Raw genomic sequence first — 45,178 nt, forward strand, 5'->3', positions numbered from 1 at the left:
GATTTGTGTTTTTTCATCAGCTGTAAATTTAGCCATAGAAAAACTGCACCTCCAATTGTTAGACTGTGTCTAACAATTGGGGTGCAGTTCAGAGTTTGTGCTCTTTTTTATTTTGTAGGAATAAAGAAAACAGATATAGCTGCGATGAGACCTGCGAATGAGAATAAGTAAAAATTCCATGCTAGGTCATATTGCATTGTCATAATAATACCGACAAGAATAGGACCAGCAATCGCACCAACTCGGCCAAGTCCAAGTCCCCAGCCTAAGGAAGTAGCTCGGATATGGGATGGGAAGTATTGTGTTACATATGCATTCAATATTTGAGTAATACCGACTGATCCAATTCCAGCAAGACCAATTAAAAGATAAATGATTGTAACAGATGGTTTAATTGTTAATAGTCCAATACATATAGCTGCCATAAGATAGGAGATGCTAATAACAATTTTGGCCCCTATACGATCCGCGATTGCTCCAGCAAATAACGCACCGATAGCGGCAGTAATATTTAGCATAAGTAGAAATGATAAACTAGATCCAAGAGGGTATCCTGCTTGGCGCATCATCTGCGGTAACCAAGTATTTAAACCGTATATTAAAAACATTCCCATTATATAAGTAATCCAAAAAAGTAGCGTTGCTTTTATGTATTCTTTTGAGAATAGAGTAAGAAATCCGTTTTTCTTTTGTGTATTAGCTGGTGTTTCAGGAATTTCATCTTTTTCATGGAATTCAATTTGAAAACGATTAAGAATTTGGTTCACTTCTTCTTGGCGATTACGTGATAATAAAAATTGAATGGATTCAGGTAAATAACGAATGATGAAAGGAATGAGGAGCAATGGAATCATTCCGATGCCAAACATAATTCTCCATCCGAAATCTTCTAACATAAACATAGACAAAATAGCCCCTAACACGATCCCTAAAGGATAGCCAGTAAACATAAGAGCATAAATAAAAGATTGTCGCTTTTTTGGTGAATATTCAACAGTAAGCGCTGAAGCTGTTGGAATAACACCACCTAATCCGATTCCTCCAATAAATCGAAATAACCCAAATAATTCGGGGGAAGGAGCAAGTGCAGCTAGGCCCATTGTGATAGAAAAAAGTGCTAAACAGCATATAAGTGTCCATTTTCGTCCAATTAGATCTGTAATGGTTCCAACTAGAATAGCGCCAATAAACATCCCAAATAAAGCATAGCTAGCAATTGTACCAGCGTGTGTCGGTGAAAGTGCCCAGCTTTTGTCTTCTAGGAGTTTTGGTAGAACGGCACCGTAAATACCTAAATCATATCCATCAGCTAGAATGGCTAGCCAACAAATAAAAACAACAAGTTTTGTAATAGAGCTTGAAAAGACAGTTTCTGTAGATTCTAGATGAGGTGGAGCTGAAGGTTGCATAATGTTCACCCCTTTTAATTTATAGATAAATATATTATTTTATTTGATGTTAAAATTTCCCTTCTTATGTCGAAATTTATCCCGCTTTAATGGGCAGTAAGACCCCCACCTCAAAATTCAGCGAAAGCAAAGAAGTTAGGTGGGGGGCGGGCTGCCCATTAAAGTCCGATTGGTGAGGGTTAATAATCAGTGGGGGATGAAGAAAACCCCCACTGATTAAAGTTTCACTTTATCTGAAATGGTTTTATAACAAATAAAGAAGTTCAACAGGATTCCTGTTGAACTTTTTTATTTGTTTACTCATTATCAACTCGTTTTAACGGTTGATCTGCTGGACCTTCCATAACATCGCCCTCAATTGAAAAGCGGGAACCGTGGCAAGGACAGTCCCAAGTACAATCACCATTATTCCATTCAACCTCGCAGCCAAGATGTGTACAAGTTGTATCGACAATATGTAATTTTCCATCTTTGTCCTTATAAGCACCTGCTCGTTTCCCGTTAACATGTACGACAGATCCTTCACCAACTTCGAGATCTTCTGGTTTACGTAATGCAGTTTCAATCTTTCCTTCAATTAAATGTTTCGCAACATCAAGGTTTTGGGAGAAGAACGTTTTTATATCTGGATTTGCATGGAAGCGTGATGGTGCATACAGTTCTTTATATGGACTGTGTACTTTTAAAATGGAATCCTTCAATAAATGAGCGGCAGCAGTTCCAGTTGTCATTCCCCATTTACGATATCCAGTTGCAACAAAAATATTTGGATTGCTCTCGTTAATATGTCCAATATAAGGGAGCTTATCTAGCGTGATTAAATCTTGTGCTGACCATCTATAAGGAACTTCATCTACTCCAAACGTTGCTTCCGCAAAAGAATACAGTGCTTCGTAATGAAGCATCGTGTTTATTCCTTGTCCTGTTTTATGACTTTCTCCGCCAATTAAAATTAATTTTTCACCATTGTTTGTTGTATAGCGCAAAGAGCGTTTTGGGTCATCAATACTTAAATACATGCCACCTGGATAATCCGTTTTTGCTTTGATTGCAAGAGCATAAGAGCGTTCAGCATACATTCGCGTAAAGAAAAAGCTATTCGCATCATAAAAAGGAAAATGCGAACAAGAGACAATATATTTGCAAGTGATGCGATGTCCGCCCTTTGTAATGACTTGCGGATAATCACCTTTTTCCACATCAATGGCTGTTGTTTGTTCATAAACTTTTCCACCCATCTCCACAAACTTTTCTAAAAGTGTTTTCAAATAAAGGATGGGATGGAATTGTGCTTGGTTTTTCATGACCAGTGCAGATTGTACGGGAATCGGAATCGATAGAGATTGAACATAGTCACAAGGTATATTTAATTTTTGATAGGCTTCATATTCTTTTGATAAATTTCTTAATCCATTATCAGTAGTTGTATATAAATATGAATCTTCATTTGAGAAATTACAGTCGATTTTATATGTTTGTACAGTCTCATTTATAAATTGAAGAGCATGATTATTTGATTCATAGTAAAGCCCGGCTTGTTCCGAGCCGAAATGATTGATTAATTCATCATAAATAAGATCGTGTTGTGCTGTTACCTTTGCTGTTGTATGTCCAGTCGTTCCATTTAAAATGAGGCCAGAATCAATTAAAACAACGTTCATACCTTCTTTTGCAAGTAAATAGGCAGTTGTAATGCCTGTAATCCCAGCTCCGATAACAGCAACTTCAGTTTTTGTATCTTCAGATAAATGAGGAAAAGCAGGGATTTGAGTAGATTCAATCCAATAAGATAATGGGAATTGTGGAAATGTATCGCTTGTCATTATAGAAACCTCCCGATTTTAGAACAATTTTCCTTTTAATATTTCCATATGATATGAATTTCATGTGTGTTGTTTTAGAAGGTGTCTATTTTTATTAAAAGAAAGATAAAATTATTTTAATATAATTATTTAATGTCATCGGTATGAAGAGGTAGGAGTTGTGTAAAGCTAGATTCAGGTGAGTTTATTTGTTGTTTACATAGAGAGTTCTTGAATAAGATAGAGTCTATAGTATGTCAGTGTATGTATATGCATAATGGGTGAAACCTTATAAAGTCTATGTTTTTTCTTTAGTGAAATAAAGTATGATTATAAAAATATAACCAACTTTTATTACTAGGTCATAAAAGTTGTTGACAATATAGAAATTCTATTGATATGATTCATCATGTGGAAAGGTTGATAGAGAGTAAAAAGAGAAATGTTTTTCATTGATAATAAAAGCGAAAAAATAAGTGACGATAGAGTGAGTATATTTTCCTTATACATAGATGCTTTTTAATCACCTAGTAAAATCAATCTGGAAGCAAGAATTGATATATGTAAGTTGCGCAAGACGCGGCATAAGAAAGGGGCAAAAGGATGAAGGAGCTTCATACGTTTGGGTGGTATGCAGCACGTGTATCACCACATTTGCCGAAAAAAGCATTTAAACCAGTTCCTACTCGTTTATTTGGTGGACTGGCTTATTTGCTTGTGGCATTGGCGGGGTTAATATCGATTGGTGTATTTGAATTGAATGTGTGGGCGAATCTAGGAATTGCGATTGTTCTTGGATTATGTTTTGCTTCACTTGGGTTTTTAGGGCACGAAATTTTACATGGAACTGTTGTAAGAAAAGCATGGCTTCGTGATTTCTTAGGCGCGATTGCATTTATGCCATTATCAACAGGTCCTAAACTTTGGAGAAAGTGGCATAATGCAACGCATCACGTTCATACACAACATGAAGAGAATGATCCAGATGCATGGCCGACACTTGAGAAGCTTAAGAAGAGTAAGTTTTTGAGCTGGGTATATCGTATGCCTCTTCATGTACGTTCATTCTTTAGTTTTCTGTCATTAACCATTCAATTTACATTGCATTCAACTCGAATGTTCTTTCATTTTATAAAAGAATTTAAGTCATCCAATCAAAAATCTGTATGGCTTCAACTTCTTTTGCCTTGGACAGTTTGGATTAGTTTATTGTTTATTATGGGACCTGGAAAATGGTTATTTGCATATGTGATTCCGTTGTTAATTGCTAACTTTATTGTAATGGCATATATTGCAACAAATCATCGCTTAAATCCAATTGTTCCAGTAAATGATCCATTAGCAAACTGTTTGTCAGTAACAGTGCCGCGTTGGGTAGACGTTTTACATTTCAATTTCTCATATCATACAGAACACCATCTGTTCCCTGCTATGAGCTCTAAATACTATCCGTTAGTAAAAGAGAAAATTAAAGAAATGTGGCCGGAACGCTATCATGAGATGCCGATGACAAAAGCTTTGGCAGCGCTATGGAATACACCACGTGTGTATTATCAAGGAAGTGAATTAGTGGATCCGCATAGAGAGCATTTCTATGGTTCTTTAGGAAATGGACTAGATCCTCATAATATTTCATATCGTGAGGAACATATAGAGGAAAAAGAGAGTATCAAAAAAGTAAATCAATAAGAATTGATATATTTTGCAGTGAAAAAGCAAGCCATCTCAGGCTTGCTTTTTCTTATAAAGAGACTTCTTTTTTATTCTTTCTATGGACTTGACCGGAGTTAGTTTCTTTTCGTTGTAGGCGTTTTTCCAAAAGGTTAACAAGATAAGTGAATAGGAGAACAAGCACGAGATAATATAAACCAACGATTATGTATGTATCTAATTGTTGGAAGTTACCTGCAGCAATAGATAAACTAGATCCCCATAATTCGGACATTCCTACATATGCAACAAGTGAAGAATCCTTTAATCCAATAATAAACTGATTCCCTAAAGGAGGAAGAGATTGTCGAAATGCTTGCGGTAATATAATACGGCGCATCGCTAAAGGATAAGGCATACCTAGAGAGCGAGCGGCTTCTAATTGTCCACGGTCGACAGATTGAATGGATCCGCGGAAAATTTCAGTAATATATGCACCGTTATGGATTGCTAAAGCAATTGCCCCTGCCCAAAAAGGAGTGAAGACAATAATCGATGTAATACCGAAATAGAGAATGGCAATTTGAACAATTAAAGGTGTACCACGAATAATGGCGATATATACATGAGCAATACTATTTAAAACCTTATTGTTAGAGATTCGAAAAAAGGCGAATAGTAATCCAATTAGTGAACCGAGTAATAGGGATGTTAGTGTTAATTGTAATGTGACAATAGTAGCCTTTAAGAGTGTGGGATAAGTAGACATAAAAATTTCAAACATATGTGTCACCTCATATTGTATGGATTTTTGTAGGGAATGAAATACCCCACATAAAAAGTGGGGCATAATGTATGGGAAATTTGAAGGGCTAAATTATTTTGTTTTTGCCTCTTCACCGAGAATATTACGCCCAAACCATTTTTTACTGATTTTTTCATACGTACCATCTTTAATGATTTCATCTAAAGCTTTGTTTACTTTCTCAACCATTTCTTTATCATCTTTACGAATAGCAATTCCCATTTCATCAAGATTTAATGGTTTTCCAGCTTCTTTTATATTTGATTTACCTTCTTTGATCATACGTAAACCGACCATTTGATCAGTGATTACTGCGTCAATACGTCCAGGCTCTAAGTCCATAAGTGCAGTAATATCGCTGTCATATTCTGTGATTTGATCTGTATGTTTTGCAACAAGGTCTTTAAAGGTACTAGCTTTTACAACACCAATTTTCTTACCTTTCAAATCTTCTGGAGAGGAGATAGATGTATTCTTTTTAGCCACAAAAATTTGGGCACCAGAACGATAATAAGGATTTGAGAAATTAACAGCTTTTAAGCGTTCTTCTGTAATTGCCATACTGCCCAATATAGCATCATATTTTTTCGATTGTAGACCTTGAATTAGCGTTTCCCACGGATTTGTAATAGGAGTGGGTTTCATATTCATTTTTTTCGCAAGTGCCTCACCAATTTCTACATCAAAACCGGCAAGCTTTCCGTCATTTTCTTTATAGTTAAAAGGTTTATATAAGCCACTCATCGCATAACGAAATTCTTTTTCACCATTTGAAGAAGTAGTAGCACTTTCCTTACTACAGGCTCCTAGTATGAAGGATGTACATAATGTAATACTCGCAACAATGGTTAATAGTTTTCTTTTCATAAAACCCCTCCTATATATTGATCATACGGATGGTTTTAAGTATGTTATTGAGTTGTGCACCGTATGAATGTATTTCTTTTCATTTGAAACAGACGTTACATTATAAAACGTTGCGTAAAAATTGTTTTGCTCGTTCATGTGATGGAGCTGAAAAGAATTGCGCTGGCGGAGCGTCCTCTACAATTTTTCCATCATCCATAAAAATGACGCGATCAGCTACATCTCTTGCGAAATTCATTTCATGAGTAACAATAATCATGGTCATTCCTTCTTCAGCAAGTTCTTTCATAACTTGCAATACTTCTCCAACAAGTTCAGGGTCTAAGGCTGAGGTAGGTTCATCAAATAGCATAATTTTAGGGTTCATAGCAAGAGCTCGTGCAATGGCAATGCGCTGTTTTTGACCACCTGACAGGAGGTGAGGCGTTACATCTGCTTTATCTTGTAGGCCGACTTTTTGCAAAAGCTGGTTTCCGATATCCTTTGCATTTGCTGCTTCTAATTTTTTTACATGAATAGGTGCTTCTATGATGTTTTCTAGTGAGGTCATATGGGGAAAGAGGTTAAAGTGCTGAAAAACCATACCGACATTTTCACGGACTTTGTTTAAATTTGAATGCTTAGGATCAATTCGTTCACCTTGTAAGTGAATTTCACCTTCATCGTACATTTCTAAAAAGTTAAGACAGCGAAGTAATGTACTTTTACCGGAACCACTGGCACCAATTAAAACAACAACTTCTTTTTCTTTTACTTCTAAATCAATTCCTTTTAAAACATCAAGTGAGCCGAATGATTTTACTAGATTTCGAACCTGAATCATACAAAACCCCCAGTCAAAAATATATTTTACAAATGTTGCCCCTTATTTCTGTTATTAGCCACGAATTGTCAGAATCCTTTATTTTTTTCGTGCAATTGGATATTCAAAGAAATAATGATTTTTAAAATCCCTATATCCTTCTATAATGAAAATATGGATAATAATATATAGGTAGTATTTATATTGCTTATAAAAAGGGGGAAAGGGAAGATGGAAAAAGAAAGGAAAACATTTTCTTTTGGTTTACGTACACAACTTATGCTATTTACTACAGTTTTAGCTTTTATTACATATTCAACAAGTATATTTTTTATCTACGTGATATACGATTATTTTCAAAGTTATGTAAGTCAAACTGTTTATAATATTATCGTTATGTTATTAGGTGTAGTATGGTCTGGAATTTTAGCGTATGGAGCAGCAATCTTTTTAATTAAACCACTTAGAAAGTTGGAGGAGGCTGCACGGAAGGCGGCCGATGGCGATATTCGTGAAGATGTCCCGTTACCAAAAACAGATGATGAGATTAAATCTTTAAGTGTTGCATTTAATATGATGTTAGGAAACTTAAGGGGCATGGTAAAAAATATTGATACAACATTTTCTTATACAAACAATCAAGTACAGCAGATTAGAAAACAAACAGGCGAAGCAACGAGACAAGCGCAAGGTGTATCTGAGACTCTTGCAGAGATTTCTTCAGGTGCTGAGCAATCAGCAGCATCAATTCAGGCGATTGTTTCGGCTGTTGATACAACAACTTCTATTGCGAGTGAAGTAGAAGAAAAAGCAAAACAGTCTGACGAGTTGTCTTTAGAAATGGTTCAAGCTTTAGGGCAAAGTACACGAGTCTTTACTTCTTTAATTCAAGGTATTCAAACATTGGCAAAAGAAAATGAAAATTCGATGCAAAATGTACAGAAGTTAGAAGAACGAATGAAACAAGTGGAACATATTGTTTCTGTTGTGAGTGAGATTGCTAGTCAAACGAATTTATTAGCACTGAATGCTTCTATTGAGGCAGCTCGTGCTGGAGAGCACGGAAGGGGCTTTGCAGTTGTAGCTGAAGAAGTACGTAAGCTTGCTGATGAAAGCGATCATTCTGCAAGAAATATTTCGCAGTTATTACGGAATATGCAAGAGGAAGTGCAACAAGTCGCATTGAAAATGACAGAGCAAGTGAAAACAGCTAAAGAAGAGGCAAAACGTGGGGAAGCTACTGAATTAATTTTAAAAGAAATGTCATCAAGTATTATGGAAGTTGCCGATGCAACGAAGCAGATTAGTAGCTATATGAACGAACAAGTTAGTCACATTCATCAAACAGGAGCACAGACGAAGGCTGTAGCAGCGATTGCTGAGGAAACGTCAGCTGGTTCACAAGAAGTAGCGCGTGTGACGTTGCAACAATCAAAAAATATGGTACTAATCGATCAATTACTAAAGGATTTAGAGAAGCAAGCAGCGGATTTGAAACAAACAATTGAACGATTTTCAATGTAAAAAGGAAGAACAGCATTCTGTTCTTCCTTTTTTACGTATGAAAAGGAGGGATACTTTGTTGAAAACGAAAAACATTGCACGGATCATATATGGTTTTCACTTTACGCAATCTTTGAAAGTTAGAACCGTAATAACTAGTTTGCCAATTTTTAATGTCGATATCGGGCCAATTGACATAGTCACCTAGTGTATAAGGATCTAAGCTTTCTCGTAAATCTTTAACCCAGCGTATATTACGATTTTCTTCATCATCGCATTTCCAAGAGGTAATGTATTCTTGCGCAATAATTGCTTTACGATGAAAATAAGCTGTTTCAGTAGGCGGAATATTTTCAACAGCACCTACGAGCGATTGGTGCCAAATACTCGCATTTTTATTTGGAGCATGAGAAAGAAAATGTTGCATGATTTGAATTCCTTTAAGAGGGATAGGTTTATACACGTAGGAACCAGAACGCTTAAAGTTTTCAGGAATATTACCGCTATTAAAGAATTGAACAGCTTTTATATACGGAACTTCATCTATAAAAAGTGAAGGGGTACCAGTTTCAAGAAGAGGAGATAATAAGGAATGGAGTTCAGAAGGAGGGCCAACAAATTCACCTTTTACTTCAATTTTATTTCGTTGCTTTGCGAATAGTTCAATTGATGAAGTGAGACGTTCGTCTATATAAGGCGCCCAGTTTTGCCACGCTTGAAATGCAGCGATAAAATCTTCCCATTCCCATGTAATTGAGAAGATTGATACATTCTTTATAGGATGCACTCGAAAAGTTAAAGAAGTAACAATTCCGAAGTTTCCACCACCACCACCGCGGCATGCCCAAAACAAGTTATGGTTTTCATGTTCGTTTGCGCGAATGATTTTTGCTCCAAATTTACCGCACGCTTGTACCATTTCAACTTCTACTAATTGATCACATGTTAATCCAAATAAGCGTGAAAGCATACCGATACCACCGCCAAGTGCCAATCCAACAATTCCAACGCTTGCACTTGTACCAGCCGGTATTGTCACACCATAATTCCAAAGCTCTTTATAAACAGTGCCAAGATTTGCACCAGCTTCAATTGTTGCTGTTAATGTATCTGTATTAACAGTAATGCGATGCATTTCACTCACATCAATAATAAGTCCTCTATTTAAAAGAGAAAAATTTTCATAGCTATGACGGCCGCTTCTTAAGCGAAATGGTACATGACGTTCGCGTGCCCATTTTAAGGCATTGCACACATCATTTTTATTTTGGCAAAAGACAATTATACAAGGGATTTTTGGAATACTTAAATTTAAATTCATTCGGGCTACGTCATAGTCAGGATCTGTGGGAACAACGATACGACCTGTTAATTTTGTTTGTTTCAATTTATCACTCCTTTCTAAAAATAAGCAGTGCTTTTTATTAATATATGAAAAGCGTATGTATTGTGCGTGGACAAGAGCAGGTGAGGAATGAGATTTGCTTTTGTGAGAAATAAATAAAGCATAAGAATAAGGAATCTACATAGAGTTCAATGAAAACAGTTGCAAACTATTCATATTTTGTTATGATAGTGTTACGAAAACGTTTGCATAAATTTTTCCGATGGGATGCAAAAGGAGAGAATGACTATGAATAAGACATGGTGGAAAGAAGCGGTTGCTTATCAAATTTACCCACGTAGCTTTATGGATTCAAATGGTGATGGTATTGGAGATTTACAAGGTATTATTGCGAAACTAGATTATTTAAAAGATTTAGGTATAGATGTAATTTGGATTTGTCCAATGTATAAGTCACCTAATGATGATAATGGTTATGACATTAGTGATTATCAAGATATCATGGATGAGTTTGGTACGATGGAAGACTTTGATGCTTTACTAGATGAAGTTCATAAGCGTGATATGAAGCTTATTATTGATTTAGTTATTAATCATACAAGTGATGAACATCCATGGTTTATTGAGTCTCGTTCATCTAAAGACAATCCGAAGCGTGATTGGTATATTTGGCACGATGGTAAAGATGGTGCGGAACCAAACAACTGGGAAAGTATTTTTAATGGTTCGGCATGGGAATATGATGAAGTAACAGGACAATATTATTTACATTTATTCTCGCGTAAACAACCAGATTTAAACTGGGAGAATAAAGAAGTTCGCGAAGTGTTATACGATACAGTTAATTGGTGGCTTGATAAAGGAATTGATGGTTTCCGAGTGGATGCGATTAGCCATATTAAAAAAGAAGATGGCTTTAAAGATATGCCAAATCCAAAAGAACTAAAGTATGTACCATCTTTTGATAAACATATGAATGTGGATGGTATTCAACCTTTATTAGAAGAGTTAAAAGAAAATACGTTTTCTAAGTACGATATTATGACTGTTGGTGAAGCGAATGGCGTTAAGATTGAAGATGCTGAGCTTTGGGTTGGAGAAGAGCAAGGTAAGTTCAATATGGTATTCCAATTCGAGCATTTAAGTTTATGGGATGCAGAGAAGAAGAAAGATCTTGATGTTGTAGGATTGAAAAAGGTATTAACAAAATGGCAAAAAGGGTTAGAAAATAAAGGATGGAATGCTTTATATATTGAGAATCACGATAAGCCACGTATCGTTTCAACTTGGGGAGATGATAAACAATATTGGCGTGAAAGTGCAACAGCTCTTGGAGCAATGTATTTCTTTATGCACGGTACACCGTTTATTTATCAAGGACAAGAAATTGGGATGACGAATGTTCAATTCCCAAATATTGAAGATTACGATGATGTAGCAATTAAAAATTTATATCGCGAGAAAATTGCAGAGGGTGTATCACATCAAGATATGATGGAGATTATATGGGCTTCTTGCCGCGATAATTCACGTACACCTATGCAGTGGAACGATGAGATGAATGCTGGCTTTACAACAAGTGCACCTTGGTTTGGTATGAATCCAAACTACAAAGAAATTAATGTTGAAAAGCAAAAGAATGAAGAAAACTCTATTTTCAACTTCTATAAGAAAATGATTGCCCTGAAAAAAGAGCATGATGTACTGAATTACGGTACGTACGATTTACTTTTAGAAGATGATCCGCAAATTTATGTATATACTCGTACATTAAACGATGAAAAAATCGTTGTAATTAGTAATATCTCAAAAGAGGAAGCAGTGTATAATGAGGGCTCATTTGCACTAGAACGCAAACGTTTGCTTTTAAATAACTATAAAGTTGCGGAACATGAACAAGTGACGACAATTACGTTAAAGCCTTATGAAACAAGGGTTTATCGCATTTCGTAATAAAAAAGGATGCTCTTAGAGCATCTTTTTTTATGAAAAAAAATAAATTTCTATTGCAAAGTGAAAACGCTTTTATTAAAATAGATTTATGAAAACGGTTGCGTAAAGATAAAAATAAAGTAACATAAGGAATCGTTTTCATAATAGAAACAGAAATTATAATTTAAATCATTATGTTGTTATAAATAAAGGGGAGGAAGAACAGATGAAAATTACGTCTTTTGATTTTTGGCAAAAGTTCGGGAAAGCATTATTAGTTGTTGTAGCTGTAATGCCAGCAGCTGGTTTAATGATTTCTATCGGTAAGTTAATTGGGATGTCTGCTGGGGATATTAATGCAGTTCATACAATTGCTCGCGTAATGGAAGACATCGGTTGGGCAATTATTACAAATCTACACATCTTATTCGCAGTAGCAATTGGGGGATCTTGGGCGAAAGATCGCGCAGGTGGTGCATTTGCAGCGCTATTAGCATTCGTCTTAACGAACAGAATTACAGGAGCTATATTTGGCGTAAACGCTGAAATGTTAGCGGATTCAAAAGCGACAGTTTCTTCAGTATTAGCAGGAGATTTAGTTGTAAAAGATTACTTTACTTCTGTACTTGGTGCACCAGCATTAAACATGGGAGTTTTCGTAGGGATTATCACAGGTTTCTTAGGAGCTACTTTATATAACAAATATTATAACTATAACAAACTGCCACAGGCATTAGCATTCTTTAACGGAAAACGATTCGTGCCATTCGTTGTAATTGTTTGGTCTACAGTTACTGCAATTGTATTATCACTTTTATGGCCATTCATCCAAAGTGGATTAAATGAATTTGGTCGCTGGATTGCAGCTTCAAAGGATAGTGCACCAGTTGTTGCACCATTTGTATATGGAACGTTAGAGCGTTTACTATTACCATTCGGTTTACATCATATGTTAACGATTCCGATGAACTACACAGAGCTAGGCGGAACGTATACGATGTTAACTGGCTCAAAAGTGGGACAAATTGTAGCAGGACAAGATCCATTATGGCTTGCATGGATTACAGATTTAAATAACTTATTAGCAAGTGGAGATACGAAAGCATATAACGATCTATTAAATAATGTTGTACCAGCTCGTTTCAAAGCTGGACAAGTAATCGGTTCAACAGCAGCGTTAATGGGTATTGCTTTCGCGATGTTCCGTAATGTTGATAAAGAAAAACGTGCAAAATATAAACCAATGTTCTTATCAGCAGCATTAGCAGTATTCTTAACAGGTGTAACAGAACCAATTGAATTCATGTTCATGTTTATTGCTCCAGTATTATATGTTGTATATGCAATTACAACAGGACTTGCATTCGCATTAGCAGATTTAATTAACTTACGTGTTCATGCATTTGGATTTATTGAATTAATTACTCGTACACCGATGATGGTTAATGCAGGGCTAACTAGAGATTTAATCAATTTCGTTATCGTTTCATTAGTATTCTTCGGTCTGAACTTTACATTATTCAATTTCTTAATTAAAAAGTTCAACTTACCAACACCAGGACGTGCAGGTAACTATATTGATAATGAAGATGAGTCATCAGAAGGAACAGGAAATGTACAAGATGGTTCATTAGCAACAAAAGTTATTGATTTATTAGGTGGTAAAGAAAATATTGCTGACGTAGATGCTTGTATGACGCGTTTACGTGTAACAGTAAAAGACTTAGATGTTGTTGCACCAGAAGCACAATGGAAACAAAATGGGGCTTTAGGACTTATCGTAAAAGATAAAGGTGTACAAGCAGTATATGGCCCGAAAGCTGACGTATTAAAGTCAGACATTCAAGATATGTTAGGTGCGTAATAAGATGAAATTGCTAACTTTAAACTGTCACTCTTGGCAAGAAGAGAATCAAATAGAAAAGATAAAGTATCTTGCTAAAGTCATTCAAGAAGAAGATTATGATGTGATCGCATTGCAAGAAGTAAGTCAGTCTATACAAGCTGAAAATGTATGCGGTCACAAGAAAAAAGATAATTTTGGGCTTTTACTATTAGAAGAGTTAAAAGCGTTACATGTAAAAGATTACAATATTACTTGGGATTTCTCTCATATTGGATATGATGTGTACGAGGAAGGATTAGCAATTATTACAAAGCATAAAATTGTAAACGAAGATACGTTCTTTGTTTCAGAAAATAAAGATACAGCGTATTGGAAAACACGCAAAATTGTAAGTGCGACAATTGCTTATAATAGTAAGAATATCACGTTTTACTCTTGCCACCTCGGTTGGTGGAATGATGAAGAAGAGTCATTCAAAGATCAAGTTGATTGTTTAATAGAGCGTGTAGATAGCAATGAACTTTCCTTCTTAATGGGTGACTTTAATAACAATGCTCGTTTGGAAGGCGAGGGTTATGAGTATATGATGCAAAAAGGTTTATATGACACATATAAACTAGCAACAGAGAAGGATGAAGGAACAACTGTCCAAGGTGAGATTGCTGGTTGGGATGACAATAAACATAATTTGCGAATTGATCTAATATTGTGTAACCAAAGTGAAAAGGTTCGCTCTTCAAAAGTTATTTTTAATGGTACAAACCGAAATGTAATTTCAGATCATTTCGGTGTAGAAGTACAAGTAGATATATAATAGAAGAAAACCTCACAGATGATGAAAAGCTGTGAGGATTTTTTTTAGGAATACAAGTATTTCCAAGATAAAATACTTGTATTTTTTATGACATTTCCTATATATTTGTTATTATTGAATGTAAAACCGATTTGGTCATTTTGTATTCATACTTTGACTGACTTCGTTATATAATGTAGTAAGTCAAAGTTAATGGGAAAAAATAGTTCGTTTTTGGTTAATCCACGATGTAGAAAGTGATATAATTGCAAAATGTATGTATCATTTTCTAAAGAAGGAAAAATATATAATTAGGTGATAACTTCTATGAAACAAATTTGGCGTATTTATAAGACGGATTTACGGAATGTAGCTAAACATTGGGCTGCAATTGTTATTGTTTTAGGGTTAATGATTTTACCATCGTTATATGCATGGTTTAACATTAAAGCTTCTTGGGATCCATATGGAAATACAAAAGAGGTTCCCATTGCAGTTTCTAACCAAGATGCAGGCTCTAATTTAAGAGGGAAAGATATCAATATCGGGGACGAGATTGTAGATTCTCTTAAGAAAAACAAAAATCTTGGGTGGAAATTTGTAGATCAAAAACAAGCAATTTACGGAGTTGAGCGCGGGGATTACTATGCAAGTATTACAATCCCAAAAGACTTCTCTGAAAAAATTGCAACTGTTCTGGATGAAAATCCACAAAAGCCAGAACTTGATTACTATGTAAATGAAAAAGTAAATGCGATTGCACCGAAAATTACAGCAAAAGGTGCATCAGGTATTACAGAAGAAATTAGTAAAAACTTTGTTAAAACAGCAAACGGTGAGATTTTTAAAGTTTTTAATGATCTTGGAATCGATTTAGAAACAAACTTACCAAGTATCGAGAAAGTAAAAGATCTCGTGTTTAAGTTAGAAGCGCAGTTCCCAGAAATGAATACATTAATGGATAAGGCGTTAGATGATGCGACTCGAGCAGAGGATCTGGTAAAAGTAGCTCAGAAAGAGTTGCCAGTTGTAGAAAGTGTTATCAATGATGGGCAAGAAGCGTTAGGGAACTTAGATAAGTTCTTTGCCAACAATGATGAAACATTAAAGAATGCACCTGGAACAATGAGGAATAATTTAACTGTAGCAAAAGATGTAATGGATAAGGCCAATACTTTTACGAACTTTTTAATGAATCCAGGGATAGACCTTTCTGGTATGAAGGGATTACCGGAGTTTCCAGCACGCCCGGATCTTTCAAAGATGAACGATGAAGGTTATAAAAATATTGCAAGAAACATTAATCAAACAGTGAATAATGTTTTAAACTCAGCACGTGCAGGAACAGCATACGGGAAAAGTGTTGTGAATGGATTGCAAAATGGCCAGTTTGATCCAGAAAAGGCAAAACAAGACCTTAATGCGGTTTCTGAAAATCTTCAAGGTCGTACAGATAGTATTGCATACCTTATTAATGTATTTACTGAACTTCAAAAATCGGCAACGACTGATTTTGGTCAAAGCTTTTTCCAAGGGCGAGTGGATCGCTTAACTAAGCTGAAAAGCGGTATGGAAAATGCAAACAACGGTATTAAAGATATTGTAAATGTTATCGGTACAGGACAAGAAGTAAAGAAAGATGTAACAGATGTAGCGAATCAAAAATTAGATGCAGCAAATGGATTAATTGATCAAGCGGAAAAAGATTATAATGAAACGTTTGTAGCAGATTATAAAAAAGCAGTTAGCACAGTCGATCAAGCTAAAGCTGATGCAAATGAAGCATACGATAGTGTGAAAAATGAATATGAAAAGGCAAAAAATAATTTTGAAGGTGTTATAGCAGACGTAAATAATAGAGGTGTTAATGGATTAGATAGTACAAAAGTAGCTTTAAATGATTTAAATGGTCAACTACAAGCTACTAATAATCTAATTGGTGATGCGATTCCGGTTCTAGAAAGTACAAATAAGGTATTAGCAGATGTAAATAGTGACAAAAACCTTAATGGCGGAATTGCAAAATTAAACAAAATACAAAATTCTGTTCAAAAAGGTATAGATGCAACGAATAAGGCAACTACACTAATCAATAATGGACAGAAGCCTACAAAAGAGGTCGTAGAAAGTATTAATGAAGCAACTAAAAATGCTTCAGCTCAATTAGGCGATTTCTTAGCAACATATGATTCAGAAATCGTTCCAAACTTTAACACAGCAATTGAACGTACGAAACGTATGTCTAAAAACACATCTCAAATTTTAAAAGAAGCAGACAAAAAGCTTCCAGATGTTAAAAAGCTACTAGAAGATTCATCAAAAGGCTTAGTAGACGGTAAAAAGAAATTAACAGACATTAAGGCTGACATGCCGGAAACTGAGAAAAAGATTAAAGACTTAGCAAATAAAATTCGTGATTTTGAATCGGAAGAGGATATAAAAGACATCATACGCTTATTGAAAAATGATGTTGAAAAGCAAAGTGACTACTTTGCGAATCCAGTAAATTTAAAAGAGAATAAATTATTTGCGATGCCGAACTATGGTTCAGCAATGTCACCATTCTATACAGTGCTTGCATTATGGGTAGGCGCATTATTAATGGTTTCATTATTAACAGTAGAAGTACACGAAGAGGGCGCGAATTATAAGAGCCATGAAATTTACTTCGGACGTTTATTAACATTCTTAACGATAGGTCTTTCACAGGCGTTTATCGTATCGATGGGAGATATATTCTTACTCGGTACGTACGTAGTCGATAAGTTCTGGTTTGTATTATTTAGTTTATTTATTGGTGGGGTCTTCGTTTGTATCGTATACTCACTCGTTTCTATTTTCGGAAACGTTGGGAAATCGATGGCGATCATTTTACTTGTACTGCAAGTAGCAGGATCGGGTGGAACATTCCCAATTCAAATGACACCAGCGTTCTTCCAAGCAATTTATCCGTTCTTACCGTTCACATACGCAATTAGTGCAATTCGTGAAACAGTAGGCGGAATGCTATGGGATATTGTAACTCGAGATTTACTTGTGTTAAGTGCTTTCGTAGTAATTATGATTGTTGCTGCGTTATTACTGAAAACACCAATTAACAAATCGAGTGAAAAATTCGTTGAGAACGCAAAAGGAAGTAAAATTATTCATTAATAATAAAAGGTTCCTACCGATAGAGGTAGGAACCTTTTTATTTAATCGAATTTTAATTTCTTTAAAGCTTCTGCGAACGGATTATTTAATGGTTCTTCTTCTTTATTCTGTTGTTTCATATATTTTTGAACATCGCGCTTATCAGCTTTGTTTCCAGATTCTTTTTTACGTCTTTCTTGGAATGTGGATAATTTCTCGCGATAGCCACATTTACATGCAAAGATTTGTCCCGCACCTTCACCACGTAATTCTAACTTTTTCTTACATTGCGGACAACGAGCGTTTGTTGTACGAGATACATTTTTACGATGACCACATTCACGGTCTTGGCATACAAGCATCTTTCCTTTTTTGCCGTTTACCTCTAGCATTGGTTTGCCACAGTCTGGACAAGACTTCGTGGAAATGTTGTCATGTTTATATTTTTTATCACTCGATTTAATTTCAGAAACAATTTCCTTCGTATAGTTCTTCATTTCTGAAATGAATACTTCTTTTTTCAGTTTACCCTTTGCAATTGCCTCGAGCTTTTGTTCCCACTCACCAGTTAGTGTAGGTGATTTTAACTCTTCTGGCACTAAATCAAGTAACTGACGGCCTTTTGAAGTAATGTGAATATCTTTACCACGTTTTTCAATTAAGAATGAATTGAATAGCTTGTCAATAATATCAGCACGCGTTGCTACAGTACCTAATCCACCAGTTGATTTTAGTGTATCAGCAAGTTGTTTATTTTGCGTATCCATATATTTTGTAGGGTTTTCCATTGCTGAAAGTAAAGTCGCTTCGTTAAATCGTGCAGGTGCTTTTGTTTGACCTGATGTTTGCATAATTAACTTTACAGTTAATGTATCGCCTTTTTCAATGTGAGGTAGAAGTTGTTCTTTTACGTCATCCGTTACATCATCATCTTCAAAGCGATTTTCATATACTTCTTTCCAACCGGCATGCAGAATAGTTTTTCCGCGTGCAATGAACGTTTCATTACCAACCTTTGTGCGTAACGTTAGTTGCTCGTATTCGAATGCTGGGAATAAAACAGCTAAGAAACGTTTTACAACTAAATCATAAATTTTACGTTCTTTATCTGTGAAGGCCGAGAAGTTAACGTATCCTTCTGTCGGAATAATTGCGTGATGATCACTTACTTTACTATCATCAACAAATGACTTATTAGACTTGATAGGCTTTTGTAATACTTTATGTGCTAAAGGACGGTACTCTCCAACTCCGCACGCTTTTAGACGCTCTGGAAGTGTTCCAACGATATCTGATGAAATGTAGCGTGAATCTGTACGAGGGTACGTTAGCACTTTATGTTGCTCATACAATTTCTGCATAATGTTTAATGTTTCTTTTGCAGAGTAACCGAACTTTTTATTTGCATCACGTTGTAATTCAGTTAAATCGTAAAGACCAGGAGAGAATGACTTCTTCTGTTTTTTATCAATTTCCACAACAGTAGCATTATGCTTATCTAAACCTTTTACAATGCCATCAATTTTTTCTTTATTAAAACTGCGGCTATTACCGTTAGCATCTTGCCAAGTCAGCTTTAACTGATTCGTCGTTTGTGCTTCGATGCCGTAGTAAGTTTGAGCTTTGAAGTTCTTTATTTCATCTTCACGATTAGCAATCATAGCGACAGTAGGTGTTTGCACACGGCCGCAATTCAGCTGGGCATTAAAGCGAGTCGTTAAAGCGCGAGTCGCGTTAAGACCGATATACCAGTCAGCTTCTGAACGTGCAACTGCTGAAGCGTATAAATTGTCATATGCTTTACCTGGTTTTAAATTAGCGAATCCATCTTTAATCGCTTTATCAGTAACAGATGAAATCCATAGACGTTTGATTGGTTTGTTAACTCGAACCTTATCAATAATCCAACGAGCGACTAATTCTCCCTCACGTCCAGCATCTGTCGCTACAATAATGTCATTTACATCTTTTCTAAGAAGCTGACTCTTCACAGCATTAAATTGCTTCCCTGTTTGTTTAATAACAGTTAATTTCAAACGCTCAGGTAGCATCGGTAAATCTTCTAAATTCCACTTTTTATATTTCACATCGTAGCTTTCTGGATCTGCTAATGTAACAAGATGACCTAAAGCCCAAGTTACAATATATTTACTACCTTCAAGGTAGCCATTTCCTTTTTTATCGCACTTTAGTACACGCGCAATATCACGTGCAACGGAAGGCTTTTCAGCGATTATAACGCTTTTTGACATATTTAAAACATCCTTTCAAATTTCCATACGTTAACTATAGCATACATTTTCTTGAGATTCAGTTTCGCTCTAGATTTGAACGTTTTTTAGTGGGATAACATCCATTTGAAGGTGAATGATGGCGATAGAACATAATATGCACCATGATGAGACTATGAGAAATAGATATTTATTATGCGTGTTGTTTTATTATTGCTTCTATATGAAATAGAAAAGTAAAGAACTTGTTATTTTACTAGAATAAGAGTAGACTTTGAAGTAGATGAATACTAAACACATGGGAGTTTGTGGATGCAAACTGAGAGTATGACTAATCCGTCATTGACCATTTGAACCTGTTGGATAATGCCAGCGTAGGGAGAGTGTAAAAGCACATGTTCAGGCACTTTGCGTACGCGCAAAGTGCCTTTTTGTGTATCTCCCATCACTATAGTTAGGGGATGAGAAGGATGAATATGAAAGAAATTAGTAAAGTAGTGGATTTGGTGAGAGAATCTAATCCGCTCGTTCATAATATTACAAATGTGGTTGTAACAAACTTTACAGCTAACGGTTTGTTAGCGTTAGGGGCATCGCCTGTAATGGCGTATGCAAAAGAAGAAGTAGCAGAAATGGCTAGCATTGCTGGAGCGTTAGTATTAAATATGGGGACACTTCGTCCTGAAGAAGTAGAAGCGATGTTACTTGCGGGTAAATCAGCAAATGTGAATAATGTACCAGTATTGTTTGATCCAGTTGGTGCAGGAGCAACATCGTATCGAACAGAAGTTGCAAGACATATTCCAGCTGAAATTGATTTAGCGATTATCCGCGGAAATGCAGCTGAAATAGCGAACGTTATTAATGAGAGATGGGAAATTAAAGGAGTAGACGCCGGTGCTGGAAATGGAAATATCGTAAGTATCGCAAGGCAGGCAGCTGATGAATTAAATACAGTTGCGGTGATTACTGGGAAAGAAGATGTTGTTACAGATGGAGAGCGAACGATTCTTATTCGAAATGGTCACTCTATTTTAACGAAAGTTACGGGAACTGGTTGTTTACTAACTTCTGTAATAGGAGCATTTGTAGCAGTAGAAAAGGATTATGTAAAGGCAGCAGTAGCTGCATTAACGTTTTATGGTGTAGCTGCGGAACTGGCAGCTGCTAAGACGGTGGAGCAGGGACCTGGTAGTTTCCAAATTGAATTTTTAAATCAGTTAGCGAATATAACTTCAGATGATATTGAGAAGTATGGGAAGATTGAGCTTATATAGTAAGGAGGGGGAATTAGATGTCACGTATTACAAAGGCTGAAATGTCTAGATTGTTATCAGTATACTTTATTATGGGAAGTAACAATTGTACGAAGAAGCCACTACAAGTGTTGAGAGATGCACTTGAAGGCGGTATAACAATTTTTCAATTCCGTGAAAAGGGGGAAGGGGCTTTAACGGGAGAGAAACGTATTCGTTTCGCAAAAGAACTACAAGTAATTTGTAAGGAGTACGGTGTCCCATTCATTGTAAATGATGATGTGGAACTAGCTATCGAGTTAGATGCAGATGGCGTGCATGTTGGACAAGATGATGAAGGAATTACTTCTGTTCGTGAAAAAATGGGAGATAAAATTGTTGGTGTATCTACACATACAATTGAAGAAGCACACTGGGCAATTGAAAACGGAGCTGATTATTTAGGTGTTGGCCCTATTTTTCCAACGAGTACGAAAAAAGATACGAAAGCAGTTCAAGGAACGAAAGGTTTAGCTCATTTTAGAGAACAAGGAATTACAATACCGATCGTTGGGATTGGTGGCATTACAATTGAAAATACAGCTTCAGTTATAGAAGCAGGTGCGGACGGTGTTTCAGTTATTTCTGCGATTAGTTTAGCGGAATCTGCGTATGAAAGTACGAAGAAGTTAGTAGAGGAAGTAAATAAGAGTTTGTAGAAAAAAGCTATGTAGTATTAAAATGCTACATAGCTTTTTTGGTATTAATAATTAGAAATAGGGGGGATTATTTGAAACGGAATAGGTTTGTAGCGTTGCAAAATGAGTTGTTTCGTTTATTTGAAAAAGGGGAATTTGATGCAATTTATAGATGCATAAGTGAAGCGGAAAGAGAATTTCCTGAAAGAATAGATAAAACGAGTTTTTGGAAAGCTTGTGCATATTCAGTAGAAGGCAAGGATGAAGAGGCGATTGCTATTTTAAATGGGGCTATGCAAAAAGGGATATGGTGGAATCCCCATACACTTATGTATGATGAAGACTTAAAGGGGCTACAAGATAAAGCGGATTTTAAAGTAATAGTAAAAAGGTGTGAAGAAATATTTAAGAAACAGCAGTTAACAGCTAACCCGGAGCTATACAGTTATGGAAATGAAAAAGCAAAAACTGGACTATTTTCTTTACATTGGAGAGGATCAAATATAAATGATTTTGCACCATATTGGTGTGAAGAAAAAATACTAAGTGAGTATATGTTAGGTTTTTCTCAATCCTCGCAAATATATGGAATGAACTCTTATAGCTGGGATAATCATGATATAGCTATAAAAGATGCTATGAAAAATTTTAATGAGTTCACAGATAAGTATAAATTGGAAGACATCATTATCGCTGGAGCTTCTCAAGGTGGGAATATAGCAATAGAGTTGGCGTTAAAGAATATGTTAGGGACTCAAAAATTTATTTCTGTTATACCTGCTATTCGAGATGTAGAGGCGATTGAAAGTATGGTTGTATCAAGCCAGGTAACAAATATGAAAGGATATATTATTACGGGAGATAAAGATCCATTTTATAAAAACACACTTCAATTAATGTCTATGTTTGAAAAATATAATGTGGACTGTAAATTAATTGTGAGAGAAGGCTTAGGTCATCTTTTCCCGGAGGACTTCACACAACTATTAAAGAACATAATGGAAGAATGGACGGTTAAAAATATTTAAACAAACGTTTGATTAAAAAAGCACAAACCCTTTAAAACTGTAGGTTTGTGCTTTTTCTTTAAAACATAATTGAAATTAAGAGCATTCCAATTCCGATAGAAGTGAATGTTGCGATTAGGCCTGGAATCATAAAGCTATGATTTAAAACATATTTACCAATGCCAGTTGTACCAGTGCGATCAAAGTTAATGGCAGCAACGATTGTTCCATAGTTTGGAATGAAGAAATATCCATTTACTGCAGGGAACATCGCGATTAGTAGTGCTGGTGGAATACCGAGTGATAATCCAAGAGGCATTAAAGCACGTACTGTTGCAGCTTGGCTATATAGTAAAATAGATAGAATGAATAATGCGATGGCAAATAGCCATGGTGCACTTGTTACTAGGTGCTGAATTGAACCTTGAATCATATTTAAGTTTCCGTTAAAGAAAGTATCTCCCATCCAAGCGATACCGAAAATAGCAACAACTGCTGTTGCCCCCGCTTTAAAGACGTTACCAGACACGATGCTTTCTACATTTGGTTTACAGAAAATAATAATAAGAGCTGCGATCGTTAACATAACCATTTCAATTGTGTTCGGCATGGAAAGACGAGCTAACTTCCCGTCGACCATCCATCCTGGACGAAGTGCTTCAAATGAACCGAGAAGTACGACAAGGAAAGTTCCTACTAAGAAAAGGATAACGGATAGTTTAGCACCTTTTAAACCAACAAATTCTTTCTTCTCTTCAATTTTAGGAATCATTCCTTCTTTTAATCGTTTCAAGTATTCAGGGTCTTCATTTAATTCTTTCCCCATTTTGCTAGCAACAAATGCAGCTACCATACAAGCGATAAAGGTAGAAGGAATACTTACTTTTAAAATATCTAATAAAGTGATTTTATAGTCAGCTAACATTGCTAAAAGGGCAACTGTTGCAGCTGATATAGGGCTAGCTGTAATTGCTTGTTGGGAAGCGATTACGGCAATTGACATTGGTCGTTCGGGTCTAATCCCAGATTCGCGAGAGACTTCTGCGATAACAGGAAGTACAGAATAAGCAACGTGACCAGTTCCTGCACACAGTGTAAATAAATAAGTAACAATTGGAGCAAAGAATGTAATGCGCTTTGGATTTTTTCGTAATGCTTTCTCAGCCAGATGAACAAGGTAGTCCATTCCTCCAGCGGCCTGCAGTGCACCGGCAGCTGTAATTACTGCTAAAATCATAAGCATTACATCAATAGGAGGAGCTGTAGGTTGTAAGTGGAAGACGAAAACAAGTATTGCCATACCAACGCCACCCATTACTCCTAGACCAACTCCGCCTAGGCGTGCGCCAATAAAAATGCAGAGTAGTAACGTAAGAAATTGTAGCCAAAACATGATAAACTACCTCCGAAATTCATTAGTTAAGATATATTCGAATAATTTAATTTAAATGAAAATTAAAATAAATACTCAAAACAATCCTTGTGTTATATACATTTTTTATTATATAACACAAGAAATGTAACATTCACGAACTTTGTTAAATTATTTCGAAAAAATAATACATTGAAACTTCACATTTGCATCTCTAAATAGATAGACATTTTAATTTTTATGTTGTAATCTTTGATAGAGAATACTTTAATTCTCATAGAACTCCCATATCGTTCAACTCGTTCAGCGAGAAAGGCAAACTGATGGAAACATTAGGACGCAAAACTACAGGAGCTAAGGCCGCAAGGCTATGCTAGCCAGTTACCGGACGGATAGGGTTGGTCTTGACCAATGCTCTTTTCATTGGTCTTTTTTTTATTTGTAAACAAATGAGAACTATTATCGTTTATTAATAAAGTTTATATTTTAATAGCTTTACTTTATAGTAAGTTAATTAAGAAAAGGTGATGTGAATGAAAAAATATTGGCACAAGCTATCATTTCTTCAAAAAAATGTATTGTTAACTGTGTTAGTTATTTTGACGCTTGTTGGTACTATGGGAGCGTTAAGTTTTAACATGTTTCAAAATAGTATGATGTCTATATTTGAAAGGCATTCTTTTGAAACAGGAGATACGGTATTACATAAATTAGATGCAAAAATATTGAGAGATGTTGCAAAAGACCCAGCGGCAGAAAGAGAAAAGAGAGAGAAGTTAGTAGAGAAGTTAGATGAATCAACGGAAGAATTGAACAGTGTTGGACAAACGTATATTGTTGGAGCAAAAGAAAATGAAAAAGGTGAGTTACAAGTTGTTGCTTTGGCTACAGGGTTAGCAAATGTTGTTGAAGTAGAACCGGGAGACTATTATAAACAACCAGATCTTTGGATGGAAGCATATGATAAAGTAATGAGCACAAAAAAAGCAAACATGACAGTAGTATATGAAGACGCATTGGGATCATGGGTAACGATATTAGAGCCAATTAAAGATGAGGAAGGTAATATAGTGGCAATTGTTGCAGCCGATGTAGATGCCTCTATTGTTCCTATTACAAAGGAAAAATTCATTATACAAGGTTTACTGTTTATTTGTATTTCTGTTTTAATTGCAACGGTTATTCAATTCCTAATCGTACGTAACGCACTTGCTCCATTGCGGGATTTACGTGAAGGATTGCGCAAAGTCGGTGAAGGTGACTTAAGTATTAAATTAGAGGAAAGACCAGATGATATTGGTATTATTAATGCGTATTTTAATAATACCATCGAGAAGTTTAAAGGGATTATAGACAAAGTGAAGCAGACAGCAGAACAGGTTTCCTCATCTTCACAAGAATTATCAGTGAGTACGAAAGAGAATAGCATGGCAGTTCAAGGAATCGTAAGTTCTATAGTTGAGTTAAGGGCTGGCGTTCAATTACAAGAAACTGCAGTACCAAAGTATTTAGATATTATATATGAAATGGAAGATAGAATGGAAGAGATAACGAATACTGCAAAACAAATGGCGAAAGAGTCTGAAGGTACAAAGCATCATTCAGTAAAAGGAAATGGCATTATTGAACAGACGATTAATCAAATGAACATAATACAAAATGCAGTACAAGATTTATCTTCTATTATTTATTCTTTGGAAACAAGATCAAAAGAAATTGGTGATATTGTAACAGTAATTACCGGTATTTCAAATCAAACGAATTCGCTAGCTCTAAATGCTTTTATTAAATCTTCACGTGTTGAGGAAACTGGTGAGGGATTTGTCGTTGTTGCGGATGAAGTGCGTAAATTAGCAGAGCAGACCGAAGCATCAGCAAAAGATATAGCAAAATTAATAGAGGAGACACGAGCTGGTACGGAAGAAGCTGCTGTTTCAATGAAAAATGCTTTAAAAGAAGTAGAATCGGGTATGGAACTTGTTGAAAGTAGTGGTGCTTTCTTTGGTGGGATTTCAAAATCAGCACGATCTGTTACAAATCAGGTTAGAGTTGTTTCTGCCAATTCAAGTGATATATTGCAAAATAGCCAAAATATTGTTCGGGTTGTAAATGAATTATCACTTATCGCAAATACGTATGCGAATAGTAGTAGTAATGTTGAAGAAAGTCTGAAAGAACAGGAAATGTCTGTACAAGATATTGCGGAATTAGCTAGTTCTTTAAGCTGGCTTTCGCAGGAGTTACAAGAGTTAATAGGAGAATTCAAAAGTTAAATGAAATGATTATATGCGCTTTTGTTTGTTCAATAAAATAAATCATGCTACAATGAAAACGAATTAAGGACCGGGGAGCCAATTGGCTGAGAGGATGTAAACAAACATCGACCCTCAACCTGATCTGGATAATGCCAGCGTAGGGAGTTACTTAAAGTGATGTAGCATATGTTATTCTATAATAACTTGCATACAAGGCTTTCCTACGTAGTAGGAAAGCCTTTTCTTGTTTTAAAATTTAATTTCATAAGGGGGATTTTACTATGTCACAACAAGTTACAATTTCATTTTCAGTAGTACCACAAGCGAAGCACAAAGATGTGTATTCTGTTGTTGATAAAGCAATTGAGGTTGTGCAACAATCGGGAGTTCGTTATGAAGTAGGGGCAATGGAAACAACGCTGGAAGGAGAATTAGATGTACTTCTTGATGTCATTAAACGTGCGCAACAAGCTTGTGTAGATGCTGGAGCAGAGGAAGTGATTACTTCTATTAAAATCCATTATCGTCCAAGCACTGGTGTAACGATAGATGAAAAGGTTTGGAAGTACCGTGATGAATATGCAAAACCAGAAGCAATCTAAAATAATTACAACTATTTGGCTTATCCTTCTCATTGCGATATGGGAAGGATCTGTTTCATTATTTAAAATTGAACCGTGGATTTTACCGAAGCCTTCTGCCATTGTTCAAGAATTAATTGGAATGAAAGATTTACTATTACCGAATACGATGCAAACGTTACAAGAGGTTCTAATCGGACTGTTTTTTGCGATTTTAATTGGGACAAGTATTGCAATTATTATGGATGTTATCCCTTTATTTCGTATTTTAATAAATCCGTTGCTTGTTATTTCGCAAACGATTCCAATCGTTGTACTTGCACCGTTATTTATTATTTGGTTTGGATATGGAATGCTACCGAAAGTAATGGTGGTCATACTCGTTTGTTTCTTCCCGATTGCGCTTAGCATTTTAGAAGGTTTTCAAACGGTAGATAAAAATCTGTTGAAGTTGTTGCAAACGATGAAGGCAACGAAATGGCAAGTTTACCAGAAAGTAAAGTTTCCAGCAGTGCTTCCATACTTTTTCTCAGGGTTAAAAATTGCAGTTACATATAGCGTAATGGGAGCGATTATTGGGGAATGGCTCGGTGCCAGTGAAGGATTAGGAGTTATGCTTACGAGAGCTACAAAATCCTTTTTAACAGCTCGAGTATTTGGTGTGGCAGCAATTATTGTTATGGTGACATTATGCCTGTATTTTATCGTGGAGTTTATGGCAAGAATAACAGCACCATGGATATATAGAAAGGACGGCAGAAAATGAAAAAAGGTTTAAAAGTTATGTTGGCTGCCTTATTAGCGGTAGGTGTGGCTGGATGTAATCCGGCGAAGAAAGAAGATAGTGCAAGTAAAGATCAAAAAGTAAAAGTAGTATTAGATTGGTTTCCAAATACGAATCATACTGGCTTATATGTAGCGCAAGCGAAAGATTATTATAAAAAGCAAGGCTTAGATGTAGAGATTATTCAGCCTGGTGATAATGTGACAGCGGAGCAAATGATAGCTTCAGGAAAAGCTGACTTCGCGATAAGCGCACAAGAAAATGTAACATTGGCTCGTGTAGAAGGTATTCCTGTTGTATCTGTCGGAGCGATTATTCAGCATAACACTTCAGCTTTTGCATCGCTTAAGAAGGATAACATGACTTCACCGAAAGATTTTGAAGGTAAACGTTACGGAGGCTGGGGAGGACCAGCAGAAGAAGCAACGTTGAAGACAATTATGGAGAAACATCAAGCTGATTTTAATAAAGTTGAAAAAATCATCTTAGGACAAACGGATTTCTTTAAATCAATCGGCCGTGATGCAGACTTTGAATGGATTTATTACGGATGGGATGGAATTGAAGCGAAGCGCCAAGGAAAAGAGTTAAATACGATTATGGTGAAAGACTTAGACCCAGCGCTTGATTTCTATAGTCCTGTTATTATTACGAGTGAAAAACATACGAAGCAAGATAAAGACTTTGTGAAAAAGTTTATGAGTGCAACGACAGAAGGGTATAATTTTGCAATTAAAGAGCCAAAAGAAGCTGCGGATATTTTAATTAAAGCTGTTCCAGATGTAAATAAAGACTTAGTACAAGAAAGTCAAAAGTGGTTAAGCACGAAGTATCAAGATGATGCAAAAGCATGGGGAGTACAGAAGGAAGATGTTTGGACGAATTACATGAATTTCTTATATGATAACAAAGTAATTAAGAAGAAAATTGATGTAAAAGATGCCTTTACAAATGAGTTCCTTCCAAGCGAAAAATGAGCGGATTACAAATAAAAGATATTGTGAAATCTTTCGATGGAAAGAATGTATTAGCAAATATTAGTGCTTCTATACGAGAGGGAGAGTTCGTTTCTTTTGTAGGTCCAAGTGGTTGCGGGAAAAGCACATTATTAAATATGATTGCAAATGTTGAAAATCCAACAAGTGGGAATGTAACGTATAACGATAAGCGAATGCAAGAGCAAGATGTTGTAAGTTATATGCCGCAACAGGATTTATTACTGCCGTGGCGATCAGCTTTGCAAAATATAGTTCTTCCATTGGAAATCGAAGGGAAACCGAAAAAACAAAGGCTGACAGAGGGAATGGAAGCATTAAAGCAGTTTGAACTAGATGAATATGCAGACCATTATCCAGATGAATTGTCTGGTGGTATGCGTCAAAGAATTAGTTTTCTGCGCACATATTTATGTGAAAAGCCAATTATGCTACTTGATGAGCCTTTTGGAAAATTAGATGCCTTTACAAAAATGGAAGTACATAGCTGGCTTTTAAACTCTTGGCACCAAGAGAAGCAAACAATCGTTATGGTCACACATGACTTAGATGAGGCAATCTTGCTTTCGGACCGCATATTTATATTATCTCAAAGACCAGCTTCAATAGTTGGTGAGGTACAAGTGAAATTAACTAGGCCGAGAACGATGGATATGTTAACATCACTTGAGTTAAAGAAGGATAAGGAAGAAATTTTGAGAGTATTAGCCCCGTATATGAAAAAATAGAAAAAGCCTTTTAACAGTTTTTGGTATAATTACTGTTAAGAGGCTTTTTTTATATAGGGGGAGAAAGATGAAATCTATAGAGCAAATAGTTGATTCGTTAACGCTCATCTTTACAAGTCCATATGCATTAGAAAAGTTGTATAAAGAAATTTACGCAGAAAATGAAAAAACGGAGAAGGAACAAAAGAAAAAATAGAGAATAGAATATAACAGAGTAGTTTATACTCTTAATATAACAAATGTTAAAGGAGTGAAAGGATAAAATGACTTTATCAACTGTTCTTCAAATGGTTTTAGCTTGATGCGGGAGAAGTCTGCCCATTTTTAACGATTAAGCTAAATTGAAGACAGCAGGTAAAGAACCTTAATCCTTTTTTACGATAATATGTAATGGGTAAGGTGTATTCACCTTACCCATTTTTTATATATACAATTAAATAAGGCTTTATACTGTTGCTCTCTCTATTTAGCTTATGAACTATAAGTAGAGGAGAGAAAAAAATGAGTATATTAACAGTAGAAAATTTAAGTCATTCGTATGGTGAGAAAACCATTTTATATAATGCGTGTTTTCGACTATTAAAGGGCGAGCATGTTGGGTTAGTTGGGAAAAATGGAATTGGAAAATCAACATTGTTAAGGATTTTAACAGGAGAACTTATACATGATGACGGAAACATTGAATGGTTTCCACATGTGAAGATAGGTTTTTTACAGCAGCATATGGATTTACAAGAAAGAATAACAATTGAGGGATACTTACAAAGTGCATTTTCTAATCTGTATGCGATTGAGTGTGAAATGTTAAAAATTGCTGAAGAAATGAATGGAGCAGGAGAAATAGAAAAACTGTTAGTAAAGTATGGAAAATTACAAACTATATTGGAAAGTTCTAATTTCTATCAAATTCATACTGAAATTGAAGAAGTAGCAATCGGCTTAGGCTTACTTGAAATTGGCTTGAAAAAGGATGTTTCACAGTTAAGTGGAGGACAGCGAACAAAGTTATTACTTGGGAAGCTCCTTTTAGAAAAAGCTGATGTTTTATTGCTAGATGAGCCAACAAACTATTTAGATACAGCTCATATAGAATGGCTGCAATCGTATTTGAGACTGTATGAAAAAGCTTATGTGATCATTTCACATGACGAAGTATTTTTGAACAGTATTACGAATGTTATTTATCATCTAGAAGAACGGAAAGTGAAGCGGTACGTAGGAAATTATGAAAAATTTGTGCAAAGTTATCAATTGCAAAGGAAACAATTACAATCGGCGCATGCGAAACAACAAAAAGAAATTGCTCAGTTAGAAACATTTATTCAAAAAAATAAAATTCGAAAAGCGAAACAGGCTAAGAGTCGAGAGAAAGTATTAGAGAAAATGCAAAGGATTGAAAAGGTTAATCATGTAACTCGATCCCGTTTTGATTTTACTGTTTATGAGGAGCCAGTAAGTCGTATATTGCAGGCTGAGAAACTAAGGATAGGTTATAGTGATCCGTTATGTCCAGAGCTGAATTTACAAGTGAAAAAGGGAGAAAAGATAGCGATTGTTGGTCATAATGGAATCGGAAAAACGACGATGTTAAAAACGTTATTAGGCCAAATAAAGCCGCTAAGTGGTTCAATTTCTGTTGGCGAGCGAGTAAATCCTGCTTATTTTGCACAGGAAGAGTTTGCTTCAGAAACAACACCATTAGAGAAAGTTTGGGCAGAAAGACCAGATATGACAAGGAAAGAAGTACGCCAAGCATTAGCAAAGTGTGGCTTGAAAGAAGAGCACGTTTTAAAACCTATTCGTTTATTAAGCGGCGGAGAACAAACGAAAGTGCGTTTATGTGAACTTATCGTAACGAAAAGCAATGTTTTAATTTTAGATGAACCGACTAATCATTTGGATATAGAAACAAAGAAGTCTTTGCAGGAAGCGTTACAACAATATACAGGAACAGTTTTACTTGTCTCACATGAGCCTTCTTTCTATGAAGCGTGGATTACAAAAGTATGGAATATAGAAGAATGGAACGCTGAACAATAATCACAAAGAAAAGGCCTTAGCTTATATAAGCTAAGGCCTTTTCTTTGTGATTAACATGATTTTCGAGAACTCTTACATGAGAATTGTATGAAGAAGCACTCTTATGGTGCGCTTATAAGCGTGCTTTTTCTTATGTTATGTTTATATTTAGATGCCTTTCCCTAATAGGCCACTATCTTTTCTTTGTATATATAGATAGTGTGAAGTGGAATGAAAAATAATTCCTATATGTAAAGGATAAAGTGATTAGTATAAGAAGACAATAGAACTGGAAGGAAATTCATGTAAAGTTCAGATGAACTTCACATGAACTTCATATTAAAAACTAAATATGATTATAATAGGTTATCTTAATGTATATTCGTGATTTTTGATAAAATTAAAAGTTTGAATTTAGGCCAGAGCACTCAAACCTAAATTCAAACTTTAGTGAAATAATTAATGGAGGTTACGTTTAGTTTTCGCTAATGGATGCATTTAAAAATTCAGTAGGATTCCCTGTTCCTGCTCCTCCGATTGTAACAGACCCACCAGGAAGAATTTCACCATTCCATCCTGCATTCGTAATTACGTAATGATTATTTATTTTACTACTAATTTTAGAATCCCAAACTTGTGTTAAATTGCCGTTATAATCAAATTCTAATTTCCAGTTTTTAATTGGGGTCGTTCCGCTATTTTTAATTACAATCGAGAAGTTGTAACCACTTCCCCAATTTGAAGTGACTGAAAAGGTAGCATTGCCATTTCCATCAGGAGGTGTTGTGTTAGCATCATCTGTTTTTACAAGAATGGAAGTAGGCTGTGATTTATTCCCAGCAGCATCCTTTGCTAATATTGAAAACGTATATTCTGTATTAGGTTTTAAGTTTTTAATTGTAATACTATTTGTTGGTGTACTCCATTTTTCTTCTCCGGCAGTAATTTCATATTCAGTAACGCCTACGTTATCAGTAGATGCAGTCCAGTTTAACTGAACTGAATTTGAATTTTTATTTGTAACAGCAATATTTTTTACGTTTGTTGGGGGCTCCGTATCTTTTTGAGTAATAGGTCCACCAAGTAATTCTTTTACTAACGTATCAAGTAATTTTGGTCCACTACAACTATATTTTGGACTTGTACGGCAATCCCCGCTTAGTTCCCAAAACATTGCACCACTTAAACCCTTTGTCTTTATATAGTCTGTTTTATATTTCATAGATTCGTTGTCATCATAACTAATAAACGTTCCTGTAGTCGCATTATATAAATAAGGTACTTTCGCTACATCGTTCCATCCGCGAACAAAACCATTTTTATTCACATAATTAGCTGCTAAATCACCGTAATCGTACACACCTGTGTCACCGGTAGAATAATCATCCCAAGTACCTTTAGAAGCTAGCTTTCCGTCACTACCTGGTTTACAAGGTTGGTATTGCCCATTATTTTCTTTTCCGCAACTTTTCCATCCACGTCCGTAAAAAGGCACACCTAATACGAGTTTATCTGCTGGAACCCCTTCATTTGTATAAATGTCTATCGCACCATCTACGTAAAATTTCGTATCTGCTGCTGGATCATTTGGATCTTTGTATAGTGCTGCATTATGGTTAGAAGTGGCTTCCCATCCACCGTGGAAATCATATGTCATAATATTAATCCAATCCAGTATTTGAGAGATCTTCTTTAGTTCTGTATGATCGGCATAACGTTGGCTTGCACCTGAAGCGATTGTTAGTAAATATTGTTTCCCATCTTCTGCACGAGCTTTTGTTAATGCATTTCGAACATCTTGAAGGAGTAGGGTGAAGTTTTGTTTATCTTCAGGACGATAACTACCACCAGGAATCGTTTCAACACCCGGGTATTCCCAGTCTAAATCCACGCCATCAAATCCATATTCGCGAAGAAAAGCTACTGTAGATTCAGCGAATACTTTTCTTGTTTTTTCATCAGCGGCCATATCAGAAAAACGGTTAGACCAAGTCCAGCCACCAACTGAAATAATTGTTTTTAAGTGAGGGTATTTAGCTTTTAATCGTTTCAGTTCTCCGAAATTTCCGCAGCGGGCATATTTATCACAATCTTCCCAAGTTGTACCCGATCCCGGATAAGATTTTGTGACATCAGCCCATGGTTCGCCGAGTACGAGAGTGCCATTAGGGACCTCTTTATTTTGCAGTGGTACACCAGATTCTTTACAGTTCCACGTTTGTTTATTTGGATTATCGGGGTGAGTAGAAGGGTTTCCATGTTTTCCATTCCAGCAAATATCAGCGAAAGCATAGTTTAAATGAGTTAGCTTTGATGCATCAATGTCTGCAACTTGATAATTACGTCCGTAAATGCCCCACGAAGGAAAATACCCAACAACTTTTTGACCTTGCTTTGGTGAATCTGCTAATGCGAAATTTGGAGTAATAAAGTTTGTGAGAAAAAGAGGTAAGAAGAGTAGTAGGGATAGTAATAGCAACGTGAATTTTTTTGATTTCATAGTCATTTCTCCTTTCAAAATAAAAAATATATTTAAAGGCATGCGCCAATAAACCAAAATGAATCTGGACGTATTAAAGCTTGATAAAAATGATCAGACATCACGAAGTCTATACAAGGGAGCTGGGGGTGATTAAATCGTAGCAAATGTAAGATTTGGTGTAAACGCTTTATTGGACGCGGAAAGACTTTCTCAATATGAAGTGGCTCTAATACAGATTACACATGAAAATAAAATATTGATTAGGGGGGAAAAGGCTTCTTGTAATTAAATTTGAGAAAAATTTGTATGAAGTCAATTTGTAATAGCGTAGCGAGATGAGAAAATATCATGTAAAATAATAGTAAAAATATGTAAAGGAGCGAATGGTGTGGATGTCTTTTTGAACATTGCTGAAGAAAAAATTCGACAAGCAATACGGAATGGAGACCTTGATCATATTCCGGGAAAAGGAAAACCACTACAATTAGAAGACCTTTCAATGGTACCTCCAGAACTTAGAATGAGTTATAAAATTTTAAAAAATGCGGGTATGATTCCACCAGAAATGGAACTACAAAAAGATATATTAAAAATAGAAGACTTAATTGCGTGCTGTTATGATAAAGCAGAGAGAAAAGAATTAAAAGAAGAGTTAACAGCAAAAACGCTTCGTTTTCAGCAGGTAATGGAAAAGAGAAAGATTAAAGATAGTTCAGCTTTTCGTATGTATCAAGGTAAAGTATTTTGTAAATTACGCTAAGAGGGATAAGATGAATACATTTGAAACGATCGAAGAATTAGCAACATATATTGAAGAACAACAATTAGTGCTGCTCTTTATTAAAACGGAAAATTGTGGTGTTTGTGATGTTATGCTAAGAAAAGTAAATGGCGTACTAGAGAATTATGAATACGTAGAGAAAGTAGAAATATTACTACAAGACATGCAAGAAATTGCGGGGCGATATGCAGTATTTACAGGGCCAACAGTTTTATTATTTTATAATGGAAAAGAGATCCTTCGTGAATCGCGCTTCATTTCACTTGAAAATCTAGAAAGAACCATTCAATTATTCGAAGATTAAGGGAGGCTTTTATATGGAATTTATTATTGTCATACTATTATTTGTTGTAGTTGGAACAATCGTAACAGCAGTTCGATCAAACAAAAAGAAGGTAAATCTTACGAAACAAAATAACATTCATAATTCATCTAACAACTCATCACCATTATTTTTCTTTGCTGGATCTGATAATGATAGCTCGCATGGGGGATCACATGATTGTGGAGGATCTTTTGGCGGAGATAGCGGGGGCAGTTGCGATGGTGGCGGAGGCGGCGGTGATTGATGAGAATACGCCCTATAACGGGCGTATTTCTTTTTAAACAAACGTTTGATTAATATTTTTAACGTACTAAGGGGAATAGAAATGAAAAGGGAACTGAAAGTGAAAAACAAGGGGAAAGTAGTGTTATTTTTATTAGCTGCGGGAGGCGTAGTTCTTGTTAAATTAGGATTTAAAATTGGAATCATACATATGATTCGAACGTGGTTTGAAAGTACGTTTTCTTAAATAAGGAGTATAGCCTCTTGCGATAGAGGTTTTTTATTTGTTATTATTAGACTGAACGGTCGGTTTAAAGAGGTGTGAATATGAGAAGAAGCGCAGAAGAGATAAAGAAAGAAATTGCCTATAAAGCAGAAAGTCTGTTTTCACAGAAGGGCTATGCAGCTACATCTATGGAAGAGATTTGTGAAATTACAGAGAGAAGTAAAGGAAGCATTTATTATCACTTTAAAAGTAAAGAAGAATTATTTTTATTTGTAGTGAAACAGCATACGTATGATTGGCTTGAAAAATGGAATGAAAAAGAGAAGTTGTATAGTACGAATACTGAAAAACTATATGGTCTCGCGGAATATCATGTCGAGGACATACAGCAGCCCATTTCAAATGCAATAGAGGAATTCTCTATGAGCCAAGTTGTAAGTAAAGAGATTTTGGATGAACTATTGGCTTTAACTAGAGAATCGTATGTTATGTTTGAGAAACTAATTGAAGCAGGCATACAGTCTGGAGAGTTTCGTGAAGATAATACGCGCGACCTTATGTATATTGTGAATGGATTATTATCAGGGCTTGGAGTACTTTACTACGAGTTAGATTATAAAGAGCTGCAACGTATTTATAAAAAGGCAATAGATGTATTGTTAAAAGGAATGGCAGCTGAATAATAAGTCAGTTGCTTTTCTTACAAAATAAATTAGACCGAACGGTCGGTTTATGAAAGGGGAATGAAAATGAACGCTTTATTTAAAAACCGAGCATTTATGCTCGTTATGGCATCTGATATTTTACAACAATTTGCAATTTGGATCAGAAATATGGCTCTTTTATATTTCATAATGGAGCGAACGAATAATGATCCAGTTTCAGTTTCTTTGTTATCGGTTATGGAATATGCACCTATTTTTATTTTCTCGTTTATCGGTGGTGCACTAGCTGATCGCTGGAATCCGAAAAGAACGATGGTTGCTGGAGATGTATTAAGCGTACTGTCTATTATAGGAATTGTCTTGTTATTAAAGTTAGATTATTGGCAGGCTATATTTTTTGCAACACTCATTTCCGCGATTGTAGGTCAGTTTTCTCAGCCATCATCTTCGCGTATATTTAAGCGCTATGTAAAAGAAGAACAGGTAGCAAATGCGATTGCATTTAACCAAACATTACAGTCATTATTTCTGATTTTTGGACCAGTAGTAGGATCGCTTGTGTACACACAACTTGGTTTATTTACGTCACTATATAGCTTAATCATTTTATTTTTGTTATCTGCTATTGCTCTTTCGTTTTTACCAAAATGGGTGGAACAAGAGCAAGTGGCGAGAGATTCATTGAAAAATGATATAAAAGAGGGTTGGAAATATGTTCTTCATACGAAAAATTTACGTATGATTACGATCACTTTCACCATTATGGGCTTAGCTGTTGGACTAACAAATCCATTAGAAGTGTTTCTTGTAATAGAACGACTTGGAATGGAAAAAGAAGCAGTTCAATATTTAGCCGCAGCTGATGGAATCGGTATGTTAGTCGGTGGGATTGTTGCTGCAGTTTTCGCTTCAAAAGTGAATCCGAAAAAGATGTTTGTATTCGGTATGAGCATATTAGCGATGTCATTTTTAGTAGAAGGGCTATCTACATCATTTTGGATTACTAGTTTCATGAGATTTGGCACAGGTATTTGTTTAGCTTGTGTTAATATCGTTGTCGGTACGCTTATGATTCAACTTGTACCAGAAAATATGATTGGAAGAGTAAATGGAACAATTTTGCCACTGTTTATGGGGGCGATGTTAATCGGAACTTCACTAGCTGGAGGATTGAAGGAGATGACCTCACTAGTTACTGTATTTTGTATAGCAATGGCACTTATTTTATTTGCGATAGGGCCAGTTCTACGCATGCAAATAAATAAAGAAGATGTCGCTAATAAAGAGGAACTAACAAATTCGTTAGCCTCGAAATAACCATTGTAAGGGAGCAGAATTACTCCCTTTTCTCGTGGCAGTCTTTTGACAATGAAATGTACCGACTATATACTAATGTTGTAAAAACGATTTTACATGTTAGGAGAAAAGATGTGAAAAATCAAATTTATGAATTACGCACTGAAAACAATATTTCACAAGGTGCATTAGCTGATAAGTGTAAAGTTTCGAGACAGACGATAAATGCAATTGAGAATAATAAATATGATCCAAGCTTAGCGTTAGCATTCCGTTTAGCTGAAGTATTAGGAACAACTGTTGATAAACTATTTTTGTACAAGCTGTAGGGGGAATAGTTGTTGGGGAAAGAGAAAATAAGCCTTGTAGTTACGACATTAGTGGCTATAAGTACGTTAGTGTTTGCACTTTATTATTGGTTAATTGAACTTCAAGTAAACTGGTATGCACTATTTATTTGTAGCATCGCATTACATTATATGTTTAAAAGTTTGGCATCGCATAATGTGGAAGGGGCAACGGAGGAGAAAGAAGATGTAGAAAAGCATGTATTAAAAACAAGTGCAAATGTTACGTATTATGTACTTGTTGTATTAATTTTTGGTTTGTTTTTCGCATCGGTAGGTTTTAATAAATGGATTGATTTTCATAACATACCGCTTTTGTTTGCGTTATGCGCTGCGATAGTTGTAAAGCCGGCTGTAGAATTTTTAATTGTAAGACGTTATCGATAAAATAAGAAAAAGATCCTCTTCTCATATGAAGAGGATCTTTTTCTTATAGCGTTTTCGTTTTTGGACTAGGTGGTGTAACGGATGTACCATTTTCAGGAACTCTAGTTAATAAAAATCCACCGATAATGAACAGTACAATAATACTAAGGACACCAGCGTTTGTTTTTCCCGTTAATTGCGTCGTAACACCGACTAATACGGGACCCATAATCGCTGCAAACTTGCCAAATATATTATAAAATCCGAAGAATTCATTTGCAGATTCTTTAGGTACTAGTTTTGCAAAATAGGAACGACTAAGTGCTTGAATACCACCTTGAGAAGTGGCAACTAACATTGCTAAAATCCAGAAATCGAGTGTCGTTTTTAAGAAATAAGCATATGTGCAGATAATAATATAAATAATAATACCGACATATAGCATTTTTTTCCCTGTAAATGTTTCTGATAATTTTCCGTATAATAAAGCGAATGGACAAGCTACAATTTGTGTGACAAATAAGATGATTAATAGATTCGTTGCACTAATACCGAGATCTGTTCCGTAAGCGGTAGACATAGTAATAATTGTATCGACCCCGTCAATGTAGAAGAAATAGGCGATTAGGAACATAAAGACTGTTTTATATTCTTTAATATTTTTAAAAGTATCAGCAAGGCGTTTGAAGCTCATTGCAATTGGTCTTGGATCGCGTTCAATATAGTGCGTTTGCTCTACGTTTTTTAGCATTGGAATTGTAAACAATCCCCACCAAAGAGCTGTTATCGCGAATGAAATTTGACTAGCAATGCCGACTGATAAAGGGATAGTTCCTTTTTGAGCAAGAATAATAAGAGCGATACAACCGATAAAAGGAATGGTGCTCCCAATATAGCCTAATGCAAAGCCTCTTGTAGAAATTCGGTCCATTCTATCTTTAGAGGTAACATCTACTAAAAATGCATCATAAAAAATGTTTGCTCCCGCAAAACCGATTAGTGCTAGCATATAGCAGCCTAGTAATAAGTACCACTGAGATGTTGGGACGACTGCTAGCATACTTGTAAATACGATGCCGAGTCCGAAGAAGAATGTGAAAAATCGTTTTTTAAACCCTTTATAATCAGCAACTGTGCCGAGAATAGGAGCAAGTATAGAAATTAAAAGTGTAGCGAACGAGTTTGCATATCCCCAATATGCTGTTGAAGTTGCACCAGATAGTCCAGCTTCTTTTGCAGCTGCCTTAAAGTAAATTGGGAATAATGCAGTTGTAATGACGAGCGAATATACCGAGTTCGCCCAATCGTATAATATCCAGCTTTTTTCTTGTCTGGACATTTTTTTCATATAATGTTCCCCCTTAAATTTGTTCTACTAACAGTGTACAAAAATAAAAATTATAAAAAGAGAAACAGTGATGATTTTTACATAACTTTTACATATATACACAGTTCTTTACAATTGAAGTAAATCCTCTACAATTGATCCGTCTGTTTCACCTAAGTGTAAACCGAGTAGCCTAGCGATAGTCGGACCTTCATCAATAAGTCTCATATACGGGATGGTAACACCGCTTTTTATCCCTTTCCCAGCAGCGATGAAAATTGTTTCATAGTTAGGTTTTGTTGGAGAGTATCCATGCGTACCAAATGTATATTTTTTACTAGGCATAACATCTTTTTCGGTAATTTCTTTTATAAAATCGCCTGTATAGTTTTCAGTGAAATAATAGCCTTCTTGTGCTTCCAACATAAATAAACAATTACCATCTGCACCGCAGTCTTTTGCAGCTTCATCATGTAGTATAAATTCAATACCGTTTCGTTTATTTTGAAGTAATTCTTCAAGTAGTAGTTGTACTTTTCGAATGGTATCTGTATCATTTTTGTCTTTCACATATACATAGGCAGAGCCGTCGCAACTTTGGCAATAGACCTTCCAGTCTATTAATTTTCCTTTTGAGTTTATAGATATAAGCCCTTTTTGATGAAATAGTACATTTAATTGAATGGCTTTGTTTTCACTTAAAGCGCTATGATCACCAAGAGCGATAATTGTACTCTCTTCGTATAGATCACTGTTTTTTAAAGCTTGAATAATTTTCCCTAGCCGTTCATCATGTCTATGAATTGCAGCTATTGTTTCTTTGGATTCAAAGCCGTAATAGTGTCTTTGGGTGTCTAAATCGGTGAAATGTACAAACATAACATTAGGCTTTTTCGTCTGAATTGTATGCACAGCAGAAGCAAGTACGAAATCATCGAGTTCAGGCTGTGATAAGCCATTTCTTATATGACCAAAACGCTGATTCAAATCTAATTGATATAGCGGGCTACCGCTAAATAATGAAACTAAAATTTGATTTTGCCACGGTCTATTTGGAAAAATTTCAGGTAAATTGTAATCAATATTTGCTCTGCCGGTAACAGGCCATAGAAGGGCAGCTGTCGTTAAATTTGCTTTACGTGCTTCATCGTATAACGTTGTTCCTTTAATGGATTTTCGGTACCAATGCCAATCTGGTGACTTGCGTCCAGGTTGAAGTAACGTATTGCTAACTACGCCATGTTTATTAGGGTAGTTTCCAGTAACGATTGTTGAGTGACTTGGGTATGTTACAGAAGGATAAATAGGTTCCACTTTTCTCGCCATCGCGCCCTTGTTTATTAATGTTTGGAAATTAGGAAGCTGTTGTAATATAGGAAAATCTAAAGCTGATAAGCAATCGAAAGATAAAATAATGACGTGGTTTGTTAATGCTTTATCCATAAAGTTCCCTCCTGATTATATAAAACCTATTCTTATATATTACTATTAATACCTAGTGATAAAAATATATTTCTAGGTGAAAATTTATTATTTATTTTCAGAAAAGTTAAACATATAATTGAGTATAAGGGAATGAATGGAAGGAGGGAATACTGTGGATTGGCTAGATGGATTTAGTATCTTTTATATCATTGGCGGAATTACGATTATCCTTGTATTTGCTATTTCGTATTTACTAAAGAAACGGTTTCCAAACAAACAATTCGATATTATATTTGCACTTAGTTTAATACTTCTTTGCTTAGCATCCTTTCCGGTTACAATGATGGTGATTGGTGGATGGGAAGGAATGGGATATGGATTTATTGGTTTCTTCGTTCTACTTGGTACACTTATCGGTATGATTGCACATCAACTTTTAAAAATCACGAGAAAAAGCTACGTATAAAACTGCAAAAAACGAAAAGAATATATAAAAATGAGAAAATTAGCTATTGTTTTAAAAAAGAATTTGTATTATGATAATCAACAAATTTATTTCGTTATAACGATGAAAAAGGACTAGTACATGTTCAACCTTTTTAGCAGAGAGAGAATCCAGCAGACTGAAAGATTCTTAAAAAGGCGATATGGAACCTACCTTTGCGTTCTGCATATGCAGCGGGAATTTCCCGTTATCAAAAAGAGAGCATGCGCAATTTTTGTGCATGAATCAGGGTGGTAACGCCGGCAAAGCTCGGTCCCTATTTAGGGACGCGGGCTTTTTTGTATTTTCAAAAGGAGGAAGACTGACTATGGCAAAAGAACAAGTACAAGCGATTACGAAGATGGAAGAGGATTTTGCACAGTGGTACACAGATATTGTAAAAAAAGCAGAACTTGTTGATTATTCAAGTGTAAAAGGATGTATGATTCTACGTCCGTACGGTTATGCCTTATGGGAAAATATGCAGAAAGTTATGGATGAGAAGTTAAAAGCAACTGGTCATGAAAATGTGTATATGCCAATGTTTATCCCAGAGAGTTTATTACAAAAAGAGAAGGATCATGTAGAAGGGTTTGCTCCTGAAGTAGCATGGGTGACACATGGCGGGGATGAAAAATTAGCGGAGAGACTTTGTGTACGCCCTACATCTGAAACTTTATTCTGTGAACATTTTTCAAAAATTGTGCAATCCTATAATGATTTGCCAAAGCTATATAATCAGTGGTGTTCAGTAGTTCGTTGGGAGAAAACGACGCGACCATTCCTTCGTACAACTGAATTCTTATGGCAAGAGGGTCATACAATTCATGAAACAGCAGAAGAATCTCAAGCTGAAACGTTACATATTTTAAATCTATATGCTTCTTTCTGTGAAGACTACTTAGCGATACCAGTAATTAAAGGACAAAAAACAGAGAAAGAAAAATTTGCGGGAGCAAAGGCGACTTATACGATTGAAAGCTTAATGCATGATGGGAAAGCACTTCAAACAGGAACATCTCATAACTTTGGAACGAATTTTTCTGAAGCATTTGATATTAAGTTTTTAGATCGTAACGGTAAGTGGCAATATGTACACCAAACATCTTGGGGTGTATCAACAAGAATGATAGGTGGACTTATTATGGTTCATAGTGATAATAATGGGCTTGTAATGCCTCCTAAAGTCGCGCCAGTGCAAGTTGTTATTGTACCAATTGCTCAGCATAAAGAAGGAGTTTTAGCGAAAGCAACAGAGTTACAAGAACATATTCAAAAGGTTGCACGAGTAAAAATAGATGCTAGTAATAAAACACCAGGCTGGAAATTTAATGAGTATGAAATGAAGGGCATTCCAATTCGATTAGAAGTTGGCCCTAAAGATATTGAAAAGAATCAAGTCGTACTTGTAAGAAGAGATACGAAAGAAAAAGAATTTATATCAATGGATCAATTAGAAGAACGTATTCCAGCATTACTTGAGGAAATTCATAATTCTTTATTTAATAAGGCAAAAGTATTTCGCGATGAGAATACGTATAGTGCGACGAATTTCGAAAAGATGAAAAAAATAGCGGATGAAAAGCAAGGATTTATTAAGGCAATGTGGTGCGGAGAATTAGCTTGTGAAGAGAAACTAAAAGAAGAGGTTGGAGTATCTTCACGTTGTATGCCTTTTGAGCAAGAGCATGTAGCTGATGAATGTATTTGTTGTGGGAAAGAAGCTAAACAAATGGTGTATTGGGGAAAAGCGTATTAATGCGCTTTTTGATAGAGGATGAAAAGGACTTTGGGCTGCATAATAAAATGCAATCCAAAGTCCTTTTTTGTTTTACAATTTGTTTCATGTATGTTTTAGATGGAAGGATGTGTTTTATTTTGCATTTTTACGGCGAATAAATAGTAACATACCGATTAGGAATGTTGAAAGTCCCATTAAAATAGATGCAGGATAATGTGTTGCCGTATTAGGTAACTTATCGCCTTGTTTTTTCTCATTATCTTTTACATTGCCACCTTGAGAACCGTTGCCCCCCTGAGAGCTGCTATCGCCTTTAACGCGGTTGCCACCTTGAGAACCGTTGCCCCCCTGAGAGCTGCTATCGCCTTTAACGCGGTTGCCACCTTGAGAGCCGTTGCCACCTTGAGAACTGTTATCGCCTTTAACACGGTTACCACCTTGAGAGCTATTGCCACCAGAACCGTTACCACCAGAACCACTGCCACCGGAGCCATTGCCACCAGAACCGTTGCCGCCAGAGCCGTTATCACCGGAACCACTGCCACCAGAACCGTTACCGCCCGAGCCATTGCCGCCAGAACCACTATCGTCCTGAGAACCATTGTTTCCTGGTGGTTTATTATTATCTTTTGAGTTGCCTTCTGCTAAATGATCGTTATTTTGTACAATTGCGTTTGTTGCTGGAGAGAAGTTTTCCGTTGCTGCATTACCGATATTTAAACCGCTAAAAAAAGATAAAGAGAGTGTTGATGCTAAAATGAAGATTTTCGTCATTGTTTTCCTCCTAAGAAATTAATATTCCATCTAAAATACATCCCTTTGTAATATTTCATAGGAGATATAGTTTTATGCAAAAAACTATATAGATAAGATGTTCATAAATTTTATGGTTATATTTAGATATTCAAAATAAATATTTCGGAATGATATGTTAAGATTAATAGTAAGAAGAATAAAAAAGGGAGGGCTGAAGAATATAGGATTTCTTATATTCTTATAAAAAATTATGAAACAAACAACAAAACAAATAATAACAGGTACATTTCTAGCGACAGCAACATCTTTTATTTCGACGCATGCCTTTGCAGAAAGTGATAATTTAGCGACAGTAAATGCAACAAATTTAAATATACGTGAACAACCTACAACTCAAGGGAAAGTTATAGGAACAGTAAAAAAGGGAACAAATGTACAAGTTTTAAGTAAGGAAAAAGAATGGGCTAAAATTTCTCATGATGGAAAAGAGGGATACGTCACATTACAATTTTTAGGATTTTCGAATGGAAATCCAAACGTTGAACAAAAACAACAATTAACGATTAATAATGGACAAAAAGAAGAGGGAATTGTTACGGCAACTCGTTTGAATGTACGTAATAGTCCAGCTCTAGGTAGTTCAATGATTGGCTATGTTCAAAAAAATGAAAAAGTAACGGTATTAGGAAAAGCGAACGGCTGGGCAAAGATTGAATATAAAGGAAAAGAGGGATATGTATCTTTAGAGTTTTTAAAATTTGGAGATGCAATTCAAACACCTGACACTTCTGGCCAAAAGCAACTGCAACCAACAATCAAAAATGGAGCACAAGAAGTAGGAACAATCAATGCAACAAGCTTACGAGTAAGAAGTGCGGCGAATACAAGTAGCTCGGTTCTAGGAAACTTAAAAAATGGAGAAAAAGTAACAGTACTAGGAAAAG

General features: G+C 35.7%; 39 protein-coding genes, 3 riboswitches and 1 other annotated feature. Of the genes, 27 read left to right on the forward strand and 12 right to left on the reverse strand.

Going from position 1 to position 45,178, the window contains the following annotated elements; translation table 11 throughout:
* Positions 1-107 precede the first annotated feature (107 nt).
* Positions 108-1,409: an MFS transporter gene (locus tag MR115_RS27700; protein ID WP_097819459.1), complete on the reverse strand. Its 1,302-nt coding sequence runs from the start codon at positions 1,407-1,409 to the stop codon at positions 108-110.
* Positions 1,410-1,705: 296 nt separating this feature from the next.
* A complete protein-coding gene (locus MR115_RS27705) occupies positions 1,706-3,232 on the reverse strand; it encodes an FAD-dependent oxidoreductase (protein WP_242243459.1) in 1,527 nt (508 codons plus the stop codon).
* A gap of 582 nt (positions 3,233-3,814) precedes the next feature.
* On the opposite strand from MR115_RS27705, the gene desB reads away from it, so the two are divergent.
* Entirely contained in the window at positions 3,815-4,900 is a 1,086-nt protein-coding gene (desB, locus tag MR115_RS27710) for a Delta(10) desaturase DesB (RefSeq protein WP_016089496.1), read from the forward strand.
* Positions 4,901-4,952: 52 nt separating this feature from the next.
* Here desB and MR115_RS27715 read toward each other — a convergent pair whose 3' ends face one another.
* The 3 genes from MR115_RS27715 to MR115_RS27725 form a co-directional block, all read right to left on the reverse strand.
* On the reverse strand, positions 4,953-5,645 hold the full coding sequence (locus MR115_RS27715) for an amino acid ABC transporter permease (protein WP_097817911.1): 693 nt from the start codon (positions 5,643-5,645) through the stop codon (positions 4,953-4,955).
* Between the two features lie 93 nt (positions 5,646-5,738).
* Complete coding sequence (locus tag MR115_RS27720) at positions 5,739-6,533, reverse strand: ABC transporter substrate-binding protein (protein ID WP_097817912.1); 795 nt, start codon at positions 6,531-6,533, stop codon at positions 5,739-5,741.
* 100 nt (positions 6,534-6,633) lie between these two features.
* Positions 6,634-7,356 (reverse strand): amino acid ABC transporter ATP-binding protein, encoded by a 723-nt coding sequence (locus MR115_RS27725; protein ID WP_098597592.1) that lies wholly within the window; start codon positions 7,354-7,356, stop codon positions 6,634-6,636.
* Positions 7,357-7,566: 210 nt separating this feature from the next.
* Between MR115_RS27725 and MR115_RS27730 the strand changes: the two genes are divergently transcribed.
* The gene (locus MR115_RS27730; protein WP_097817913.1) at positions 7,567-8,859 is read left to right on the forward strand and encodes a methyl-accepting chemotaxis protein; all 1,293 of its coding nucleotides are present in this window, start codon (positions 7,567-7,569) and stop codon (positions 8,857-8,859) included.
* A 31-nt stretch (positions 8,860-8,890) separates the two neighbouring features.
* On the opposite strand, the gene MR115_RS27735 is transcribed toward MR115_RS27730, so the two are convergent.
* Positions 8,891-10,225, reverse strand: a complete 1,335-nt coding sequence (locus tag MR115_RS27735; RefSeq protein ID WP_097865447.1) for an FAD-binding oxidoreductase — start codon at positions 10,223-10,225, stop codon at positions 8,891-8,893.
* Between the two features lie 246 nt (positions 10,226-10,471).
* Here MR115_RS27735 and MR115_RS27740 point away from each other — a divergent pair, with 246 nt between their 5' ends.
* From MR115_RS27740 to MR115_RS27755, 4 genes are all read left to right on the forward strand, one after another.
* The gene (locus MR115_RS27740; RefSeq protein ID WP_061678041.1) at positions 10,472-12,136 is read left to right on the forward strand and encodes a glycoside hydrolase family 13 protein; all 1,665 of its coding nucleotides are present in this window, start codon (positions 10,472-10,474) and stop codon (positions 12,134-12,136) included.
* A 205-nt stretch (positions 12,137-12,341) separates the two neighbouring features.
* Positions 12,342-13,979 (forward strand): PTS transporter subunit IIBC, encoded by a 1,638-nt coding sequence (locus tag MR115_RS27745; RefSeq protein WP_097817915.1) that lies wholly within the window; start codon positions 12,342-12,344, stop codon positions 13,977-13,979.
* Positions 13,980-13,983: 4 nt separating this feature from the next.
* Positions 13,984-14,775 carry an endonuclease/exonuclease/phosphatase family protein gene (locus MR115_RS27750; RefSeq protein WP_242243461.1) on the forward strand — a complete coding sequence of 264 codons (792 nt, stop codon included), beginning with the start codon at positions 13,984-13,986 and terminating at the stop codon, positions 14,773-14,775.
* 306 nt (positions 14,776-15,081) lie between these two features.
* Positions 15,082-17,907 (forward strand): YhgE/Pip domain-containing protein, encoded by a 2,826-nt coding sequence (locus tag MR115_RS27755; protein ID WP_063262189.1) that lies wholly within the window; start codon positions 15,082-15,084, stop codon positions 17,905-17,907.
* A 41-nt stretch (positions 17,908-17,948) separates the two neighbouring features.
* Here the strand turns inward: MR115_RS27755 and topB are convergent, their stop codons facing one another.
* On the reverse strand, positions 17,949-20,138 hold the full coding sequence (gene topB, locus MR115_RS27760; RefSeq protein WP_132134519.1) for a DNA topoisomerase III: 2,190 nt from the start codon (positions 20,136-20,138) through the stop codon (positions 17,949-17,951).
* Between the two features lie 267 nt (positions 20,139-20,405).
* A riboswitch (TPP riboswitch) is annotated at positions 20,406-20,515 on the forward strand.
* 63 nt (positions 20,516-20,578) lie between these two features.
* Here topB and thiM point away from each other — a divergent pair.
* From thiM to MR115_RS27775, 3 genes are all read left to right on the forward strand, one after another.
* A complete protein-coding gene (gene thiM / locus MR115_RS27765) occupies positions 20,579-21,394 on the forward strand; it encodes a hydroxyethylthiazole kinase (protein WP_098375383.1) in 816 nt (271 codons plus the stop codon).
* A 17-nt stretch (positions 21,395-21,411) separates the two neighbouring features.
* Complete coding sequence (gene thiE / locus MR115_RS27770) at positions 21,412-22,071, forward strand: thiamine phosphate synthase (RefSeq protein WP_063262179.1); 660 nt, start codon at positions 21,412-21,414, stop codon at positions 22,069-22,071.
* Positions 22,072-22,142: 71 nt separating this feature from the next.
* Positions 22,143-23,078, forward strand: coding sequence for an alpha/beta hydrolase (locus MR115_RS27775; RefSeq protein ID WP_242243462.1), 936 nt, complete (start codon positions 22,143-22,145; stop codon positions 23,076-23,078).
* Between the two features lie 58 nt (positions 23,079-23,136).
* Here the strand turns inward: MR115_RS27775 and MR115_RS27780 are convergent, their stop codons facing one another.
* Entirely contained in the window at positions 23,137-24,450 is a 1,314-nt protein-coding gene (locus tag MR115_RS27780; protein ID WP_000498711.1) for an anaerobic C4-dicarboxylate transporter family protein, read from the reverse strand.
* Between the two features lie 283 nt (positions 24,451-24,733).
* A riboswitch (cyclic di-GMP riboswitch) is annotated at positions 24,734-24,818 on the forward strand.
* A gap of 144 nt (positions 24,819-24,962) precedes the next feature.
* Between MR115_RS27780 and MR115_RS27785 the strand changes: the two genes are divergently transcribed.
* The 7 genes from MR115_RS27785 (at position 24,963) to MR115_RS27810 (ending at position 31,812) form a co-directional block, all read left to right on the forward strand.
* The gene (locus MR115_RS27785; protein ID WP_242243463.1) at positions 24,963-26,702 is read left to right on the forward strand and encodes a methyl-accepting chemotaxis protein; all 1,740 of its coding nucleotides are present in this window, start codon (positions 24,963-24,965) and stop codon (positions 26,700-26,702) included.
* Positions 26,703-26,763: 61 nt separating this feature from the next.
* Positions 26,764-26,865, forward strand: a riboswitch (TPP riboswitch).
* A gap of 100 nt (positions 26,866-26,965) precedes the next feature.
* A complete protein-coding gene (locus tag MR115_RS27790; RefSeq protein ID WP_061676686.1) occupies positions 26,966-27,286 on the forward strand; it encodes an MTH1187 family thiamine-binding protein in 321 nt (106 codons plus the stop codon).
* Positions 27,258-28,031 (forward strand): ABC transporter permease, encoded by a 774-nt coding sequence (locus tag MR115_RS27795; RefSeq protein WP_142331711.1) that lies wholly within the window; start codon positions 27,258-27,260, stop codon positions 28,029-28,031. Before MR115_RS27790 ends, MR115_RS27795 begins: the two co-directional genes overlap by 29 nt.
* Positions 28,028-29,026 carry an ABC transporter substrate-binding protein gene (locus MR115_RS27800; protein ID WP_088094988.1) on the forward strand — a complete coding sequence of 333 codons (999 nt, stop codon included), beginning with the start codon at positions 28,028-28,030 and terminating at the stop codon, positions 29,024-29,026. Before MR115_RS27795 ends, MR115_RS27800 begins: the two co-directional genes overlap by 4 nt.
* Entirely contained in the window at positions 29,023-29,772 is a 750-nt protein-coding gene (locus MR115_RS27805; RefSeq protein WP_242243466.1) for an ABC transporter ATP-binding protein, read from the forward strand. The genes MR115_RS27800 and MR115_RS27805 overlap by 4 nt, the downstream gene beginning before the upstream one ends.
* Positions 29,773-29,839: 67 nt before the next feature.
* On the forward strand, positions 29,840-29,968 hold the full coding sequence (locus MR115_RS29925) for a hypothetical protein (RefSeq protein WP_255864116.1): 129 nt from the start codon (positions 29,840-29,842) through the stop codon (positions 29,966-29,968).
* Between the two features lie 305 nt (positions 29,969-30,273).
* Positions 30,274-31,812 carry an ABC-F family ATP-binding cassette domain-containing protein gene (locus MR115_RS27810; RefSeq protein ID WP_242243467.1) on the forward strand — a complete coding sequence of 513 codons (1,539 nt, stop codon included), beginning with the start codon at positions 30,274-30,276 and terminating at the stop codon, positions 31,810-31,812.
* Positions 31,813-32,266: 454 nt separating this feature from the next.
* Here the strand turns inward: MR115_RS27810 and MR115_RS27815 are convergent, their stop codons facing one another.
* Positions 32,267-34,291 (reverse strand): glycosyl hydrolase family 18 protein, encoded by a 2,025-nt coding sequence (locus MR115_RS27815; RefSeq protein WP_242243468.1) that lies wholly within the window; start codon positions 34,289-34,291, stop codon positions 32,267-32,269.
* Positions 34,292-34,661: 370 nt separating this feature from the next.
* Between MR115_RS27815 and MR115_RS27820 the strand changes: the two genes are divergently transcribed.
* From MR115_RS27820 to MR115_RS27855, 8 genes are all read left to right on the forward strand, one after another.
* Positions 34,662-35,033, forward strand: coding sequence for a DnaJ family domain-containing protein (locus MR115_RS27820; RefSeq protein ID WP_242243473.1), 372 nt, complete (start codon positions 34,662-34,664; stop codon positions 35,031-35,033).
* Positions 35,034-35,043: 10 nt separating this feature from the next.
* Positions 35,044-35,358, forward strand: a complete 315-nt coding sequence (locus MR115_RS27825) for a thioredoxin family protein (RefSeq protein ID WP_063262170.1) — start codon at positions 35,044-35,046, stop codon at positions 35,356-35,358.
* Positions 35,359-35,371: 13 nt separating this feature from the next.
* Positions 35,372-35,623, forward strand: coding sequence for a hypothetical protein (locus MR115_RS27830; RefSeq protein WP_000394367.1), 252 nt, complete (start codon positions 35,372-35,374; stop codon positions 35,621-35,623).
* An 81-nt stretch (positions 35,624-35,704) separates the two neighbouring features.
* Positions 35,705-35,848, forward strand: a complete 144-nt coding sequence (locus tag MR115_RS27835) for a hypothetical protein (RefSeq protein ID WP_000817921.1) — start codon at positions 35,705-35,707, stop codon at positions 35,846-35,848.
* Positions 35,849-35,928: 80 nt separating this feature from the next.
* Positions 35,929-36,510 carry a TetR/AcrR family transcriptional regulator gene (locus MR115_RS27840; protein WP_001254436.1) on the forward strand — a complete coding sequence of 194 codons (582 nt, stop codon included), beginning with the start codon at positions 35,929-35,931 and terminating at the stop codon, positions 36,508-36,510.
* A 66-nt stretch (positions 36,511-36,576) separates the two neighbouring features.
* Positions 36,577-37,809, forward strand: a complete 1,233-nt coding sequence (locus MR115_RS27845; RefSeq protein ID WP_242243475.1) for an MFS transporter — start codon at positions 36,577-36,579, stop codon at positions 37,807-37,809.
* 56 nt (positions 37,810-37,865) lie between these two features.
* On the forward strand, positions 37,866-38,117 hold the full coding sequence (locus tag MR115_RS27850) for a helix-turn-helix transcriptional regulator (protein WP_080119822.1): 252 nt from the start codon (positions 37,866-37,868) through the stop codon (positions 38,115-38,117).
* A 12-nt stretch (positions 38,118-38,129) separates the two neighbouring features.
* On the forward strand, positions 38,130-38,522 hold the full coding sequence (locus tag MR115_RS27855; RefSeq protein ID WP_242243476.1) for a hypothetical protein: 393 nt from the start codon (positions 38,130-38,132) through the stop codon (positions 38,520-38,522).
* Between the two features lie 43 nt (positions 38,523-38,565).
* Here the strand turns inward: MR115_RS27855 and MR115_RS27860 are convergent, their stop codons facing one another.
* Together MR115_RS27860 and MR115_RS27865 are read right to left on the reverse strand one after the other, a co-directional pair.
* Positions 38,566-39,849: an MFS transporter gene (locus MR115_RS27860; protein WP_242243481.1), complete on the reverse strand. Its 1,284-nt coding sequence runs from the start codon at positions 39,847-39,849 to the stop codon at positions 38,566-38,568.
* A 108-nt stretch (positions 39,850-39,957) separates the two neighbouring features.
* Positions 39,958-41,271, reverse strand: a complete 1,314-nt coding sequence (locus tag MR115_RS27865; RefSeq protein WP_242243484.1) for an alkaline phosphatase family protein — start codon at positions 41,269-41,271, stop codon at positions 39,958-39,960.
* A gap of 154 nt (positions 41,272-41,425) precedes the next feature.
* On the opposite strand from MR115_RS27865, the gene MR115_RS27870 reads away from it, so the two are divergent.
* Positions 41,426-41,719: a YesK-like family protein gene (locus MR115_RS27870; RefSeq protein WP_131933323.1), complete on the forward strand. Its 294-nt coding sequence runs from the start codon at positions 41,426-41,428 to the stop codon at positions 41,717-41,719.
* Between the two features lie 93 nt (positions 41,720-41,812).
* Positions 41,813-42,019, forward strand: a binding site (T-box leader).
* Positions 42,020-42,065: 46 nt separating this feature from the next.
* A complete protein-coding gene (gene proS, locus MR115_RS27875) occupies positions 42,066-43,496 on the forward strand; it encodes a proline--tRNA ligase (RefSeq protein WP_242243487.1) in 1,431 nt (476 codons plus the stop codon).
* Between the two features lie 114 nt (positions 43,497-43,610).
* On the opposite strand, the gene MR115_RS27880 is transcribed toward proS, so the two are convergent.
* Positions 43,611-44,252 carry an LPXTG cell wall anchor domain-containing protein gene (locus tag MR115_RS27880; RefSeq protein ID WP_242243490.1) on the reverse strand — a complete coding sequence of 214 codons (642 nt, stop codon included), beginning with the start codon at positions 44,250-44,252 and terminating at the stop codon, positions 43,611-43,613.
* Positions 44,253-44,484: 232 nt separating this feature from the next.
* On the opposite strand from MR115_RS27880, the gene MR115_RS27885 reads away from it, so the two are divergent.
* Positions 44,485-45,178 (forward strand): SH3 domain-containing protein (locus tag MR115_RS27885; RefSeq protein ID WP_242243493.1); only part of this gene is annotated, 694 nt, incomplete at its 3' end.

The organism is Bacillus cereus group sp. BfR-BA-01309 (genome assembly GCF_022664315.1).
In the GTDB taxonomy this organism is placed as follows: Bacteria; Bacillota; Bacilli; order Bacillales; family Bacillaceae_G; genus Bacillus_A; species Bacillus_A mobilis.

Excerpts from the sequence above, each read along its gene's own strand:
- MR115_RS27700 (WP_097819459.1), bottom strand. The coding sequence starts at position 1,409 with ATGCAACCTTCAGCTCCACCTCATCTAGAATCTACAGAAACTGTCTTT.
- MR115_RS27705 (WP_242243459.1), bottom strand. The coding sequence starts at position 3,232 with ATGACAAGCGATACATTTCCACAATTCCCATTATCTTATTGGATTGAA.
- desB (WP_016089496.1), top strand. The coding sequence starts at position 3,815 with ATGAAGGAGCTTCATACGTTTGGGTGGTATGCAGCACGTGTATCACCA.
- MR115_RS27715 (WP_097817911.1), bottom strand. The coding sequence starts at position 5,645 with ATGTTTGAAATTTTTATGTCTACTTATCCCACACTCTTAAAGGCTACT.
- MR115_RS27720 (WP_097817912.1), bottom strand. The coding sequence starts at position 6,533 with ATGAAAAGAAAACTATTAACCATTGTTGCGAGTATTACATTATGTACA.
- MR115_RS27725 (WP_098597592.1), bottom strand. The coding sequence starts at position 7,356 with ATGATTCAGGTTCGAAATCTAGTAAAATCATTCGGCTCACTTGATGTT.
- MR115_RS27730 (WP_097817913.1), top strand. The coding sequence starts at position 7,567 with ATGGAAAAAGAAAGGAAAACATTTTCTTTTGGTTTACGTACACAACTT.
- MR115_RS27740 (WP_061678041.1), top strand. The coding sequence starts at position 10,472 with ATGAATAAGACATGGTGGAAAGAAGCGGTTGCTTATCAAATTTACCCA.
- MR115_RS27745 (WP_097817915.1), top strand. The coding sequence starts at position 12,342 with ATGAAAATTACGTCTTTTGATTTTTGGCAAAAGTTCGGGAAAGCATTA.
- MR115_RS27750 (WP_242243461.1), top strand. The coding sequence starts at position 13,984 with ATGAAATTGCTAACTTTAAACTGTCACTCTTGGCAAGAAGAGAATCAA.
- MR115_RS27755 (WP_063262189.1), top strand. The coding sequence starts at position 15,082 with ATGAAACAAATTTGGCGTATTTATAAGACGGATTTACGGAATGTAGCT.
- topB (WP_132134519.1), bottom strand. The coding sequence starts at position 20,138 with ATGTCAAAAAGCGTTATAATCGCTGAAAAGCCTTCCGTTGCACGTGAT.
- thiM (WP_098375383.1), top strand. The coding sequence starts at position 20,579 with ATGAGAAGGATGAATATGAAAGAAATTAGTAAAGTAGTGGATTTGGTG.
- thiE (WP_063262179.1), top strand. The coding sequence starts at position 21,412 with ATGTCACGTATTACAAAGGCTGAAATGTCTAGATTGTTATCAGTATAC.
- MR115_RS27780 (WP_000498711.1), bottom strand. The coding sequence starts at position 24,450 with ATGTTTTGGCTACAATTTCTTACGTTACTACTCTGCATTTTTATTGGC.
- MR115_RS27785 (WP_242243463.1), top strand. The coding sequence starts at position 24,963 with ATGAAAAAATATTGGCACAAGCTATCATTTCTTCAAAAAAATGTATTG.
- MR115_RS27790 (WP_061676686.1), top strand. The coding sequence starts at position 26,966 with ATGTCACAACAAGTTACAATTTCATTTTCAGTAGTACCACAAGCGAAG.
- MR115_RS27795 (WP_142331711.1), top strand. The coding sequence starts at position 27,258 with ATGAATATGCAAAACCAGAAGCAATCTAAAATAATTACAACTATTTGG.
- MR115_RS27800 (WP_088094988.1), top strand. The coding sequence starts at position 28,028 with ATGAAAAAAGGTTTAAAAGTTATGTTGGCTGCCTTATTAGCGGTAGGT.
- MR115_RS27805 (WP_242243466.1), top strand. The coding sequence starts at position 29,023 with ATGAGCGGATTACAAATAAAAGATATTGTGAAATCTTTCGATGGAAAG.
- MR115_RS29925 (WP_255864116.1), top strand. The coding sequence starts at position 29,840 with ATGAAATCTATAGAGCAAATAGTTGATTCGTTAACGCTCATCTTTACA.
- MR115_RS27810 (WP_242243467.1), top strand. The coding sequence starts at position 30,274 with ATGAGTATATTAACAGTAGAAAATTTAAGTCATTCGTATGGTGAGAAA.
- MR115_RS27815 (WP_242243468.1), bottom strand. The coding sequence starts at position 34,291 with ATGAAATCAAAAAAATTCACGTTGCTATTACTATCCCTACTACTCTTC.
- MR115_RS27825 (WP_063262170.1), top strand. The coding sequence starts at position 35,044 with ATGAATACATTTGAAACGATCGAAGAATTAGCAACATATATTGAAGAA.
- MR115_RS27830 (WP_000394367.1), top strand. The coding sequence starts at position 35,372 with ATGGAATTTATTATTGTCATACTATTATTTGTTGTAGTTGGAACAATC.
- MR115_RS27835 (WP_000817921.1), top strand. The coding sequence starts at position 35,705 with ATGAAAAGGGAACTGAAAGTGAAAAACAAGGGGAAAGTAGTGTTATTT.
- MR115_RS27840 (WP_001254436.1), top strand. The coding sequence starts at position 35,929 with ATGAGAAGAAGCGCAGAAGAGATAAAGAAAGAAATTGCCTATAAAGCA.
- MR115_RS27845 (WP_242243475.1), top strand. The coding sequence starts at position 36,577 with ATGAACGCTTTATTTAAAAACCGAGCATTTATGCTCGTTATGGCATCT.
- MR115_RS27850 (WP_080119822.1), top strand. The coding sequence starts at position 37,866 with ATGTACCGACTATATACTAATGTTGTAAAAACGATTTTACATGTTAGG.
- MR115_RS27860 (WP_242243481.1), bottom strand. The coding sequence starts at position 39,849 with ATGAAAAAAATGTCCAGACAAGAAAAAAGCTGGATATTATACGATTGG.
- MR115_RS27865 (WP_242243484.1), bottom strand. The coding sequence starts at position 41,271 with ATGGATAAAGCATTAACAAACCACGTCATTATTTTATCTTTCGATTGC.
- proS (WP_242243487.1), top strand. The coding sequence starts at position 42,066 with ATGGCAAAAGAACAAGTACAAGCGATTACGAAGATGGAAGAGGATTTT.
- MR115_RS27880 (WP_242243490.1), bottom strand. The coding sequence starts at position 44,252 with ATGACGAAAATCTTCATTTTAGCATCAACACTCTCTTTATCTTTTTTT.